Below are 57,671 nucleotides of genomic sequence, written 5' to 3'. Positions count from 1 at the left end.
GTAAAAACGCTTATTTTAAACAGGCTTTGCCAGATACTTAACTGCCGGATTGAAGAGATTATGGAATACGTCCCGGATGATAATTAAAGGTGTTGTTCTGATTGATGAACAATGCCTTTTTCATTTTCGCTTTTCATCTGCACCTTTGGACATCGTGTCCAGAAGTATCACTGATTATCTTTATTATCTCCATCAGCACCATAACCATTCTCAGAATTACAACCACACCGCCAATCAGACCACCTACAATACAGTTCAGTGCCAGTATTCCTATACTTCCTGCAATTCCGAAATTTTTTGGTATGAGAATCATACACATTTTTCTGATCCCATAAGGACAGCCGACCAGTACCCAATACAGGAAAAAATCAAATCCTTCTGCTTTTCTGCAAATCGGATAACAGGTTATCATCCAAACTGCCAGCAACGATACCGGAAGCACAATTTTAACCAATATTCTTTTCATTCCAGCCACCTCCGTACATATCATGCTGTACCTCCTGCTGATAATAATGATTCATCGTTGAGGGTGCATTATAAAGAGCTGTTACCATATATGCCTTGATATTTGCAATTTTCGTAGTTGTTTCCTGCATACATCCTATCACATATTCCAAATGGGAGCTATTCAGTTTGAGGAACTTTGATTTTACAAGCTCATATGGATAATCATTTCCACCGATTTTAACAGTCTTATGCTTCACACATACAATCTCGCAGATTACCTCATACAATTCCTCATACAGCCCTTTGTCCTGCCATCTGCCATATTTCATGTGATGTTCGTACTCAATATTCTCTTTGATGATTTCCATGTAAGCATTGACATCTTCCATCACATCAATCTCCCCTTCCAACTCACTGCCGGATTGATTGATAGGATTGATATAATTCCTATCAATATTACTCTGGTTAGTATGATTATAGTTAGTATAATTAGGGTCTGCTTTTTGAACTTCCGCAAGTTCAGATATTGTACTTCTTGAAGTAAAATTTTTAGACTTCTGGAAGTCTGCTTTTTGAACCTCTTGAAGTTCAGTTTCTGAACTTCTGGAAGTATAACTTTTAGAACTCTTGAGGTTCAAATCCTGAACTTCTGTGGAAACATCAGCATTTGCAGGCGTTTCTTCTTCTGCTTCTCCTATTGTGGCAAAATTCTTTACATAAATAATATCCGGTTTTCCAAGTCCCCTGCGTTTCTTTTCGATCAATCCTATCCCATTATCACTGTCCAACTCTTTCATAATCTTAACACAGGTTGCTTTTGCACATCCCAAATCCTCCATGACATTATCAAGAGTATAAATGATATAGGCTCTGTTTTCTTCATCCAACCAGCCATTTTTCATAGACAGTGACATACGGTCAAGCATCAGACCGTACAGGAGCTTGGCATCGCTGCTAAGCCCCTTGAAACGCTCGTCTTTAATCAGCAACCGAGGAACACGATAAAAGGAAAACTGTTCTGCTTCAATCCCATAGTAATAATCAAACTGTATCTGTTTACCCATTTTACCGCACCCCCTTTACTGTTTCTTCTGCCATTCCTCCAATAATTGCAGGATAATCCCCTCAATCTCTTCGCTGGAGTATTCCTCTGAAAAAAACTGGCTGATTTTTTCAGACTTGATTGTAACTTTCCTCTCTTTCGGCTTTTCCTCGGTCAGTATCAGACGCACCATCGGCAGCGTCAGTTCGCCGCTTTTCCCATATTCCTTCAGCTTGGCAGACTGTACTGTGGAAATATTTGCTCCGCTTTCCTCAAGGATTACCAGCACCCACTGTTGTGCATCTTCCGACAGAAAGGAAATGTCAACACCCTGTACCAGACCGATTTTCTTTCTGTCAACCAACTCTAGCAGCTCATCGGACAGCCTTGCAAGCCAGATATACCGTTGCACCGTCTTTCCGCTTTCTCCGGCAGCTTCTCCTACCTCGTCAAGCGTATTTCCGTTTCCTTTTCTGCCCTGATGCTTCATAGCCTCGTATTTCATGGCATAAGCTTTCGCCTTCTCACTTGGCAGAATGTCCTCACGCTGAATGTTGGAATCCACCATGATAATCGTAGCTTCATCGTCTGTATAATTGCGGACTATCACAGGCATATCCTCTTTTCCTGCCCGTTCTGAACCTCGTTTTCTGCGGTGTCCGGCTATGATTTCATAGCCACCCTCTGCCCTCGGTCTTGCAATTCCCGGTACGAGCACCCCATACTTACTGATGCTTTCCGTTGTTTCTTCCATTTTTTCATCGTCCAGTACACGGAACGGATGATTTCTAAACTCATGCAAATCCGTGAGCTTGGCTCTGATAATCTGCTCTTCGCTCCCTGTCTTTTCTTCTGCATTTCCAAATAAATCATCATAACTGCTTAATTTTACCTTTGCGGCACTTCCTGCTTTACTCATTCCCAAGCACCTCCTCCGTCAAAGACTGATAAGCAGCGGCTACTTTGCCTTTCGGATCATGTTCGTAGATACTGACACCCTCTGCGGAAATCTCTGCCGCACGGACGGAAATGGGAATACTGTTTTCAAATATCCGCACCTTGCTACCGTAATTCTCCACCAGTAATGCAGTAATGTCCTTTGCATAATTGGTTCGAGCATCCACCATTGTCAGCAGAATCCCCTCAATCATCAGCTTCGGGTTAATCTGTCTCCTGACCTTTCCTATGGTCTTAATAAGCTGCTGCAACCCTTTTGCCGGAAGATATGCCGCCTGCACTGGAATCAGAATACTGTCCGCACAGGCAAAAGCGTTTATAGTAATCATGCCGAGAGAGGGCATACAGTCAATCAGAATATAATCATAATTATCCTTTACCAGCTCTATGTAGGAACGCATCACAAGCTCTCTGCTCATCACATTTACAAGTGATACTTCCAGACCGGAAAGCTCAATGTTTCCCGGCATCAGGTCAATTCCCTCTTTGTGTTTCAGGATACCATAATCCGCTTCCATATCTTCATCATTGATGATATTGCCAAGTGCTGTTGCAAGTGTTTCCTCTAGCTTGTCCGGCTCTGTGAAGCCAAGACTGTCTGTCAGACTGCCCTGTGCATCGGCATCAATCAGCAGGACTTTCTTGCCCTGTTTTGCCAATCCTATGCCTAAATTACTGGTTGTGGTGGTCTTGCCCACACCACCTTTTTGGTTTGCGATTGCGATTATTTTACACATGATAGATTCTCCTTTGTTTTCTGCTATTTTTCTGCTACGTTTCTTTTCTTTACTTCTACATACGCCCTGTAAAATTTCTTCGTTCCCTTATTCGGATACATCTCGGAAAACTCCGTTACTTCCACTTTCGGATTCCTCTGCAAAATCTTTCCGAACCACTTAATATCATTCTTTGTTCCCATCAATCTGACTTTTAACATTAGTCTGTTCCTCCCAATAAGGCATACAGCTTATGGTTGTATGTGGCATATTCCGGATACCGAATCTGAATTGCCTGCCAGAAATATGGTGCATAAGCACAGCAGAATATTTCCTCCACCGTGTACTGCCTGCACTCGTCCACCTGTTCTTCTGCATCTTCATAATCGGAAACACTTGGTGTTCCATTGCAATACAGATTGAATGCCATTCTGATCACTCTCACACTTCCACTGGTCTGCCAGCCTTCGTGTAAACACTCTGTTATTACGCATCCTGTTTTGAAATCATAAATTCTGTAAACATTTCTTCTGGTATCATCGCTGATCCCAAGACAATAGCAGAGTGCCTTGTGGTAAACATCCTGATACCGGACTTCCTTTAACTTCTCGTAGTAGAATTTCTCATGTGCATCGCTGATAAAAATAATCTTTTCTTCCTTTTTGGTTTCTGCTCCTAACGCTGTACTTGTCATAATAGAACCCTCCTTGTGTTATTTTGATTTTGTTTTGACCATAACAACAGAAAAAGGACACTCTCCGTTTTATTGGAAAATGTCCTTTTAATAGCATTCAACTATTAAGTTTTGAAAGGTTCTGATTTCTAAAACATCCCTTTTCAGTCCATATTAGTCCACCGAATGACACAAATTTGATGTCAATTTGATGTCAAACACTCGATAAACTCATAAAAGTCTATGGATTTTCTGATTCTTAGTACAACTTCGCACCTGCCGGAATCCAGTCATTCACCATGAGAAGATTTAATCCCTCATGTCCATCTTCCTCGTGTACTGCTGAAATCAGCATACCCTCGGAATCAATGCCCATCATCTTTCTCGGAGGCAAATTTACGATTGCAATCGCTGTCTTGCCAATCAGATCTTCTGGCTCGTAATACTCGTGAATACCGCTTAAAATCGTGCGTTTCCGGTCTGTTCCGTCATCCAGAGTGAACTTTAAAAGCTTCTTTGACTTCGGTACTGCTTCACATTCCAGAATCTTTACTGCACGGAAATCAGCCTTTGCAAAGGTATCGAAATCAATCATTTCTTCAAACAATGGTTCGATTTTTACGTTGGAGAAATCAATCTTTTCTGCAACCTTTTCCTCTGCCACAGCAGCATTTTCTACTGCCTTTTCAGCCTTCCCTTCGCCCTTCTTAGCGTCCAGGGACTTCATTGTCGGGAAGAGCAGTACGTCACGGATCGCCGGGGAGTTTGTAAATAACATAACAAGACGGTCGATACCGTATCCGATACCACCGGTCGGCGGCATACCGATCTCAAGGGCATTTAAGAAGTCCTCATCTGTTGTGTTTGCCTCGTCATCACCGGCAGCAAGAGCAGCCTCCTGTGCTTTGAAACGCTCTCTCTGGTCGATCGGATCGTTTAACTCGGAGTATGCGTTACACATCTCACGGGCATAGATATAGAGCTCGAAACGCTCAACCTGCTCCGGATGACCCGGTTTCTTCTTGGTAAGCGGGGAGATCTCGATCGGATGGTCTGTGATGAAGGTCGGCTGGATCAGGTGCTCCTCAACGAATTCCTCGAAGAAGAGGTTGATGATGTCGCCGCGGACATGACGATCCTCGTAGTGAACGCCCTTCTCATCTGCTAATTTCTTTGCTTCCTCAGTCGTAGTGATCTCGTTGAAATCAATACCGGTATATTTCTTGATCGCATCGATCATGGTAAGGCGCTCGAACGGCTTTCCAAGGTCGATCTCAACATCCGCATACGGGATCGTTGTGGATCCGCAGATCTGCTCTGCGATATGACGGAACATGTTCTCGGTGAGGTCCATCATTCCCTTGTAGTCTGTATATGCCTGGTATAACTCCATCAGAGTGAATTCCGGGTTGTGTCTTGTGTCAAGACCTTCGTTACGGAATACACGGCCGATCTCGTAAACACGCTCCATACCGCCGACGATGAGTCTCTTTAAGTAGAGCTCGAGGGAGATACGAAGTTTAACGTCCTCGTCAAGTGCATTGTAGTGAGTCTCGAACGGTCTTGCGGCAGCACCGCCGGCATTTGCAACGAGCATCGGAGTCTCAACCTCGAGGAATCCGAGGTTATCTAAATATCTGCGGATGCAGCTGATGATCTTGGAACGCATAACGAATGTCTTCTTTACGTCCTCGTTCATGATCAGGTCCACATATCTCTGACGGTAACGGGTATCCGTGTTTGTCAGACCATGGTATTTCTCCGGAAGGATCTGTAAGCTCTTGGAGAGCAGAGTTACGGAATGGGCATGAACAGAGATCTCGCCCATCTTTGTTGTGAATACAAAGCCTTTGATGCCGACGATATCGCCGATATCCATCTTCTTGAAGTCTTTGTAGGAATCGTCACCGAGCTCATCACGGGATACATAGCACTGGATGTTGCCCTTGAGGTCCTGGACGTTGCAGAAGGAAGCTTTACCCATCACACGCTTGGACATGATACGTCCGGCGATGGAAACTTCCTTTCCGTCATATTCTGCGTAATTGTCTTTGATATCTGCGCTGTGAGTATCCTGATCATACTTTGTGATCTGGAACGGGTCTCTGCCCTCTGTCTGTAACTCAGCAAGCTTCTCGCGGCGCACCTTTAGGAGCTGGTGGATATCCTGCTCTTTTGCATTTGCATTCTTGTTCTGATTCTGCTGTTCAGCCACTTTTCTATTTCTCCTTCACTGTAGTCTTTGTGTATGATCGATACGGTCGTGTACAGAATTTTCAGTCCGGAAGATCACTGCCTGTACACGATGACGATCAATCGACTCTTTTAATATCGAGTACCTTATACTGGATAACTCCGGACTGTGTTTCAACGTCAACAACGTCACCAACGCGTTTTCCGATCAGCGCGTGTCCGACCGGAGACTCATTGGAGATCTTATTTTCAAGGCTGTTTGCCTCTGTGGAACCAACGAGCTTGAATTCCATCTCCTCATCGAAATCGACATCGTAAACCTTTACGATACATCCAACATTGATCTTATCAAGGTTTACCTCGTCCTCAACGACAACCTCTGCGTTCTTTAACAGCTTCTCGAGCTCTTCGATTCTTAACTCAATATCTCTCTGCTCATCTTTCGCAGCATCGTACTCGGCATTCTCGGATAAGTCTCCCTGTTCTCTTGCCTCTTTGATCTTCTGGGCAATCTCACGACGGCGGTTTACTTTCAGATCCTGAAGCTCATCCTCGTATTTTTTCAGTCCTGCATAAGTTAAAATATGTTTCTTATCAGCCATGACGTCTTACCTTTCTTATTGTTTCGGGGCAGAATGACCCTTTATAATTTTTAGCTTTACATTCTCTGTATTATAGCGTGTAGAATTGGGATTGTCAAGAAGCCGAAAGCCTTAGTTTTGGTGGATTTTTGCGGAGTTTCGTGGGGATGTGACAGAAAGTGCGGGGGAAGTGTATTTATTATAGAAAGAACACGGAGGGGGAAACACATGAACGGGGTGGTCCGCGGCTGTGAAGATTTCAGAGTGGAAAGAGCATCTCAGCAAAGCCGGATTTGTTGATTTATAACGGCAGATGCTTTATACTAAGGATAATATGAAAAAGAAGAGATCCAGCCGGAAAGAGAGGAAATGCGATGGGAATGTTTTTGAACAGCAGAGTTCCGTATGATGCGTATCAGGTGGCAGCTGCAGGAAAATATTTTATGGATAAGACGGCTTTGCTGCAGGAGCTTTTTCTTTCCATGAACACGACGGAGCGCTTTTTATGCATTACGAGACCGAGAAGATTTGGAAAAAGTGTGATGGCAAATATGGTGGGCGCTTTTTTCGGAAAAGCGGAAGATTCCAGACAGATCTTTTCGCAGCTTGAGATTGCGACGGATCCGTATTTTGAACGTCATCTGAACCGGCATAATATCATTTATATAGATTTTAGTAAAGTACCGGAGAAATGTACCACATACGATGCGTATATCACAAGAATCCTGGATGGCTTGAAGAAAGATCTTTTCCAGGAATACCCGGATCTTCAGATCGATACAGAAAAGGCTGTCTGGGATATTCTGAATATGATCTGCCAGGAGAAAAATGAAAAATACATTTTTGTCATTGATGAGTGGGATGCACCGTTTCACATGGATTTTATTACAGAACAGGATCAGAAGGAGTATCTGCTCTTCCTGAAATCACTCTTAAAAGGTGAGGTCTACGTAGAACTTGCCTATATGACAGGCGTTCTTCCGATCGCAAAGTATTCGAGCGGATCAGAGCTCAACATGTTCCTGGAATATGATATGGCGACTTCTGTACGTTTCAGTGAGTTCTTCGGTTTCCTCGATTCCGAAGTGGATACCCTCTATCAGAGATACCGGACCATAACACGCAATCCGAAAATAGCGAGAGAAGACTTGAAAAACTGGTATGACGGATATCACACAGCAGGCGGAGATCTGATCTACAATCCACGTTCAATCGTATGTGCTCTGACGGACAACCAGGTACGAAACTATTGGACCAGCTCCGGACCGTATGACGAAATCTTCTACTATGTCCGCAATAATGTGGAGGAAGTCCGTGATGATATCGTATTGATGATCGCAGGAGAGGGCATTGATGTTGAGATCCAGAACTACGCTGCGACTGCGATGAAGCTGCATACAAAGGATGAAATTTACTCTGCAATGGTAATCTACGGTCTGCTGACATATGAGGATGGAAAAGTGTTTATTCCGAATCGGGAGATCATGGACCAGTTCAGGCTGCTTCTGATGTCAAAGGAATCATTTGGGTATGTGTATAATCTGGCGCGGGAGTCAGAAAAAATGCTGAAAGCAACGATTGCAGGAGATACAAATACCATGTCGCAGATATTAAAATATGCACATGACTCAGAATCGCCGATCTTTTCATATAATAATGAAATTGAATTATCGGCTGTTGTGAATCTGGTATATCTTGCGGCCAGAGATCGCTATCAGGTGGAACGAGAAGAAAAAGCCGGAGAAGGATATGCAGATTTTATCTTTTATCCGGAGAGAAAAAATGCGGATGCCCTGATCCTGGAATTGAAGGTAGACGCATCACCGGAAGAAGCAATCGCTCAGATTAAAAAGAAGAACTATGCGCTGCGCTTAATGGGAAAACTCGGAGAAAAGCAGAAGTATACAGGAAGAATTCTGGCAGTTGGGATCAGTTATGACAGGAAAACGAAAGAGCATTTTTGTAGGGTGGAAGAACTGAAGAACGGCTAAGATTTGTAGAGAAGAACTGAGGAGGATCAATCAAAATTGCAATATCATCCGCACGCGCACACCTGTCAGCCAAATACTAGGGAACAATTCTGGGTATTGGCGAAGTTTAACAAGAATCTGTCTGTATGGATGGGGATCCGGAAGGTGATCGACCAGGTGAATGCGAATGCGGCGGCATAATGTTATTCCTCATGAAACAGTTTCCGCCGAACGTCCTCTTTTATCTTGACAAGTAACCGTTCGGTTGCTATAATACAAAGTAACCGAACGGTTACAAAAACAAGAAATCAGGTCATGACCGGAAAGACGGAAGAGCCAGACGCTAAGACGCAGTGCTGATTGAAAAATTCAATCTCGCATTGTGTCTTTTGTTTTTCAATGGGTTCACTCGCAAAGATTGCTGCATTCTGCAGATAGGGCGTTTTTGAGATCTATAACAAAAATTTTTGTCGCAGATCAGCTTTTATCCGATCATGCTAACACAGTTCCCTCCGGGAATGCTCCGCGGAATACGCGGCGTACAAGCGGTCCTGCAACGAGGAGCTGGAACGGAAGAGCCATGATAAAGTTCTTCGGGATGTTTGTCAGCCAGATGATCAGGAGCAGATTGAAGTTTCCGCTCTTTACACATCCCTCAAGAGCTCCGTACATGGACATGATGATCACCATCGGAACGACCATGGAGCAGGAAACTGCGATCACTTTGTGTAATACCGGGCTTTCCGGCTTAACGAGAAAACGGAATGCGAATCCCTTTGCCGGGCCTGATACGACGAACCAGTCCATGCACATCGCAAACACGTAGGCGATCGGGAAACCGATCCATGCTTCGCGGATCGTGGTCAGGTTCAGAGCTCCCATGTGAAGGGTTACATTGTAGATGCTCATCCAGAGCACCATAGTAAAGCACATTAATACGGTGTAGATCAGACTTTCTCTTTTATTTCTTGGCATACTTTTTCTCCTTTTTGTGAAATTGTGTTTTTGGTTATTGTACGTGCTAGCGTACATATTCTTTTTCATGATCGGAAAAGCATATGGAATGTCTTTTCTTCCGGATGCGCTTCTCACTGCAAGGGGCAGAAAAAAAGCAGCGAAGTCAACAAAACTCGTTGCGACTCCACTGCTTTTTGTGTGCATCTCACTGCGTTTCCAATCTCTATGTGAACGCAGTATACAATATTTTTCCGGACTTCGTAAGTCTTTTTTTCCAATTTTTACATTTTCGGAAACATGCACAAATTGTATACAATATTCTTATATGCTCTTATTCACCTTCCCATATGGAGTTTCATGTAATGATTTCCTCACAGAATTTTCACATTTTTTTCGTTGACATTAAATGATGGATGTTTTATGATACTTAGCAAGCTAACAAATTAGTTTGCTAAGTATTTGCTAAGAATAAAATCAATGGAATACGGTCGGAGACGACAGGAACTCTGATTTTGGTTTCACATTTTCTTACGGTCAGAGCGGAGAATGGAAAGAAGCGCTGAAATATGATGCAGACAAAGATGATAGCGATCGCGCTCGGTGCGAGAATGAGCTGCGGCACATTCTTTTTTTAAGGGGGATTTTGATTTATGAAAGAAACTGTTGGCAGAAGTATCGGAATGCTGTCCAATTTGATCCGGAGGCATTTCAGTACCTTTTCTTTTCACGACACTCTGAGCCCCGCGCAGGGAAAAACGCTTCATTTTATTCTGGCGAGAAGCATGGACACGGATGTGTTCCAGAAAGATGTCGAGGAAGAATACAGCCTGCGGCCGCCGACGGCCACAAAAATCTTAAAGGATATGGAAAAGAATGGTCTGATCCGCCGGGAAACGGTTCCCTACGATGCGAGATTAAAGCGGATCGTTGTGACGGAAAAGGGACTCCAGTACCAGGGAATGATCCGGGAGAGTCTGGAGGAGACGGAACGAAGGCTGACCGAGGGGATCACGGAGGATGATCTCGCGACATTTTTCCGCGTCATCAGCCGGATGATCCGAAACATGTCCTGATACAGATTAGTCAGATAAGACTCTGTTCTCTTTCCGGCAGCGGGAGACAGAAGACTTATCTGAAAGGAGAAAGTCCGTTATGAGGACAAAAGGGGGAAGATACAGCCGGTTCTGCAAGGATACGGACCTGCTGTACCGAACCTTTTGAACTTTTATCATAACAAATCATAATATGGAAACGAGGTAAGATTCATGGTTAAAACACTTTTAAAAAGCGTGCGCCAATATAAACGGGCATCCATCGAGACGCCCGTGTTCGTTGCCATGGAGGTCGTGCTGGAATGTACGATCCCGCTCATCATGTCAAAGCTCATCGATGACATGACGGGAACTTCCATGACGCCGATCTTAAAGTACGGCGTGCTTCTTCTGGTCCTTGCGACCATGTCCCTGTGTTTTGGAGTCCTCTCCGCAAGATCCGCGGCAACAGCCGGATGCGGACTTGCAAAGAACCTCCGGAGAGATCTCTATTTTAAAACCCAGGATTTCGCGTTTGCGGATATCGACAAGTTTTCATCGTCCTCTCTGGTTACGAGAATGACGACCGACGTCACAAACGTCCAGAATGCGTATCAGATGCTCATCCGGATGGCAGTCCGTGCCCCGCTCATGATGATCTTCTCCGTGATCATGAGCATGAGTATCAATGTCCGGATGTCCTTCATCTTCCTGGCACTGATCCCGGTCCTCGCGATCGCGCTGTTCGGCATCTTTTTCTATGTACATCCGATCTTCAAGCGGATCTTTAAGAAGTATGATGCCTTAAACAATTCCGTCCAGGAAAACGTCGGCGGCATCCGTGTTGTAAAATCCTTCGTCCGTGAAGACTACGAGAAGGAAAAGTTCGGAAAAGCCGCAGAGGAAGTCCGGAAAGACTTCACGATGGCAGAGAAGATCCTCGCATTGAACAACCCGATCATGATGTTCTGCATCTATCTTGCGATGCTTTTAGTAAGCTTCTTTGGAGCGAAGCTCATCATCGGATCCGGTGGAACATCGCTCTCGACCGGTGAACTTTCCTCCCTGATCAGCTATGGCGTCCAGATCCTGTCTTCAATGATGATGCTGTCCATGGTATTTGTTATGTGCAGCATGGCGCAGGAATCCGGCGACCGTATCGCGGAGGTCCTGACACATGAGAGTGTCCTGAGATCTCCGGAAAACGGAGCGAAGGAAGTGAAGGACGGCAGCATCGAGTTTGATCATGTTTCCTTCCGCTATTCCGGAAAGAACAAGAAATATGCACTCACGGACATCGATCTTGAGATCCCGTCCGGCGCTACGATCGGGATCATCGGAGGAACCGGTTCCTCCAAGACTTCCCTGATCCAGCTGATCCCGCGTCTCTATGACGTCTCGGAAGGTTCGGTCAAAGTCGGTGGACGCGATGTGAGAGAATATGACCTCCAGGCGCTCCGTGACGCGGTGGCCGTCGTTCTCCAGAAGAACGTCCTGTTCTCGGGAACGATCAAAGATAACCTCCGCTGGGGCAACAAGAACGCCACAGACGAGGAGCTGATCCATGCATGCAAGCTTGCGCAGGCGGATGAGTTCGTCACCCAGTTCCCGGCCGGCTATGACACTTACATCGAGCAGGGAGGAACGAACGTCTCCGGCGGCCAGAAGCAGCGTCTCTGTATTGCGAGAGCTCTTTTAAAGAAGCCGAAGATCCTGATCCTCGACGATTCCACCTCTGCGGTCGACACAAAGACCGATGCCCTGATCCGTCAGGCATTTAAGAATGAGCTTCCGGATACCACAAAGATCATCATCGCCCAGCGTGTCTCCTCCGTGCAGGATGCGGACCGCATTCTCGTCATGGACGGCGGACGGATCGTGGAGTCCGGTACGCATGAAGAACTTCTCGCTTTAAACGGAATTTACCGGGAAGTCAATGATTCCCAGACAAAGAGCAAGGAGGCAGAGTGATATGGAAAAACAGAACAATAGGAAAAAAGGCACTTTCGGCCGCCTGCTCCGCTATATCTTCCAGAATTACAGGATCCATCTGATCGTGGTCATCTGCTGCATCATCGTCAGCGCGGCGGCTTCCGTTGTCCAGACGGTATTTTTACAGCGGTTGATCGATACCTGTATTCTTCCGGGCCTGAAATCGGGCATGGAAAGTGTGAAACAGCCGTTCATGCAGACGATCCTCTCCATGCTCACGATCTACGCGTTCGGTGTCGCCGCGGCGTTCACCTACACGCACCTCATGGCGATCGTGACACAGGGAACGTTAAAACATCTGCGTGTGGACATGTTCGACAAGATGCAGTCCCTGCCGATCAAATATTTTGATACACATGCACACGGCGATATCATGAGTACCTACACGAACGATACGGACGCGATCCGCCAGATGATCGGTCAGTCGCTTCCGATGGTATTCCAGGCATCTTTGACGATCACAGTCATGTTCCTCATGATGATCTACTACAGCGTGTGGATGACGATCCTGGTCTGCCTGTTCTCGGTGCTCATGCTGACGGTCACGAAGAAATTCGGCGGCGCGAGCTCCCGCTATATGATGGAGCAGCAGAAGTCGCTCGCGAAAGAGGAAGGTTTCATCGAGGAGATGATCCAGGGACAGAAGGTCGTAAAGGTGTTCTGTCATGAAGAAGAGTGCAAGAAGGATTTCGACAAGTTAAATGAGAAACTGTTCTCCGACGGAGAACTTGCAAACCGCTATGGTAACTCCCTGATGCCGATCTTAAACAATGTCGGCAACCTGATGTATGTGGTACTGGCGATCGTTGGCGGACTTCTCGTCTACTGCGGAGCGCCGAACTTAAGCCTCGGCGGAAACGGTGTCCTTACGATCGGTATCATCGTCTCGTTCCTCGGAATGGCAAGACAGCTTTCCCAGACGATCGGGCAGGCATCCATGCAGGTTTCCATGGTCGCAATGGGACTCGCAGGAGCTTCCAGAGTGTTCTCTCTGATCGATGAGGAGCCGGAGAAGGATGAAGGTTATGTAACGCTTGTCCGCGCGGAGTGGACTGCGGACGGAACCTTGAAGGAGACAAACGACAAGAACGGCATCTGGGCATGGAAACATCCGCACAAGGCGGACGGAACCGTCACCTACACCCCGTTAAAGGGCGATATCCGGTTGGAGGATGTTGATTTCGGCTACACACCGGAGAAGCTTGTTCTCCATGATATCACTCTTTATGCGAAACCTGGTCAGAAGATCGCGTTTGTAGGTGCGACCGGCGCCGGAAAGACGACGATCACGAACCTGATCAACCGTTTCTACGACATTCCGGACGGAAAGATCCGTTACGACGGCATCAACATCACGAAGATCAGAAAGCCGGATCTTAGAAGATCTCTCGGCGTCGTTTTACAGGATGTCAACCTGTTTACCGGCACGGTCATGGACAACATCCGCTATGGTCGTCTGGACGCCACGGACGAGGAGTGTATGGCGGCAGCGAGACTGGCGAATGCCGATGACTTTATCCAGAGACTGCCGGAGGGCTACAATACGATGCTCACCGGAAATGGTGCGAGCCTTTCCCAGGGTCAGAGACAGCTCATCTCGATCGCGAGAGCAGCCGTTGCGGATCCGCCGGTCATGATCCTCGATGAGGCGACAAGCTCGATCGATACGAGAACGGAGGCACTCGTCCAGGAAGGTATGGACAACCTGATGATGGGACGTACCGTCTTTGTTATCGCGCACCGTCTTTCCACGGTCCGCAACAGTAAGGCGATCATGGTTCTCGACCACGGTCACATCATCGAGCGCGGCGACCATGAGACGCTGATCGCGCAGAAGGGCGTGTATTATCAGCTTTATACAGGTGCGTTTGAGCTGGAGTAATGGCTGCGGTCTGGTCATACAGTAATTTGTGAATATAACAAGTGAAAACACGCTTCGCGTAAATAATAATCCCCCTCTAACTTCTGCAGTGTGCCCGGAAATCCGGGTGTGCGGGCAGGAGTGGGAGGGGGATTTTTTATGCCGTCTGTTCTTTTTCTGTCAGAAATGATACAAATCGGAAATGACGGTCGAGGACGTTTCCAATCAGACCGATCACTTTTCCCATGGTAAAGGCGGCAAGGATCGTTCCGATCCCGAGGCCTTTGATGTGGCCGAGGAAGAGGAAGGTCAGTCCGGCAGTCACGGCGAGGCAGGGCACGTCGAAGGTGATCTTGACTCTGGAGTAGGGTACTTTGAGGATCTCAGCTGTTTCACGCGGGAACAGGTCGGTCGGGATGATCGGGAGTCCGCAGCGGTTGGAGAGTGCAATTCCGATGCAGAGGACGACATAGCTCACGATAAAGTAACAGATCTGATATCCGAGTCCCATTGGAAGACCGGCAAGGGCAGTTTTGTAGACATCCAGCATCTTGCTGAAGGCAAAGCCGACTACGAAGCTGAAGAGGTAGGTCGGAACGAATTTTTTTCGAAGGATCATCAGGACAGCCACGAGTGTGCCCTGGAAAATGTAGGTCCAGGTGCCGAGTGTCATTCGTGGGAATGATTCTGAGAAGGCGTATGGTACGCTGGAGATTGCCGAGATTCCGGCACCGGAGTCAAGCATCAGGACTACGCCGAAGCTGTTGATGAGGACAACGATCAAGAGGGCAAGTTCACCTCGCCAGATCGGGCGGGTGTCATTTTGGTTTTTGGTGTTCATTTGTGTATGTCTCCCGTTAGTCGATGTTTCTGTGAAGTGCAGAACGGTTATTATTGTAGCGCGGGGGTGGGGAATGTGCAAGAGGGGGTTTTTTGCTGTCCTTTGCCCGAAAAAAGTTGCCGGAGACAGGCTAACATCCGAAAAAATGTAATATAACGCATATTTACATCCGTAAAAGTGTTGATCTCTATGGATTCTTTTTATTCCATGTAGGAGTACGGTTTTACCGGCGGCTGGTCTGCCTTGTGTTCCCCGATAATTTTTTCCATCCAGATCATGTCATACCAGCGGTTGAATTTGTAGCCGCAGTTTTCGAAGGTTCCGCAGAGGTGGAAGCTGAGGTGTTCGTGGAACTGGGCGCTGTTTTTGTTGAGATATTCGTCCTCTACTTTGGGGTAGCCGATGCAGGCATAAAGATTCAGAATACCCATGGTTTTCAGGCGGTCGGCGAGGGCTTCGTAGAGTTTTCGGCCGAGACCACATTTTTTTGCGTTATGGTCCAGGTAGATCGTGAGTTCGCAGGCCCAGTCGTAGGCGGCGCGGCCGACGAAGGGACCTGCATAGGAGTAGCCTTCGATTTTTCCGTTTCGCTCGATCACGAGATATGGATATTTTTTCATGGTGTTGCGCATCCGGTTTTCGAATTCTTCGAGAGAGGGGGCTTCGTATTCGAATGTGATCACGGTGTTTTCTACATAATAGGTATAGATTTCCAGGATGCGCGGGGCATCTTCAAGTTTTGCATTTCGGATATTGATGGAATCCATGGGGGACCTCCTTTTTGAAAAAACTGCTGTAACAGGAGTTATTATAGCACCGGAAAAAGGAGATGAAAACAGGAGTTTTGTCGCGGAACGATATCCTGCAATCATCGTCGGAAAACGTTTTTACCCCGGAAGTCTTGTAAATGACCAACTTCGGCGTCTGGATGATCCGCCTGCCAAATAGAAAGAATTTTAAGCATATTTTGCAGCTGCACCGAACATGCCAATTGACAAATCTCAAATGCGAGAGTTACAATAACTTTAATGCATAAAACCGCGGCTATCTATAACATACAGAGAAGACAGCCGCAGGTAAGGGGAACAAAATGGATTTTACAAGTTTATTTAATATGCAGGGCATGATGTTCTGCGTTCTGGCGCTCGGATGGTATCTGAGGAAAAAAGGGATGATCGATAAGAGTGGAAAGGCGCTTTTGAGCAATCTTGTCATGAACGTGACACTTCCTGCGAGTATCATCAAATCGTTCCAGATGGAATTCAGCATGGACATTTTAAAACTGACCCTGGAAGTGATCGTGATCTCATTTCTGATCCAGATCATCTCGAACGGGCTCAGCCGCGTCCTCTATCCGGGATGGAATGAAGAGAGCCGGAAGGTTCTTCAGTACGCGACGATCGTCTCCAATGCCGGGATCCTCGGAAATGCGATTGCGGAAGGAATTTTCGGAGACCTTGGGATCATGTACGCCGCAGTCTATACGATCCCGACGAGGATCTTCATGTGGTCGGTAGGACTCACTTACTTTACGGAGGCGCCGACGAAAAAAGAACTTGTGAAAAAGGTGCTGACCCATCCGTGCATCATCGCGATCTTTACCGGAATGGTGCTCCTCATCTCGCAGTTTCAGCTTCCGGGATTTGTAAACCAGACAGTTCGGACGATCGCCGGAGCCAATACGTTCTGCGCGATGCTGCTCATCGGATGCACACTGGCGGAGGTGCCGTTTAAAGAGGTGTTCTCAAAAGAAGTTTACTATTATACATTTATCCGCCTGTTCCTGATCCCGGTCATCGTCCTTGCAGGATGCCGGTTGTTCCGGATCGACTCGCTGATCACAGCGGTCTGCGTGATCCTCTCCGCGATGCCGGCGGCGAGCACGAGTGTAGTCCTTGCGGTCAAATATGGAAAAGACGACCGCCTGGCAACGAAGATCGTTGTCTTTTCCACGGTCGTCTCATTGATCACACTTCCGATCTGGTGTTATTTCCTGCAGTAGGAGATCCTGTGGGACTTTCAAGGTAATACCAGAGGTTCATTCGGATAAATTCGTACATACTGAGCCGGAAATCCCGTTCTTTATGCGGGATTCCGGCTATTTTTAATGCTTCCTTCATGACCGGATTCGAGTGAGTGCTCCCACAGAGACCGGACGCATGGTACAGGACGGCGAGAAAAATTTCGCTGGCGTCATGGTCAGAGAGACTGAAGTGGTCTGCCATAAGTCTGACGAAAGCATCTTTGCTGGTAAAATAACTTTTTTTAAAGCAGGCAAGCCGGCAGGCAGAGACATGGACCTCGATGATTGTGCAGAGGATATCGCTGTAGCGGAAATAGTCGCGGTGGTCGTTTAAGACATCGGCCCAGCGGCCAGCCCACTCGTCCGGAGTCCATGTTTTCCCTTCCGGGAAAGCGGCGAAAAGATCATCAAAATAGGAGTGCATCTTATCGGAACAGATTTCCAGATAGATCTCTTCCTTTGTCGTCACATATTTGTAGAGGTTTGCGCGTGTCCATGACAGCTTTCCTGCGATCGTGGACAGGGTGATCTCCTGGTAGGGGACGGAATTAAAAAGAGAGTCGGCAGCAGCCTTGATCTCTGCCATCCGGGCCTGTTTCTGTTCTTCACTTCTTGCGCGCACAAAGTCTGTCATGGGGTTCACCTCCTGTCAATTCCATGCTTTATTCAATAAATACACCATCATTATAATTGATTTCCAGGCACTTGACAAGGCATGTGGGGTATGCTAACATCAAAATTAGTTACAATATGTCACTTACGAAACAGGTGAAAACCGTGAGACTGGGACGCAAAATCCTGTTACAGTGCGCGGGCATGGAGTGCCCGTGTACTGTAACGGAAGATGCTTTCAGATCCCGGCCGGTGAATCGCGTGGGAAAAGGAGAAGCGGATGGATAAGATCAAGAAAAATTTTGGATTTGGCTGTATGCGTTTCCCGATGATCGGGGAAGAGGTGGACGAGAAACAGGTCTGTCAGATGGTCGATTATTTCCTGGAACAGGGATTCAATTACTTTGACACGGCGCGTGGCTATATCGGCGGAAAGAGCGAGCTTGCGATCAAAAACTGCCTGACGAGCCGTCACCCGAGAGAAAGCTATATTCTCACGGATAAGCTGACAGGAAATTTCTTCGAAAAAGAAGAGGATATCCGCCCGCTTTTTGAGTCCCAGCTGGAACGCTGCGGAGTGGAGTATTTTGACTTTTATCTGATGCATGCCCAGAATGTTGAAAAGTTTGAAAAGTTCAAGAAATGTCATGCGTATGAGACGGCACTGAAATTCAAGGAAGAGGGAAAGATCCGCCATTTTGGAATCTCGTTCCATGACTGTGCGGAGGTTCTTGACCAGATCCTCACCGAGTATCCGCAGGTAGAGGTGGTACAGCTCCAGTTCAACTATATCGACTATGATGACCCGGCGGTTCAGTCCGGAAAATGCTATGAAGTCTGCAGAAAGCATGGAAAACCGGTGATCGTCATGGAACCGGTCCGCGGCGGCAGTCTCGCAAATCTTCCGGATAATGCAAAAGCAGTATTTGACGAGCTCCATGGCGGAAGTCCGGCGACATATGCGATCCGCTATGCGGCGGGATTCCCGGGGATTATGATGGTCCTCTCCGGAATGAGCGCGATCGACCAGATGAAGGAAAATCTGGACTTTATGAAAGACTTCAGGCCGCTTGACGAGAAAGAGACACAGGCGGTAGAGAAGGTATGTGAGATCATCCGGGGCAAAAAGCTGAGTTCGTGTACAGGATGCCGCTACTGTGTGGACGGCTGTCCGAAAAAGATCTTGATCCCGGATCTTTTCGCCTGCATGAATGCGAAAAAGATGTATCAGAACTGGAATTCTGACTATTACTATGAAATCCACACGAATGGGCATGGAAAGGCATCCGACTGCATCAAATGTGGAAAATGTGAGCAGATTTGTCCGCAACAGCTGAAGATCCGCGATCTGCTGTGTGATGTTGCGGCGGAATTTGAGAAGAAAGAGGCATAAAGGAGAATAACATGGGATTTCATGAACTGGAAGAAAATCTGATCGATATGGTGAAGGAGCAGCAGGCGAAGCTCGGGTTTCGCCCGGAGGTGATCCGGCTGTACTATCCGGTCTCAACGCTGAATCACTTTTTCGGGACAGATGATACCCCGGAACGGATGGAAGAGCGGCTTCAGGAGCTTGGAGTCCACACGAAGGATACGCTTGGAGCTGTTCAGGTGACCGCAAAAGGGGACCGGTTCTGTATTAAGATCCCGGAAGAGGGCAGTGTGTTCGTCCATGAACAGATGAAAGGACGGGAGTTTATCCAGGACCTTGTAGAACTTGTCGGGAGACATGGATGCAGCCTTGATGAGATCCGGGAGCTTTTCCTCAAATGGTCGGAACATGCCGTGTTTGAAGAAATTGAGGACGGCGATTTCGACTGGGCGTTCCACTTTGCGGATGGCATCCCGGATCGGTATTATTACTGTTTTAAGGATGAGGGATGCCATCTGATCTACCACCGGTTCCTGCCGGAGGATTATGAGGAGCTGCTGTAAATGGAAGACCGGTAATTTCATTGCCGATGGAGTTTACAATTCCAGCGTCGCTGCGATTTTTTTCAATGTCTCCGCAGACGCCCGGAGCTTTTCGGCTTCTTCTGCATTTAACGCGATTGGAACATGCGTCTCGATGCCGGTTAATCCCACGATGGCCGGCATGCTGAGGGAGATGCCGTCGATCCCGTACTCCCCGTGCATCATGGAGGAAACCGGGAGAATGGACCGCTCGTTGCGGATGATGCATTCGCAGATCCGTTTGACGCTCATGGCGATCCCGTAGTAGGTTGCCTGTTTTTTGGAGATGATGTCATAAGCGCTGTTTTTTACGTCCTCCGCGATCCGGTCCATAGCGTGGTCATGGTCGAAATGGCCGCGCATCTCGCAGAAGGTGTTTAACGGGATCCCGGAGACGTTGGTGCTGCTCCATGCGGCGATCTCGCTGTCTCCGTGCTCTCCGATGATGAAGGAATGGACGCTGCGGCTGTCGACACCGAGATGTTCCCCGAGCGCGTATTTTAACCGCGCCGTGTCGAGCACGGTTCCGGAACCGATGACGCGGTTTTCCGGGAAGCCGGAGAGCTTTAACGCCGCGTAGGTCAGGATGTCGACCGGATTGGACACGATGAGGAGGATTCCCTCAAAGCCGCGCTTTGCGATCTCGGGGATGATCGTTTTGTAGATCGCGACATTTTTGTGGACGAGGTCCAGGCGCGTCTCATTCGGTTTCTGGTTCGCTCCGGCGGTGACGATGATGATCGCGGAATCGGCGATGTCATCGTAAGTTCCGGCATAGATCTTCATCTGACCGGCAAACGGGATTCCGTGGGCGATGTCCTTCGCCTCCCCATCGGCTTTGTCGTGGTTGACGTCCAAAAGGACGAGTTCGGAAAAGAGGCGGCTCTGCATCAGGGTGAATGCGGTGGCAGATCCGACGAAGCCGCATCCGATGACGGCTGCTTTTCTTGGGTTGATGGTCTGTTTCATAAAGGATCCCTCCTGTTAGCTCAGAATCGTGCGGAGATGTTCCGCGTGGAAGATGGTTTCAGTTTTTCCTTCCTGCATGTTCAGTATAGTATAACCGGAAATGAAAAACCGTTGTATTTACAACGAAAAAACCAGAAAATTCCAGAAAAACCGGAACTCTTTATGTTGGAGAATGCTGCATTAGAAGATAAGTGGTAAATGTTCAGTAGGTCTGCGCATTTACTGCGCTGACCGTAAGAAAACATAGGCGGGTAGGCAAAAATCCCATTGCCGCAGGCAGTTTTTCATGGATTTTTGCTCGTGACTGTGAAGGTACTGAACAGTTACGATAAGTGTGAAAAAAGTCATGTTCCCCATCCGAAAAATAGGTGGGAACATGACTTTTTATGTAACAGCGACGTTCTGTTCTGATTTTTCTTATTTCTGCTTTTTCTTCGGATTTTCCGGAAACCATCCTTTCTTTACCCGCTCTTCCTGCTCAAATAATTCCTTGATGCTCCAGATGCAGGTGATCCCGAAAACAGCGATCAGCACGCTGATGATCATATTTGAGATCAGGAGAGAGGCGAGCAGGGAAAAAATCCCGATCCCCGCGAACACAGGCCAGACCTGTTTTCCAAAGTAATATTCTGTCTTGATGACGATCACATGAAAACTGCCGATCAGAAGAAACGTTCCGATCGCAGCGATCAGTCCGGTCCAGTTCATAAAAATTCCTTTCTGTGAATCCTTGTTTTATTATGGTCAGCGCAGAACTACTGAACAGTTACTATCTAATGTTCATAGCTTCCCGTTGTGATCGTATACTCGCCTTCGCCCTGGACAAACACGGTGCCGTCGGTTCCGATAATCGAAACGCTCTTTCCGTCAGCACCCGTGATGGAACCTTTGCAGATCAGGGAGGAGACTGTGCTGTTTCCGGTCACGGTCCATGCGGAGAGGGCATCGATCGTTACGTCACAGGTCCCGTTTCCGCCGTTTGTCTCGTCCTGAAGGATCGAGCCGGTCAGGATCGTTCCGTTCGTGAGGTTCAGCTTCAGATTGCTGATGCTGTCCCAGAGGATCGCACCGCTCATTTCCTGCTCATCTGCGGTGAAGGTGCAGTCAGCGCCGTTCTTTCCACTCTCGCCCCAGCCGCGCTTGTTGGCATTGCCGGTACACTTTAAGAAAAAGTCATTGGATGGAGAGTAGGTGATGTCCACATGTTTCAGATAGAAGGAACTCTCAGTGTTTGTCGTGTAGAACAGACCGCCGTTTAAGGAAGTCAGGCTGCCGCCCTCCATCGAAAAGTTACTCTCGCCGACCTCGGAATCGCCGGACATGCTCTGGTAGAGGATCACGGTCCAGTCGCAGTCATTCTGCTCATTTTCCGGGATGTTTCCGGAGAGTGTGCAGTTTTTGAGGGACAGGGAGTTTAAACCTTCGATGCAGACCGCCTCGGAATTTTCCGCGGAGAGCGCTGCATCACTGACGGTAATGTCCGCAGTACAGTAGACAGCCGGGGAACCGGTTCCCTTTGACGTGTAGGTTCCACCGTTTATGGTCATGGTCCCGCCGCCGCGGTCGCTCCGGATCGCTGCGGAAGATTCGCCGTTTGTCTCAACAGTGAGGTTGGAAGCGGTGAGAGTTCCGCCGCCGGCGACGTGGATCCCTCCGGAGGTGTCCTGCTTTGTGGTGATCGTGGTGTCGGATACGGAGACATTGCCGTTGCCGTAGCTGAAGACGCCTGCACCGCCTTTCGCGTCGGTGGTGATCGTGCCGCCGGTGAGTGTCAGGGCTCCGTCTGTGGCAAGGGCAGCGGCGCCGGTGCCGTAGAAGCTGGAGTTGTCGCCGCCGGTGCTGTCGGTGGAGGTGCGGTCGATCGTGAAGTTATTTAAAGTGACAGACGCACCGCTGGTCACAAGAACTGCACTTTCATCCTTTCCGATGGAAGCGTAGGTCTGGTCGCTTTCCTCTTTATCTTCAGAAAAGCTGGAGACAGCATCGTAGGATTCCGGTGCGGAATTCTGTCCGCCCGGACCTCCCGGGCCGCCAGGACCGCCTTCTCCGTCTGGAGGAGCCTGTTTTCCGTCCATATTTCCCGGAGTACCATCCGGCGGATTTCCTGGCCTGTCAGAATTTTCTCCCGGAGCTCCATCCGGTTTATCAGCCGGAGCGGAATCGGAAGCTTCTGTCACCTGTGCGGTAGTATCAGCGGCGGGATCAGCGGCTTTCTGTCCGCATCCGCCGACCATAAGGGTCCCTGCAAGAAGCATGCAGAAGAGTGCCTGTTTTTTCATGAGAATCAGATCCTTTCTGGAATGAAGTATATAAAGAAGTATACGAATTAAGTTTGTTAAAACTGTGAAATACACAGACTTTTCACATGGCGGAATTTGCCGAGTGTTCATGAGGTGGCGATGCGTGCCTGCACGAAGCAATCGGTTGTCAAGGACAAACGCATCCGACGCGAGAAGATGTCAGGGTTCCGGTCTCGTCAATGTCTCGAGAGCTCCCAGAACGCCACCGCACTCGCCGCTGCGACATTTAAGGAGTCAACGCCATGCGCCATCGGGATCATGACCGTGTAGTCACAGCCATCGATCGTGGCGGAGGCGAGACCGTCGCCCTCGGTTCCGAGGATCACTGCGAGCTTTTCTTCTGAGAGAAGTCCGGGATCATCGATAGAGACGGAATCTTCCTTTAATGCCATGGCGGCAGTCTTGTATCCCATGGCTTTGAGGTGTGTAAGTCCGCCTGCGGAGAGATCGGCCTCTTTCGGAAAATAAGTCCACGGGATCTGGAAAACGGTTCCCATGCTGACTCTGGCGGCTCTCCGGTAAAATGGGTCACTGCAGCCGGAGGAGAGCAGGACGGCGTCCATGCCGAGCGCTGCGGCTGAGCGGAAGATGGCGCCGATATTTGTTGGATTTACAACATTTTCGAGCACGGCAATCCGGTGTTTTTCCTTACAGATCTCCTCCACAGAAGGCATCGGCTTCCGTTTCATGGCGCAGAGAAGTCCGCGTGTCAGTGCGAAGCCGGTGAGATTTGTGAGAAGAGAGGCAGCTGCGGTATAAACGGGAAGGTCCGGGTAATCGGAAAAAAGTTCCGGGATCCATGGATCCGTCTGCCGGTCCTCGATCAGGACGGAGACAGGTTCGTATCCGGCATTCAGGGCGCGGCGGATCACATTCGGGCTTTCCGCAATGAAGATCCCGGGGGCCGGTTCGTTGATATGATAAAGCTGGGACTCGGAATAGCGGGAAAAGAGGTCGAGTTCCGGCAGATTAAGGTCGGTGATCGTTATGATTGCTGGCATAAAATCTCCTTTTTGGTTCAGTCTGTTTCTTCTTTTAAGCAGATCAGGTTGCTGACATACGGGCGTTTCCCGGAAAGCACCTCATCGTAAAAATTCTGCTTCCAGTCGATATAGTCGATGCTGTTCTCCAGCTCCCGGATGGATTCGCGCAGCATTTCCTGCTTTCTGGAAAGCATTTCCTTCCGTTTCATGATCGTGCTTTCGCCCTGAAGACAGAGGGCAAGATATTCCTTCATTTCCTGAATGCTCATCCCGCATTTTTTCAGGCAGATCAGGTCTTTGATCCATTTTACATCATGTTCATCGAAAATACGGCGGTTGTTGCTGTCACGTTTTACGTTGGCAGATACCGAAAGCCATTGACCGGTTGTTACAATCGGAATATATAATCGGTAGTATCAACCGGATTATAGCATGAGAGACCCGAAAAGACAAGGACCGGTTCGGCAGGCCGCTGGTTCCTGTCCGCGCATTGCGCAAACATGTGTTATGATATTCGGGCTGAATCTCCTGCTTGCAGGAATCATGAAAGGACGAAAAAGAGCAAAATGAAACTGAACAGAGTGAAACAGATCAGTATAGTCATGGCGGCCGCAGATGTCGTGGATAACGGACTGTCTGTTTCGAGAAACAGCGTTCCGAAGGCGCAGGAAATACCTTCACTTGACAAGCAGGTACCTGCATGATACGATTATATTAGTTACAACGTGTCACTTAAACGACGAATGTCCGTGAATGGCGGATATTCCCTGGTCCTGCGGGGAGGAAAAAGATGGATTTTTTCAGAAAAAGCACGGTAAAGAAAAATGCGGATCAGAAAGGAAATCTGACGGAAGGACCGATCGCGAAGAGGCTTTTTACGTTTATGATCCCGATCTTTCTCGGTCAGCTTCTGCAGCAGCTCTACAACATGGCGGACGCCTGGGTCGTCGGGAACTTTGCGAGCAATGACGCATTCGCGGCGGTCAGCCTGTCCGGAAATGTGACGATGTCGGTGATCACGCTCTTCGGCGGGATCGCGATCGGCGGCGGAGTCGTGATCTCAAAATACTTTGGAGCACAGGACGAGGAGAACCTGCAGCGGGCAGTCCACACGAACTTCCTTCTGGGGATCGTGTTTTCCATTCTCGCGACGATCATCGGTCAGGTGTTTGTCCCGATCCTGCTTGGCTGGCTTCACACGCCGGACAGCGTAATGACGGAGGCGCGACTGTACTTTGGAATCTATTTTGCCGGCGTCTCCACGGTCATCATGTACAACATCTGCATGAACATCATGCGGGCGGTCGGGGACAGCGTACATCCACTCTATTACCTGATCTTTTCCTCCGTGGTGAACATGATCCTGGATCTCATTTTTGTCGCCGGATTCAAATGGAGCGCAGCCGGAGCCGCGGTTGCGACCGTGATCGCGCAGGGACTCAGCGTTCTTTTATGCCTGTCACGTATGGTAAAGGACGGCGGGGCGGCGACGATCCATTGGAAGGAACTGCGCTTCCATAAAGAAATGATCCGCCAGGTCATCGTCCAGGGACTTCCGACGGGGCTCCAGAACTCGGTCATCAGCATCGGAAATCTCGTCGTCCAGTCAAATATCAATACATTCGGCGCATTCGCGATCTCCGGACAGGGTGCCTTTGCGAAGCTTGAGGGGATCGCGTTTCTCCCGATCATGAGCATGTCCATGGCGCTCACGACCTTTGTGAGCCAAAATCTTGGAGCCGGGAGAGCAGACCGGGCAAAAAAAGGCTCCGCCATCGGCCTTGCGTTCGGCATGGTGATGGCAGAGCTTGTGGGAATCTGTCTTTTTATCTGGATCCCGATCCTTCTTAGGATCTTTGTCGATGCACCGGAAGCGATCCGCTTCGGAACGATCCATGGAAGAACGGTTGCACTGTTCTTTTTCCTTCTGGCATTTTCCAACTGCGCGTCCGGCGTCCTCCGCGGAGCCGGAAAATCAGTGGTCCCGATGTTCACGATGCTCATCTGCTGGTGCGGGATCCGCGTTCTCTACGTGACGATCGCACTCCGGATCATTCCGGTATTCCGGACGATCTCATCGGCTTACCCGCTGACATGGAGCTTAAGCTCGATCATTTTTATCGTATTCTTGCTTCGGATGGACTGGGAAAAACAGATTTAAATCTCTTTTCCGCGTTCATTGATCACAAGTGCCATAAATTCTAACGGTTCATCAAACGGATTTTTGATGGCATGGCTCTGACCAACCTCGATCACACAGACATCGCCCGGGTGGATCTCGGTCTCTGTGTGGTCGTTGTCCTCAAAGATCCCCTTTCCTTTGATCACATAGTACGGCTCGGTATTTTCTACATGCTGGTGGAAACCGATGCTGCCGTGCGGCGGGATGATCACGTGTGCGTACATGGATGCATGTCCCATGAGCTCGTCCTTGCTTAAAAGATGACGGATCTCGACGGTGCCTTCACCGCCTCTTAAATTCGGTACAAATGCGACTTCTGTTTTTCTGACCATAGTGGAAACCTCCCTGAAATATTTCAATAAAAATCTGCCGGGCAGCCATCTTTGCGGGATTGGTCTGCCTAAAATATTGACAAATTTATTATACTGCATATTTAGAAAAAGAAAAATCTGATTTTATATTTTTCGCAACCCGGCAATATGTTTATATATGCCTGAATAGTATGGCCGCTGTAGGTGTTCTTGCATTTTCCATTTGGGTTCAAAACATGAGAAAATATATTTTTTACATTTAAGATCAAAATGCTGGGATACAAGAGAAAAATACCAGGAATGCCCCCTGAGTGAACGAGATTCAGAGGGCATTTTGGCGGTGATTTCAGACAGATGATCGGCTTACCCAAGTGTATGGAAGAAATCCACCGTCTTATTCACTTTCTTCATCAGATGATCAAACATCTCCGGTGTCAGGGACTGGGCGCCATCACAGAGGGCTTTTTCAGGATTGTTGTGGACCTCGATCATGAGACCGTCAGCTCCGGCTGCGATCGCTGCCATAGCGAGCGGCTCGACCATGAAACGGATCCCGGCTGCATGGCTCGGGTCGATGATGACCGGAAGGTGAGTTTTCTTCTTTAACATCGGAACGGCGGAGATATCAAGCGTATTTCTGTAGGAAGTCTCGAAAGTACGGATCCCGCGCTCACAGAGGATGACCTTTTCATTTCCACCTGCCATGATGTACTCGGCACTCATCAAGAGCTCGTCCAGAGTGTTGGCAAGTCCGCGCTTTAAGAGAATCGGCTTGTCGATCTTTCCAAGAACCTTTAAGAGCTCGAAGTTCTGCATATTTCTCGCACCGACCTGGATGACATCCACATCATCGAAGAGCGGGAGATGCTCAGCGCTCATGATCTCTGTGACGACCGGGAGACCTGTGGCTTTTTTTGCCTCGAGGAGAAGATCAAGACCGTGCTCATGAAGCCCCTGGAATGCGTACGGGGAAGTTCTCGGCTTGAAAGCACCGCCGCGGAGAAGAGTAGCGCCGGAGCGTTTCACATCCTCAGCGACCTTTGTGATCTGTTCCTTCATCTCGATCGAACACGGTCCGGCGATCACCTGGAAATTGCCGCCGCCGATCTTTCTGCCGCAGATATCGATCACGGTGTCATCCGGGTGCATGGAGCGGTTTGCCTTTTTGTACGGCTCGCGGATCCGGCGGACATCCTCAACGACATCGTTGGCGCGCAGCCAGTCCTCATGGATCATACTCGTATCACCGATCAGTCCGATCAGGGAAGCTTCGGTTCCCTCAGAGAGATGAAGCTTGAAGCCCTGGTTGACAAGTTCGGTCTTTAAAGATTCTACTTTCTGTTTATTGGCGTCTTTCTTTAAGATAATGATCATGATTGTTTTCTCCTTTTTCTGTTAAAATAAAAAATCCGATGTCTGCTGCAATCGCAAACACCGGCTCCACGTTTTCGTTACGTTTCCTCAGGCCCTTTGACCTTCGATCGGAGAGGGTTGTTTTTTGCAGCAGAAACAGTCCGCGCCGTAATAATAGCCCGGAAAATAATAAAAAGAATAGGATGCAAAAAGATTCATCATCTGGTTCTTCATATCTGCTGTTCTCCTCTCTGAAGATTGACCGCCGGATCGATTCTTTCCGGCTGCTGAAGTTATCATAGCGCTGTCAGATGCATTTGTCAATAGAAAAATTCAATAAGTTGAAGTTTTACGCTTTTATGTGATAAAATATACAAAAGAATGAAATAATAAAGGCTAAAAAATAAAGAAGAGCAGAAGAATGATCAGAACAAAAAAGATCCAGACAGCAGTGGGGATAGAAGACTAGTTGTGAATTTGTAAGTACGATACAAGGACGTAAAAGGTCAGGATTACAGAAGACGGGAATATCACGAAAAATCCCCGGCGCAGCCATGTGCTCATGACTATGCGGGGATTTCCAGCCGATCAAAATCTCTATATCCTATTCCAGTGATACCGTAGTCGCAATGATCTCCACGCACCGCTCGATCCCGAGAGTACCGCTGTTTAAGCAGAGATCATAATTCTTCGGCTTGCCCCACTCATTGCCGCTGTAGTACTGATAGTAGTCGCGGCGCTTCGCGTCGATGGCACGGATCCGGCTTTCCAGCTTCTTCACATCCTCATCCGGTTCCTTTTCAAGCGCCAGGATGCGCTCCACACGCTTTTTGAGACCGGAGGAGATAAATACCCGGAAAGCATCCTCAACGATCACGTCAGAACATCTTCCGATGATGACACAAGGTCCCTCGTTCGCAAGCTGGCGGATGATCTTCGACTGGATCACAAAAAGCTGATCGGAAACCGGGATCTCATAGGCAGGAGAGAAAGGATCGACCGTTGCGAGATCATCATAGTTGATCCGCTTCTGTCTGGCGATCACCTCATCGTTTGCGTGAAAAAGATCCTCAGAGATATTGCTGTCCTCGGCCGCCATAGCGATCAGTTCCTTATCGTAAACAGGAATCCCAAATTTCTTTGCGAGGCAGACGCCGATCTCGCGTCCGCCGCTGCCGAATTCACGGCTGATAGTGATGACTTTGCTCATAATATCTTCCTCCCCTGTACAAGTTGCTATTATCCTTAATTCTGCACAGTTTCAGTGCTGTCTGTAAAGAGTATACCATAAAATCGCCAAAAAGTTACACAAAATTTTCCAGTTTATAGAACTGCAAGAAAATATAAAACAGGATCAACGCGTCCCGCTTTCGCCACTATGATTCAACATAAAAAAATTACGGCCCACGCAACGCGCAGACCGTAACAATAGATCCCTTCAATTACTCACTCAGATAAGCTTTCTTCACCTGATCATTATTCATCATATCCTTCGCATCCCCACTCAAAACGATCTTCCCCGTCTCAAGCACATACGCCTTATTCGCGATCGAAAGCGCCTTCTTCGCATTCTGCTCGACCAGGAGAACCGTTACACCGTCGCGGTTGATACTCTGGATAATGTCAAACACCTCATTCACATAGATCGGAGACAGACCCATCGACGGCTCGTCAAGAACGATCAGCTTCGGGTGGCTCATGAGAGCGCGGCCCATGGCGAGCATCTGCTGCTCACCGCCGGAGAGAGTACCGGCTGGCTGGTTCACACGCTCCTTCAGACGCGGGAAACGCTCGTAGATCATGTTCAACGTCGCTTCCATCTCCGCCTTGTCCTTTCTCGTATAAGCGCCCAGCTTTAAATTCTGGAGAACGGAGAGCGTGGAGAACACGCGGCGCCCCTCCGGAACATGGGCGATGCCCATGCTGACAAGCTTGTAGCCCGGGACTCTTGTGATATCGGTTCCCTCATAGATGATATGTCCGGAACGGGCACTTAAAAGTCCTGTTACCGTGTGCAGCGTAGTCGTCTTACCGGCACCGTTGGCACCGATCAGAGCAACGATCTCTCCCTGGTTTACATCGAAGGAGATTCCCTTTAAAGCCTGGATCACGCCATAATAGACTTCCAGATCTCTTACTTCCAGCATTGCCATAATCTGTTTCTCCTCCTATTCATCACCGAGATATGCCTTGATAACATCCGGATTGCTTAAAACTTCCTGCGTAGGACCTGTGCAGAGAACCTGACCGAAGTTTAACACGGTGAGGCGCTCACAGATGCCGCTGACGAGTTTCATATCGTGTTCGATCAGGAGAATGGTCATTCCGAAATGGTCGCGGACGAAGCGGATCGTCTCCATCAGCTCCGCGGTCTCGTTCGGGTTCATGCCGGCCGCCGGCTCATCGAGAAGAAGAAGCTTCGGCTCCGTTGCGAGCGCACGGGCGATCTCAAGCTTTCTCTGTTTACCGTAAGGAAGGTTGGATGCCTTGAAATCACACTCATTGTCGAGCCCGAACACCTTTAAGAGCTCCATGGCTTCCTCATCCATCTCTTTTTCGACCTTATAATAGCGCGGGAGCCGGAGAATTCCCTCGATCGTGGAGTAGGTGTGGTGATTGTGAAGTCCTGCCTTTACATTGTCAAGAACGGAGAGGTCCTTGAAGAGACGGATGTTCTGGAAAGTACGGGCAATTCCGGCCTTGTTGATGTCGGTCGTGGACTTTCCGGTAAGGTTCTGACCGTCTAAGAGGATCGTTCCCGTATCCGGCTTATAAACACCGGTCAGAAGGTTGAAGATCGTGGTCTTGCCGGCACCGTTCGGTCCGATGAGACCGTAGAGCTGGCCCTTTTCGATATTGATCGCAAAATTGTTGACAGCCTTTAAGCCGCCGAAGGAGATGCTCAGTCCCTTTACACTTAACATGTCTGACATTTTAAGCTTCCCCCTTTCCGGAATGTGTGGTATGTGATGCAAATCCGCCGAAAATCCGTTTGCGGAGCGTGATGAACTGCGGAGCAGAGTTGAAGAGCATCGCAAGGATCAGGACGATCGCGTAGATCAGCATACGGTAGTTGTTTAAGCCTCTTAAAAGCTCCGGGAGCAGATAGAGGATGACGGTGGAGATCACCGATCCGCGGATGCTTCCGATTCCGCCGAGAACGACGTATACAAGGATCATGATGGACATGTTGTAGCCGAAGTTCTTCGGGAGAGCAGTCAGTGTGGTCAGGTTGTGGGCGTAGAGAACGCCGGCAACGCCTGCTAAAGCTGCGGAGATGCTGAATGCGAGCAGCTTATATTTCGTGATGTTGATTCCGATGGACTCAGCAGCGATGCGGTTGTCACGGATGGACATGATCGCGCGGCCCGTTCTGGAATTTACAAGGTTCATGACGATCACGAGAGTGATCAGGACCAGGATGATACCGATCGTAAAGGTTGCGGCCTGCGGAGTTCCGGTGATTCCCTGCGGTCCCTTGATGAGGACTTCACCGCCGTCTTTTAAGCCGAGGGACATGGAGTCCTTAAAGGAAATGTGGAAACCATCTGCGTCCCGTCCAAGGAATATGGCGTTGATGAGGTTCTTGATGATCTCACCGAATGCCAGGGTAACGATCGCGAGATAGTCACCGCGCAGACGTAAAACCGGGATACCGATCAGGATACCGCAGACAGCTGCAACGGCAGCGCCGATAAAAATCGCGATCACAAGGCTTACAGTCGGATTTAAGGTTCCCTTCATGCATTTGGAGAAGAGGGCACCGGCGAATGCACCGACGCACATGAATCCCGCATGTCCAAGGCTTAATTCACCGAGGATTCCGACGGTAAGGTTTAAGGATACTGCCATGATCACATAGATACAGAACGGGACGAGAAGTCCCTTTAAAAGGCTGGATACATGTCCGGTGTTCATGAGGATCTCCATGATGAGCCAGGCAGCGGCCACCATTCCGAGGGTGATCATATTGTTGACGAATGTTTTCTTTTTTGCTGTACTTTTCATGTCGATCACCTACACTTTCTCGTTCAGTTTCTTGCCCAGGATACCGGTCGGACGTACTAAAAGGACGATGATCAGTACGGAGAACACGATCGCATCGGAAAGCTGGGAAGAGATATACGCTTTTGACAGGATCTCAATAATTCCGAGCAGGACTCCGCCGATCAGGGCGCCCGGGATGGAACCGATCCCGCCGAAAACTGCGGCTACGAAAGCCTTGATACCAGGCATGGATCCTGTGTACGGGGTCAGGGACGGGTAAGCGGAGCAGAGCAGCACGCCTGCGATCGCAGCGAGAGCAGAACCGATCGCGAATGTTAAGGCGATCGTACCGTTTACGTTTACACCCATTAAGGTTGCAGCGCCGCGGTCCTCAGAGACAGCGAGCATTGCCTGACCTGCTTTTGTCTTGTTGATAAATGCGGTAAGTCCGATCATGATGACGATACAGGAGAGGATCGTAACGGTCGTCTCTCCGGTGATCGTGATGGCTCCGTCTGCGAGCTTGATCGCCGGGAATGTCACAACGGATGTAAAGGACTTTGTGTCGGCTCCGAATAAGAGGAGAGCGACGTTCTGTAATAAGTAGCTGACACCGATCGCCGTGATCAGGACGGACAGCGGGGAGGCGTCACGCAGTGGTTTGTAGGCAACGCGCTCGATGACGATACCGAGGAGCGTGCACACGACAACGGCCAGGAGCACGCTTAAGAAAGTCGGCATTCCCAGGTAGCGCGTTGTGATAAATACGGTATAGCTTCCGACCATGATGATATCTCCATGGGCGAAGTTCAGCATTTTGGCAATTCCGTAGACCATGGTGTATCCGAGTGCGATGATCGCGTAGACACTGCCAAGGCTGATTCCATTGATTAAATAGTTGATAAAACCCATCATAACTTTTACACCTCGGTATCTTTTCCGGCGGGTTTTCGCCGGGTTCTTGCGGTCTATAATAGGAACGTACAGACCGGATGGACAGTTGCGGGCGGGATCCTGCTGACGGATTTTTGCCCCCGACAGCAAATTTTATGTTCATAATACCATAAGCCCCTGAAAGAAACAAGAGGATTGCCGAAGCGACAATCCTCCTAATTCTGTCATTGTTACGGTTCACAAGATGTGTCCGGTAACATCATTCTTTCATGTCTGATTACATCGCCTGGTAAGCGCCGTCTACAACCTTGACAGCCTTCGGTGCCTTGTGCGGCTCGCCGTCTTCTGTCCATGTCATGTTCTCACCTGTAAGACCGTTTACAGTGATCTTTAACATTGCTTCTTTCATCTTGTCGCATGTATCGCTTACAGAAGTCTCCGGTGTGATGCCAGCTTCCTCAGCAGCAGCTTTGATCGCATAGATCGCATCGTATGCATCAGCAGCGAACTGGATCGGTGTCTCGCCGTATTTCTCTTTGTAAGCAGTTACGAACTTCTGTGTGAGCTCGTCGTCAGCATCTGCTGCGAACGGTGTTAAGAGCATTAAGCCCTCAGCAAGCTTTGTATCGAAGTTGTCAACCTGAAGGATACCGTCCATACCGTCACATCCGAAGAATTTCGGAGCGTAACCCATAGTGTTTGCCTGGTTGAGGATCAGGGATGCCTCTGTGTAGTAGATCGGAAGGAATACAAGGTCAGCGCCTGCATCCTTTGCTTTCTGAAGCTGTGTGGAGAAGTCCTTGTTGGAATCAGCTGTGAATGCCTCAGCAGCAACGATATCAAGACCATGGTTTGCAGCCTCGGAAGCGAACTTCTCGTAGATACCGCTGGAATATACATCGGAGCTGTCGTAGATCACTGCGATCTTATCAGCAAGCTTGTTCTCAGCAATGTAGGTTGCGGATGCAGCACCCTGATCCGGGTCAGAGAAGCATACGCGGAATACGTTCGGGTTCTGTGCACACTCAACGGAAGAACCGGACGGTGTGATCTGGAACATATTGTCAGCCATTGTCTTGTCAGCGACTGCTACGCACGGAGCGGATGTTACAGTACCCATGAGGACCTGCATGCCCCAGTCTTTTAATGTATTGTAGGCATTGACGGATTTCTCGGCGTCGTGCTCGTCATCCTGGAAATTAAATTCGATCTGGTATCCGTTGATACCGCCGTCAGCGTTGATCTCGTCGACTGCGATCTGTGCGCCGTTCTTAACTGCGAGACCGTATACGGCAGCTGCACCTGTAACCGGGCCGATACCACCGATCTTGAATACTTCACCGGAAGCTGCTGTGCTCTCTCCGGCAGCGGCTGTTGTCGCGTCAGCTGCTGCAGCTGTTGTTGTTTCTGTTGTGGAAGAAGAGCTTCCACATGCTGTTAAAGATGCTGCCATTGCCATTGCAAGGCCAAGGCTTAAAAATCTTTTTTTCATAATGTTTCCTCCTCTGGAACTTGTTATCATGATAACCATTCACTGCTTTGCCAATTTGAAGTGGAACGGTTAAAGATTATTTTGAATTATAGGGAGTTTACTTCAAAATGTCAAGCTAATTAAAATTTTAACGGGGAAAAACACGTATTTTTTACGGGTTTATAGCATTTTGGGGAGAAAAACGCTGGATTTATTCAGAGTTGCGGAATAAAACAAGGCTTGTTTTACTGGACGGAAAGAAGCCGGTATTCCGCATTTCAAAGCGGCAGAATCCGCAGCTTCCGTTTGGAAATATTCTGTCCGTAAAAAATAGCGGACGTGTCAGACGATGTGTCTCTGTGATTGACAAAATGCGCGGGAATCGGTAAAATCTGAGTAACTGGGCGAACGAAGATCCTGGCCATCCGAACCGGCCGGAAAGGAGAGTATTATGACGCTTACGCAGTTAAAATATGTGATCACGATCGCAGACACCGGTTCCATGAACGAAGCGGCGAAGCTCCTGTTTATTTCCCAGCCGAGTCTCTCGCTGGCGTTAAAGGAGCTGGAACATGAGATCGGAACGGAGCTTTTTAAGAGAAGCAACCGCGGCGTTGTCCTGACCCCGGAAGGACAGGAGTTCCTGGGCTATGCCAGGCAGGTCACGGAACAGTATAAGCTGATGGAGTCCCGCTATATCGAAAAGAAGAACGTGAAGAAAAAATTCGGCGTTTCCATGCAGCATTATACGTTCGCGGTGAATGCGTTCATTGAGATGGTCAAGCAGTTCGGCATGGATGAATACGAATTTGCGGTGCGGGAGGAAAAGACTTACGAGGTCATCGAGGATGTGAAGACATTCCGCAGTGAGATCGGTATTCTTTATTTAAATGACTTTAACCGGAAAGTCCTCACGAAGCTGTTTGATGAGTCAGATCTGGAATTCTGTCCGCTGATGGACTGCGGGATCTATGTCTATCTCTGGAAAGGTCATCCGCTGGCCGGTCAGGACGAGATCACGATCGAGGAACTTCAGGAATATCCGTGTCTCTCCTTTGAACAGGGAAATTATAATTCCTTCTATTTTGCCGAGGAAGTCCTCAGCACCTACAGCTATAAACGGCTGATCCGTGCAAATGACCGTGCGACCCTGTTAAACCTGATGGTGGGCTTAAACGGATATACGCTCTGTTCCGGGATCCTCTGCGACAACCTGAACGGATCGGATTACCTTGCCGTCAAGTTAAAGTCGGATGAGGTCATGACGATCGGATATCTGAAGAGAAAAGGAATCGCGCTAAGCCCGTTGGGACAGAAATATCTGGAGGAGATCCGAAAATTTGAGGGAATGTGACGGATCAAAATAGCAATAGGAAAAACCTATAGCCAGGCACATAGCGAATATATTGGACGAGGGCAGATACCAGGTGGTATGCTGATAAGCATCCGAAAAAGAACGGATAAAAGGCAGATTATAACGGAAGCAATAGATTAACCTGTAGTTATAAGTGACTTAACTGTCGGTTATATGGTCTATTATAATAAGGAAGAAACTCGTTCAAAACCGGAAAAGATCCTCGGAAACAGTGCAGAGAAGATCCAGGAAATATGAAAAAACAGTGAAGGAACCGATCAGAAAATGCAGACAGACAGAAAAGAAGCGCTCCGCTATCTGGGGCTTGGAAAACATGAACCGGATCCGGAGACGGAGCGGCTTTTAGAGGAATGTATCCGGGAAGCAGAGAGTGCGGCAGATTTCAGACATCTGATCCGGGAGTATCCGCTGATCATGGAAGATGATGGGACGATCAATGGCGGATGTTTTCGGGTGAAGAGTGAAAATTTAAGAAAAAACCTGGCTGGCTGTGATTCCGTGCTGGTGATGGCGGTCACTGTCGGCGCACAGGTGGACAGACTTCTGGCCAGGTACGGGAAACTTTCCGTGGCAAAAGCGGTGGTCATGCAGGCTGCCGCCGCTGCGATGGTGGAAGCTTACTGCAATGAGATGAATGCCGGGTGGAAAAAGGAATATCTGGAAAAAGGCCTCTATCTCAGACCGAGATTTTCGCCGGGATACGGAGATTTTCCGCTGTCGGCGCAAAAAGAGATCCTTGACGGCCTGGAGGCGGGAAAAAGGATCGGGATCACTCTGACAGAGGGATATCTTATGATGCCGTCAAAATCGGTGACGGCGGTGATCGGTGTGAGCAGGACACCGGCAGCATGTACGATCGAAGGATGTGAAGGGTGCGGGAAAAAGGACTGCGCGTTCCGGAGATGTCAGGATTGAGATACAGAAAATAAAAAATGATGGAAAATTACGAGCTGATCTGGTCAGGATCCGGATCAGAGACGATAGGAGAGAACCATGAATATTCTGGAACTGATGAAAGAGAGACGAATTTATTTTGACGGAGGAATGGGAAGTCTTCTGCAGGCGAGAGGACTGCAGCCCGGGGAACTTCCGGAGACATGGAATCTTTCCAAACCGGAGATCATCGAGGAGATCCACAGGGAATACCTGGAAGCAGGCTCTGATGTGGTGACGACCAATACCTTCGGTGCGAACCATTTTAAATTCAAGGCCGAGGATGGATATTCGGTGCAGGATATCGTTGCGGCAGCGGTGGGAAATGCGAAGCGCGCGATCAAAGCCTGCGGACACGGATACGCGGCGCTTGACATGGGACCGACCGGAAAGCTCTTAAAGCCGTACGGAGATCTCGAGTTTGAGGATGCCTATGAGGCATATAAAGAGGTGGTCATCGCCGGAAAAGAGGCGGGAGCCGACCTAGTGATCATCGAGACGATGGGAGACGGCTACGAGTTAAAGGCAGCAGTCCTGGCAGCAAAAGAAAACAGCAATCTCCCGGTCTTTGCGACGATCACCCTTGATGAAAAGGGAAAAATGCTGACCGGAGGAAATGTGGAGTCCGTGACGGCGCTTTTGGAAGGTCTCGGCGCCGATGTGATCGGATTAAACTGCGGACTTGGACCGATCCAGCTTCTTCCGTTTTTAAAAGATATGGTACGTGTTTCCTCCACACCGATCCTTGTAAACCCGAACGCGGGACTCCCGAGAAGTGAGGGCGGAAAGACTGTCTACGATATCAATGCGGACGAGTTTGCCGAGGCGATGAAGGAGATGGCACGGAACGGGGCGACGGTCCTCGGAGGCTGCTGCGGAACGACGCCGGAGCACATTCACAAGACAAAACTTGTCTGCGACGCGATCCCGGTCTGTGAGATCACAGATAAAGGACGGACCGTGATCTCCTCCTACTCCCATGCGGTGACGTTCGGCGGCCGCCCGATCCTGATCGGAGAGCGGATCAATCCGACCGGAAAGCCGAAATTCAAGCAGGCATTAAAGGATAAGGACCTGACATACATCCTCTCCATGGGTGTTGCCCAGCAGGAGAGCCGCGCCGATGTTCTCGACGTCAACGTGGGACTTCCGGGGATCGATGAACCGCAGATGATGGTGGATGTCGTGAAGGAGCTTCAGGGCGTTCTGGACCTGCCGCTGCAGATTGATACTTCCGATCCGGTGGCGATGGAGCGGGCGCTCAGGATCTACAACGGAAAACCGCTGATCAACTCGGTAAACGGAAAGAAAGAGGTCATGGAACAGATCTTCCCGCTCGTGAAGCATTACGGCGGTGTTGTCGTTGCCCTGGCACTCGATGAGGACGGGATCCCGGAGACTGCGGACGGACGAATTGCGGTCGCGAAGAAGATCTACGAGACGGCGGCATCCTACGGGATCCCGAAGAAGGACATTCTCGTGGACTGCCTCTGCATGGCGGTTAGCTCCGATAAAAACGGGGCGCTTACAACCCTGGAAACTGTGCGGAGAGTCCGGGACGAGCTGGGCGGAAAGACGGTTCTCGGCGTTTCCAACGTGTCATTCGGACTTCCGATGCGCGAAAATATCAATGCGTCATTTTTCCTTCTCGCAATGCAGAATGGGCTTTCTGCAGGGATCGTGAACCCGAATCTGGAAGCGATGATGCAGGTTTACGACAGTTTCCTGGTGCTGACGGCGCAGGATGAGAACTGTGTGGGATATGTGGGGATCTACGGTCCGAAGGAAGCGGAGAAAAAGAGACAGAAGGAGATCTTGAAGGCAGCGGCTGTGAACCAGGCGGCAGGCGTGAGCGGGACTGCGGGCGCCGGAAGTGCGGCAGGTTCCGGAACTGCATCCGGGGCAGGCGCAGCGGATACGGGCTCTGCGTTAAAGAAGAGTATCATAAAGGGAATGTCCCAGGCGGCGGCTGACGCGGCGAGACTTGCCCTGAAGGATACGGATGCGCTCGAACTCATCAACACGGACATGATCCCGGCTCTCGACGAGGTCGGAAAGGGATTCGAGGCCGGAACGGTGTTCCTTCCGCAGCTTCTGATGAGTGCGGAGGCTGCGAAGGCGGCGTTTGCTGTCGTGAAGGAGTCCATGGAGGCGAGCGGAGAGGTCCAGGAGAAGAAGGGAAAGGTGATCCTGGCGACGGTGAAGGGGGATATCCATGATATTGGGAAGAATATCGTGAAGGTCCTTCTGGAAAATTATAGTTTTGATGTGATCGATCTTGGAAGAGATGTTCCGCCGGAGACGGTCGTGGAAGAGGCGATCAGGGAGCACGTGCCGGTGGTCGGACTCAGTGCTCTTATGACGACAACGGTTCCGTCGATGGAGGAGACGATCAAGGCGCTGAGGAAGGATGCGCCCTGGGTGAAGGTCATGGTCGGAGGTGCGGTTCTGACGCAGGAGTATGCGGATGCGATCGGGGCGGATGCGTATTGCAAGGATGCGATGGCGTCGGTGAATTTTGCGACGAGTGTGATCGGGAAATAAGAGATCAGAGCGTGATATAGTTGTGACTGCCGGGTTCTTTGGAGAGCCTGGCAGTTGTTTTTTCGGGAGAGAGTGTGTTGGCGAGAGTGGGGCGGAGAGCTTCCGGTCAGGAGTGCGGTGGGATCCTTCCCCGTATTCATGCACTCCTGCCCGGCAGCTCTCCGCTGCAGGCGCAAGGAGTGCGCCGTTGCTGCGCTCGGCGCGGATTGTGCAAAAAAGTGTGCAGAAGTATGGATTTTTCTACCGTGATACGGTATAATGATAGTTACTGTATCAGTCTGCGGTATTGTTTGGCTGTTTTGGTGCGGCGAATGGGATGATCGCAGACTCGCACGCTAATAAAGGAGAAGATCAGATGAAAAAGATTCTGGATATCATCACGGAAGAGATGAGAAAAGCTTTTGCGGCGAATGGTTATGACGAGAATTTTGCGAAAGTGACGTTGTCTAACCGCCCGGACCTTTGCGAGTATCAGTGCAATGGTGCGATGGCAGCTGCAAAGACATATAAAAAGAAACCGATCGATATCGCGAACGGTGTTGTGGAGCAGTTAAAGGACAGCAAGGTGTTTGAAGAGGTGAATGCCGTTATGCCGGGATTCATCAATTTAAAGGTAGATGCTTCTTTTCTTTCTGACTATATGAACGGAATGAAGGATGCGAAGAAGCTTGGTATGGATGAGGTCGAGAAGCCGGAGACGATCATTATCGACTATGGCGGAGCGAATGTTGCGAAACCGCTTCATGTCGGTCATCTTCGTTCTGCGGTGATCGGTGAGGCGTTAAAGCGCATGGGACGTTTTGTCGGCCACAAGGTGATCGGTGATGTTCATCTCGGTGACTGGGGGCTTCAGATGGGACTTATCATCGAGGAGTTAAAGGACAGAAAGCCGGAGCTTCCGTATTTTGATCCGAATTTTACAGGGGAGTATCCGGAGGAGGCACCGTTTACGATCTCTGAGCTTGAGGAGATTTACCCGGCGGCGAGCGGAAAGTCCAAGGTGGATGAGGCGTTCAAGGAGCGTGCGCAGGAGGCAACTTTCAAGCTTCAGAGTGGATATGCGCCGTATCGTGCGATCTGGAAGCACATCATGAATGTGTCTTTAAAGGATTTGAAGAGAAACTATGCAAATCTCGATGTTGATTTTGATCTCTGGAAAGGGGAGAGCGACGCGCAGCCGTATATCCCGGGACTGATCAAGGATCTTCAGGATAAGGGACTTGCTTACGAGAGCCAGGGTGCTCTTGTTGTCGATATCGCGGAGCCGACCGATACGAAGGAGCTTCCGCCGTGTATCGTGAGAAAATCCGACGGAGCCGCTCTCTATGCGACTTCTGACCTTGCAACGATCGTTGAGAGAGAGGAAGATTTCAAGCCGGATCACTATATCTATGTTGTGGACAAGCGCCAGGAGCTTCATTTTACCCAGGTGTTCCGTGTTGCGAAGAAGGCGGGGATCGTTCCGGCAGACCGGAAGATGGATTTTGTCGGTTTCGGAACGATGAACGGAAAGGACGGAAAGCCGTTTAAGACGAGAGAGGGCGGCGTTATGCGTCTGGAGAACCTGATCGCGGATATCGATGAGGCTGCTTACAACCGTATTATGGAAAACCGTACCGTCTCCGAGGATGAGGCGAAGAAGACAGCTGAGATCGTTGGTCTTGCCGCTTTAAAATATGGGGATCTCTCCAACCAGGCGACAAAGGATTATGTCTTCGATATCGACCGGTTTACTTCTTTCGAGGGAAATACAGGTCCGTATATCCTGTACACGATCGCGCGAATCAATTCGATCTTAAAGAAATATCAGGATACCTGTGAGAATACAGAGAACGGTGAGATCCTTCCGCCGTCCGCAGAGCCGGAGAAGACCTTAATGCTCGCACTCTCCAGATACAGTGACGTGATGCTCACCTGTTTTGAGGAACTTGCACCGCATAAGATCTGTGCTTACATCTACGAGCTCTCCAACGCATTAAACCACTTCTATCACGAGACAAAGATCATCGCCGAGGAAGATAAGAAGAAACAGGCCGGATATATCAGCCTTGTTACATTAACCCGCAATGTTCTTATGACCTGCATCAACGTCCTGGGATTTGACGCGCCGGAACGGATGTGATGAAATAAGCCCGTCAAGCGGCTGTGCAGACGGGAAAGCTTGCTTGCCCGGATGTGCAGACATTTGACGGGCAAACATACATGAGCAAGTAGGCCGACAGGCCGGATTGCGAATGTATGTTGAGATTGTGGGAGCGCGAAGCGCGGAACAATCTCATTTCATACACTGGTGAGACGCCAAGGGGAAGCTTGCTTCCCAAGATGCACAGACATTTGACAGGTAAAACTTCATGAGCAAGTAGGCCGTGAGGCCGGATTGCGAATGAAGTTTGAGATCGTGGGAGCGCGAAGCGCGGAGCGATCTGGTTTCGTAGGATATTTTATTAAAAAACCTGGGGGACAAATCGATATGGAAGTAACGGAGCTTACCGCCGAAACCTTCTGGAAAGGCGAAACAGAGATCAGAGGAACCGTCATGGACGGGGAAGATGAATACCGTGTCCGTATCCTGCGCAAGGGTAGTCAGAATTTTGACTACTCTTGTTCGCATATCAGTAAAACAGGAAGAAATCTTGGATTTTGCGGAGTCTCCTGCACACAGGGACCGGACGGGATCCCGATGTGCCCGCATGCCCATGCCCTGCTCGCGGAGTGGATCCGCAGGGAGAGCAGAGAGTCAAAACATCCGGTCTCCACTTCACAGAAGGTCCGCTTTATGGTCCGGGAATACACAAACCGTGAGGTGAGCCGGATCATGGGGGCCTCCGAGGAAGGACATTACCGTCTGGTCCCGATCGTCGCGATCTCGCGGGAACAGGTGAAGGTCCGCTTCACGGTGGGACGGGAGAAACAGTACCCGGTGAAGGATCTGACCGCCTTCGCGAAAGCGATGGAAAACATGAGTCTTGTCCAGTACGGAAAAGGACTGGCTTTCCACCACAGTCTCCAGGCTTTTGATGAGGAGAGCCGTGCGCTGGCGCTTCTCATCATGGAGCGTGTCGGATTTTTCCGGGAACAGTACCGCGGAAGCGGAAGATTTTCCATGGAGGCGGAGCCGGCGTTAAAGGAGCTGATCCTCGGAAAAGCCGGGAGAGAGCGCTTCTTTGCGATCATGGAAGGTCAGACCATCGAGTGCGAGGACTACCGGAAGAAAAAACGGATGCTCACAGTAAAAAGGGAAAATCCGGTCTTTACCGCGGTAGTGAAAAAAGAGGGAAGAGACGGCATCAAAGTCACCGTGGACAAGGATATCATGGCCTTTTCCGGTGAAAAATCCCTGTTTATCGCAGATCAGGAGGCAATCTACTGCTGTGATGCGGACTACACGGAGTGCCTGACCGTATTTATGGAATACATGGTCATGGGACTGGACGCGGAGAACGAGGTCTCGGTCAACGACCGGGATATGCCGCTCTTTTACGAGCGTGTTCTGAGAAAACTGGAATCCTTCGGACTGATCCGCTCAGAAGGCGTGGATCTTGAGAGCTACCGCCCGAAAGAGTTGAAAGCCTCGTTCTATTTTGACAGTGACGCTGCCGGGACGGTCAATCTGCGCCCGGAGCTTGCATATGGAGATTTTTCCTTCCAACCGTTGGCAGATGAGAATGTTCCGAAAGAGATCTGCCGGGATGTTCCGGGAGAGTTCAAGGTGAGCCAGCTGATCACTACCTACTTTAAATATACGGAGGACGGTTCCGGAAACCTTGTGATCAAAAATGATGACGAGGCGGTATATCGTCTGATCTCTGAGGGAATGAAGAAGTTCATGGACACGGGTGACGTGTTCGTGTCCGAGTCCTTCAAGAAGATCCGCGTTCTCCCGCCGGTGAGCACATCTGTCCAGGTGAGAACGCTTGGAAGATGGCTGGAGCTTGAGGTGGATACCGGGGCACTTCCGAGGGAAGAGCTGGCGGCGGTCCTTGCGGCTTACGGGAAGAAAAAGAGCTTCTACCGGATGAAGAACGGCGACTTCCTGACACTCGGGGACGGCGGACTTCTCACGGTGGCAAAGATCGCGGAACAGCTGGGTGTCTCGAAAGAGCTGGTTGGTTCCGAGACGATCAAACTTCCGGCGTACCGCGCCATGTTCCTGGATGCGGCGTTAAAAGAGGATAAGAGTGTCAGTGTCTACCGGGACCAGCTGTTCAAGGCGGTGGTCCGCGGCATGAAAGACGTGGAAGACAGCGATTATGAGATCCCGGAGCGCCTCGCTTCAACGCTCCGCAGTTACCAGAAAGTCGGATACCGGTGGTTAAAGAGCCTGGATGCATATGGTTTCGGTGGAATTCTCGCAGATGAGATGGGTCTTGGAAAGACGATCCAGGTCATCGCCCTCCTGCTCGATGAGAAGGCGAAAAACGGCGGAGTTTCTCTTGTCGTGTGCCCGGCGTCCCTTGTATACAACTGGGAAAATGAGTTTGCCCAGTTTGCACCGGAACTTAAGATCATGACGGCGGCGGGAAACCAGGCCGAGCGCGAGGAGATGTTCGCAGCTTACGAGACAGAAAAGCCGGATGTGATCATCACCTCCTACGATCTTTTAAAGAGAGACATTCTCTGGTATCATGAAAAGGAGTTCCGCTTTGAGATCATCGATGAGGCGCAGTATATCAAGAATTCCTCCACACAGGCGGCGAAGTCTGTAAAGGCTGTTCCGGCAAGAACACGCTTTGCCCTGACGGGAACGCCGATCGAGAACCATCTCGGAGAGCTGTGGAGTATCTTTGATTTCCTGATGCCGGGATTTTTATTCACCTCGCAGAAATTTAAGCGGGCGTTTGAGATGCCGATCGTGAGAGACCAGGATCCGAATGCCCTGGCCCAGTTAAAGAAGCTCACAGGTCCGTTTATCCTGAGAAGATTAAAGAAAGACGTCTTAAAGGAACTTCCGGATAAGCTTGAGACGGTCCTGTATTCCAACATGGAAGGCGAGCAGAAGGATCTCTACACGGCGGCAGCCGCATCCTTAAAGGAACAGCTGATGGAGGGAACCGACGGGGACTACGGAAAAGAGAGGATGCAGATCCTCGCGGAACTCATGCGTCTGCGCCAGATCTGCTGTGAGCCGTCCCTGTGTTTTGAGGGATATAAAGGCGGCTCTGCGAAGCTTGACACCTGCATGGAACTGCTCTTGAACGGGACATCGGCGGGTCATAAGATCCTCTTATTCTCACAGTTCACGTCGATGCTCGAGATCATCGCAAAGCGTCTGAAAAAGGAGAAGATCCCGTTCTACCTGCTCACCGGTTCGACACCGAAGCGGGACCGCATGCAGATGGCATCTTCTTTCCAGAAGGACGATGTGATGGTGTTCCTGATCTCCCTGAAGGCAGGCGGAACAGGATTAAACCTGACAGCTGCGGATGTGGTGATCCATTACGATCCGTGGTGGAATGTGGCGGCGCAGAACCAGGCGACAGACCGTGCCCACAGGATCGGTCAGGAAAATCAGGTCTCCGTATTCAAACTCATCACAAAACATACGATCGAGGAGAACATCCTGAAGCTTCAGGAGATGAAGCGGGATCTCGCGGACACTGTGGTGACGGAGGGAACCGGAGCACTCAGCAGCATCACAAGGGAAGACCTGATCCGGATGCTGGACGAGGATGTATAGCTGCTTTCCGGCAGCAGGATCCTGCTGCAGTGTGCGGACAGGCATCTGTAACGAAATGCCAATGACATAAGAAAATCGACAGAAAAATTCAAAGTTTTTTCGGTGGATCTATGTTAGCATAGAGAGAGGAAAGGTGACTTTTCAGCAGGTCTGCGCATGGTAAAATGCGTGAACAGCGGCATCTTTGCGAAAATATACCGGAAAAAGAGGAAAAAGACATGAGAAAAATGAACAGAATTATCCCGTTTGCACTTGCGTGCGCGATCTTCGCGGCGCAGCCGGTGCAGGCGGCTACGATCATCCGTGACAGCGATAAACAGACGACCAGCCAGAATACTCAGACGACAACAGCGGGGACACAGGCTGGAAACGAGGGCGGTCCGGGATATGAGAACAGTACATCAAACAATACAAACAGTGGAAACACCCAGAGCCAGGTGAGCGCAGCGGCAAAAGCGGCTGCAGATGCCATCACAAAGCCGGAGATCACATCGGAGGCAGGAATCCTCTATGATGTGACGAACGGAAGAGTTCTCTTCGAGAAGAATGCCGATGAGAAACTCGCCCCGGCCAGCACCACAAAGCTCATGACAGCGCTCCTTGTGCTGGAGAAATCGAAACTGGACGACAAGGTGACATTTTCAAAGACGGCTGTCACAAATCTGGAGTCCGGTGCGGTGAAGATCGGACTTGTGGAAGGAGACCAGGTATCTGTAAAAGACTGCCTCTACGGACTTCTCTTAAAATCCGCCAATGAGGTTGCAAACGGACTTGCCGAGCATGTCTCCGGCAGCATTTCCGCATTCGCAGATCTGATGAACGCGAGAGCAAAGGAGCTTGGCTGCACGAACACTCATTTTGTGAACCCGAACGGTTTAAACTCTGACCAGCAGTACACGACATGCCGTGATATGGCAAAGATCGCAGCTGCCGCATTTGCGAATCAGACGCTCTGCCAGATCGATTCCACATTGAGCTACAAGTTCCCGGCAACAAAGGCTGCTGCCGCGAGAACGATCACTCCGGGCCACAAGATGCTCTATCCGAATGATTCCAGATACTATGCAGGAATCGTCGGCGGAAAGACGGGATATACTTCCAAGGCAGGAAACACTCTTGTGACCTGTGTTGAGAAGGACGGTGTCCGCATGGTCGCAGTGATCTTAAAATCCAAGAGCACCCACTATGCAGATACAAAGAAAATGCTGGACTACGGATATCAGTATGTCAATACAGAGAAAGGCAATACGACCGGAAACAGCACGACAACGACCACTACTGCGAAGCAGGAGACTGCGGGAAAGTGGGTTCAGGACAACGGAAGCTGGAGATATGAATTCGCTGATGGAACAAAGGCTGTCGGAACGATCTATACGATCGATGCCGCTGATTTCGGCTTCGACCCGGATGGAAAGATGGTGACCGGATGGAAGATGTTCGGAACTGACTGGTACTATTTTGAGTCCAACGGGACGATGGCGAAGAATGCCTGGAGACAGGATTCCGGCAAGTGGTTCTATCTTGGTGCAGACGGCAAGATCGTAAGAAATACGACGATCGACAACAAGTATAAAGTCGGCGCGGATGGTGCCTGGGTACAGTAAAAAATATGCGCTGCCGTGTGCAGCGGCGAATATCACGCATAAGAGAAAACGGCAGTGATTTCTGAAAATAATAAAGAATAAGAGGAGTGCTTTATCATGAAAGAAAGAGTAAAAGTAATGCAGGATATGTACGAGAATCGTTCCACCAACAAGAAGGCAGCAGGATGCACCGTTATCATCAGCGGCGAGATGAAAGACGTGATGGACAAGATCATTGCGAAACATCCGGAGTACAAGAGCTATGCGCAGGCATTTGCAGGCGTTGTTGAGCGCGGGATCCGCGTATTTGAGGAGGAATAATCTGATTTGGGGACAGCAGTGTTTCTGGCTGCCGGCGCCATCGCATTTGGGGGCGGCTGCCTGGCGCGTTCCCGGTATGAGCGGGACTGCCTTGTTACGGAAGAATACCGGATCGTCTCGGAAAAGATCCACGGTCCGGGAAAGACGATCGTCTTTCTGACAGACCTCCACAATAAGGAGTTCGGAGATCAGAACTGCCGGCTGCTGGATGCGGTCCGGAAGGTGAAGCCGGATGCCGTTTTATCCGGCGGGGACGGGATGGTTGCAAAAAAAGGAAATTCTGATGTGGAGATTCCGAGAAAGCTTCTGACGGAGCTCGCAAAAGAATTTCCGGTATACTGCGGAAATGGAAACCATGAGTGCCGGATGGTCTGGAAGTCTGACATTTACGGTGCAGCCTATGAAAATTACCGGGCTGCCCTGGAAAATGCCGGGATCCGTTATCTCGCGAACGGCTCTGCGGATCTCGACGGAGAGATCAGGATCTATGGTCTCGACCTCCCGAAGAGCGCTTACCTGCCAAGGTCGGGAGAGATCCCGGAAAACCTCTTGAAGGATGCCCTGGGAGAGCCGGATCCGGGAAGATTTAATCTTCTTCTCGCACATTCTCCGCTGTTTTTTGAGGAGTATGCGGCCTGGGGAGCGGATCTTACGCTCTCCGGACATTTTCACGGCGGCACGATCCGGCTTCCGGTCCTCGGCGGAGTCATGACCCCACAGTACCAGTTTTTTTATCCGCGCTGTGCGGGTGAGTTTGAACTTCCCGGAAGATGGGGAGAGAGGAGCCGGATGATCGTCGGACGGGGACTTGGAACCCATTCGATCAATATCCGGTTAAATGATAAACCGCAGGTGGTTGTGATACGGCTCTGCGGTTTGGAGGATGGAAAGAGCGAAAAAAGCTGATTTCCATGTACCGTAAGGAAAGAGTGTGCCATGGCACATTCTTTTTTGCGGTTCAAAGCAACACAAAGGCATCTGATATCTGAAAACATGAGGTGTATATGGAATTATCGTACAAACTGGAAAAGTTTGAAGGTCCGCTGGATCTTCTTCTTCATCTGATCGAAAAAAACAAAGTGAATATCTATGATATCCCGATCACCGAGATCACGGACCAGTACATGGAGTACGTTCGGAAGATGGATGAGGAAGACCTGGATGTGGTCAGCGAGTTCCTGGTGATGGCGGCGACACTTCTCGATATCAAGGCGCGGATGCTGCTGCCGAAAGAAGTAAATGAGGAAGGCGAGGAGGAAGATCCGAGAGCGGAACTTGTGATGCGCCTCCTGGAATATAAGAAATTCCGGCTGATGTCGGAGGAGCTGAAGGATCTGGAGACCGGGGCGGACCGTGTGTTCTACAAAGATCCGACGATCCCGCCGGAGGTGAAGGAATACGAGGAGCCGGTGGATCTCGATAAACTCCTGGATGGTGTGACGCTCACAAAGCTTCAGAAGATCTTTGAGGCGGTCATGAAGCGGCAGCAGGACAAGATCGATCCGGTCCGCAGCACGTTCGGAACGATCAAAAAGGAGCCGGTGAGCCTGGAGGAGAAGATCACTTCGGTTCTCGGCTATGCGAGAAAACACCGGAAGTTCAGTTTCCGCCAGATGCTGGAAAAACAGAGAGATAAGACGGAGGTCGTCGTGACGTTCCTTGCACTGTTGGAGCTCATGAAGGTGGGAAAGATCCATCTGACACAGGAACATCTGTTTGATGACATGTACATAGAATCTCTGGAGCCGGAAGGCGGGGAACAAGATGACAATGAAATCGTCGTCACGACTGTTCAGTAGGACTGCGGAAAAGTCTGCTGCCGGGATATACGAGTGTAAACGGTGACAGGCGGGCGAATGTGCTGAGCGCAGGAAAACATGGGATGATACGATCGTGGAGGAATTTGAATGAGAGTGGAAAACCTGAAAACACAGGAGTCCGTTGTGGAGTCCGTGCTGTTTACCATGGGGCAGTCTGTGGAGATCCGCCAGCTTGCGGCGGCATTGGAATCGGATGAGGAGACGGCCATCCAGGCCGTGGAGCGCCTGAAGGAAAAATATGACAAGAGAAAAGCTGGCATGCAGATCGTCCGGCTGGATGACAGCTACCAGATGTGCAGCCGTGTGGATTATTATGAAAATCTGATCCGTGTCGCGGCAACGCCGAAAAAGCAGATCCTGTCGGATGTGGTGATGGAGACGTTGGCGATCATCGCCTACAAGCAACCGGTCACAAAGGCCGATATCGAGAAGATCCGTGGGGTAAAATCGGATCATGCAGTCAACCGGCTTGTGGAATACGATCTCGTCTATGAGGCGGGTCGCCTAGATGCGCCGGGCCGCCCGGCACTTTTTGCGACGACCGAGGAATTCCTGCGCCGTTTCGGCGTCGGATCCACGGAACAGCTCCCGGAAATGAATGTGGAGCAAAGAGAAGAGATCCGGAGCGAGGTTGAGGAAGAGCTGAACCTGAGGATCGATGAGGAAGGTCATCTGCTGGATGATGACGAAGATCCGGAAGAAGATACAGATGAGAATGAGAACGAGAATGAGAACGAGAAAGAGATAGAAAACAACGAGGCTTACGGGGAGGATTCCATATCATGAAATGCAGTGAGATCAAAGTAGTCAAAAAAGACGGGACGAAAGAGGAGTTTAATGTCCAGAAAGTCCTGGCGGCGGTAAATAAGTCTGCAAACCGTGCGATGATCAACTTCTCGAAGGCCGAGAGTAAGTTTATCTGTGAATTTGTGGAAGAAAAAGCGGAGGACCTGGATGAGGCGGAAGTCCCGATTGCCCAGATGCACAACATCGTCGAGGGCGCTTTGGAGCGCGTCAACCCGGTGGTCGCGAAGAGCTACCGCGATTACCGCAACTATAAGCAGGATTTCGTCCAGATGCTCGATGAAGTCTACAAAAAGAGCCAGTCCATCATGTACATCGGCGACAAGGAGAACAGCAATACGGACAGTGCTCTTGTCTCCACGAAGCGCAGCCTGATCTTCAATGAGTTGAATAAATCTTTATATCAGAAGTTTTTTATGACCGTCGAGGAGCTTCAGGCATGCAGGGATGGATATATCTATATCCACGATATGTCCGCGCGACGCGATACGATGAACTGCTGCCTGTTTGACGTCAATGAGGTCTTGAGCGGCGGTTTTGAGATGGGAAATATCTGGTACAATGAGCCGAAGACCCTGGATGTCGCATTTGACGTCATCGGCGATATCGTTTTAAGCGCGGCAAGCCAGCAGTACGGCGGTTTTACGGTTCCGAGCGTGGAGAACATCCTGGCGCCGTATGCCGAGAAATCCTACGGAAAGTACATCGAAAAATATATCGATCTCGGTCTCGACGAGGAGAAAGCGAAGGAGATAGCCTGGAATGACGTTCAGAGAGAGATGGAACAGGGCTTCCAGGGCTGGGAGTACAAGTTCAACTCCGTTTCCTCCAGCCGCGGTGACTATCCGTTTATCACGATGACGGCAGGAACCGGAACAAGCCGGTTCGCAAAGATGGCGACGATCACGATGCTCAATGTGAGAAAGAAAGGGCAGGGAAAAGAAGGCCACAAGAAGCCGGTCCTGTTCCCGAAGCTTGTGTTCTTATATGATGAGAACCTTCACGGACCGGGAAAAGAGCTTGAGGACGTTTTTGAGGCCGGGATCGAGTGCTCTTCAAGGACGATGTATCCGGACTGGCTCTCCCTGACCGGTGAAGGTTATATCGCAAGCATGTACAAGAAATACGGGAAGATCATCAGCCCGATGGGCTGCCGGGCGTTTCTCTCTCCGTGGTATGAGCGGGGCGGCATGGAACCGGCTGATGAGAATGATGTTCCGGTGTTTGTCGGCCGCTTCAACATCGGCGTTGTGAGCCTGCATCTTCCGATGATCCTTGCAAAGGCACGACAGGAGAGCAAGGATTTCTACGAGGTCCTGGATTATTATCTGGAGCTGATCCGGAAGATCCATATCCGGACTTACGCGTACCTTGGAGAGATGCGCGCGTCCACAAACCCGTTAGCGTACTGTGAGGGCGGATTCTACGGAGGTCATTTAGGACTTCACGATAAGATCAAACCGCTCCTTAAGACGGCGACGGCATCCTTCGGGATCACAGCGTTCAATGAGCTGCAGAGACTGTACAACGGAAAATCCCTGGTGGAAGACGGGGCGTTTGCGATCGAGGTCTTAAAGCACATCAATGAGAAGGTGGAGCAGTTTAAACATGAGGACGGAAATCTCTATGCGATCTACGCGACACCGGCGGAAAACCTCTGTGGGCTTCAGGTCAAGCAGTTCCGGAAAAAGTACGGGATCGTGGAGAATGTCTCCGACCGTGAGTATGTCAGCAATGGCTTCCACTGCCATGTGACGGAAGATATCACGCCGATCCAGAAGCAGAACCTCGAATACCGGTTCTGGGAACTCTCCAACGGCGGAAAGATCCAGTACGTGAAATATCCGATCGACTACAATAAAGAGGCGATCCGCTCCCTCGTGCGCCGCGCGATGAAGATGGGATTCTATGAGGGCGTAAATCTGTCGCTGTCCTACTGCGATGACTGCGGACACGAGGAGTTAAATATGGATGTGTGTCCGGTCTGCGGCAGCAAAAACCTGACAAAGATCGACCGTATGAACGGATATCTGAGCTATTCCCGCGTCAAGGGCGATACGAGGCTGAATGATGCGAAGATGGCCGAGATCGCGGAGCGGAAATCGATGTGATGGAAACAGTTAGCAGTGCGTAAATTTTGTCAAACAAACGCGTTGCAAGCTTGCTTGCATAAGGGTTTGTTTGGCAAAATTTACATAGGGCGAACGCCCGAGAGATTCTTGTTTTTATGAAATAAAAACAAGAATATGTGCACTGCGTGAAAATATAAAATAAAAAAGAGGTGATCTCATGCGCTACCACAACATTACAAAAGAGGACATGTTAAACGGCGACGGCCTGCGCACCGTCTTATGGCTTGCTGGCTGCAGCCATGCCTGTCCGGGCTGCCAGAACCCGGTGACATGGGATGTGAAAGGCGGACTCCCGTTTGACGAGGAGGCAAAGCAGGAACTTTTCGAGGCGCTGGCGCCATCCTGGATCTCCGGCGTGACATTCTCCGGCGGTGATCCGCTTCACTGGCAGAACCGGAAAGAAGTGGGAAATCTGATCGAAGAAATCCACGAAAAGTTCCCGGAAAAGACGATCTGGCTGTATACAGGATTTCTGTGGGAAGACATCCTGGATCTTCCGTTTCTGAAAAACGTGGATGTCCTGGTGGACGGACCGTTCGTGGAAGCAGAAAAAGATGTGACCCTGCACTGGAAAGGCAGCGCGAACCAGAGAGTCATCGATGTGAACCAGACGTTAAAAAATAAAAATGTAGTGCTCTATCAATCGAAATAGGACAAACGATCAGGGACAACTCCTGATTTTGCCGATTCTTCGCATTCCGAATCGGCAAAATCTGCTGCCACAACTGTACACGGCAGGAGAGAGGCAGAAGGAGACAGTGACAGCTGCGTTGGCATGTGATACAATAAGACCATAGAAAACATGAAGACTCATGGGACGGATAGAAGAGAAAATTACAGAGAACTTTCATGGAAAGGAAGAATGTCTATGCTGGCGAAATATGTATTCTGTATTTTAACGATCGAATGGGCGGTACTCGGAATGCGCCTTTTAAAAGGAAAAGGACGTTCTTATGAGCGGATCCGGAATGATGACAGGATCCGGGAAAAAGAACAGTTTGTCCGTTTTCAAGGAATGAATCTCCTGTATCTTGCACTGGTCGCATTCCTGACTCTGCTCACGACATTTGCAGGTTCCGACCGCCTGACGATCCGCTTTTTTGAGCTCACAGCATTGGCTCTGTTTGGGCGGCTGCTGTATGGAAACTGGAAATACAGTGGGAAGATCTGGATCCGGTGGTGACAATATAACAGAAACTATGCATCCGAAGGAAAGCTCAGTGGGGAGATTCCTGTAGGTGTGAGAAGGTGCTGAATAGTTACAAATAAAGGAAAAAGGGATTTGGCATATCAGATGATGGCCAGGTCCCTTTTTGTATTTCAATGAATTTCGAAAGAAGCTGCCAGCGGCAGAACTGTAAGTGGTACTGCGACATTTACCGGATCTGGATCCGGATCGTCCGCTCAAACGGATGTTCCGGCGTTGTGATGGAAAAATGTTCCGGCAGAACATGCGGAGAATCCGGAACATCCTGGGCTTCGAGCGCGATGGCGCATGACGGGCAGGAGTGCGTGCCGTCCGGGAATCCGATGGAATCATCGAGAAATCCGCCGGAATAGACGACGAGTGCCGGGGCATCCGTGTAAAGCGTGATGGAGTGTCCGGAAACAGGATCGCTCAGGATACATGCTTTTTTTACAGGCTGTGGAAGCGACCGGAAACTGCGGGAGGTCTGGTCACGGCTCAGGATAAATGCATGGTTGTAACCGCGTGCGATGGAAATCTGCCTGCGGCAGCGGGAGCGGAGTTTTTCTTCGCGCGGCAGAAAATCCAGCCGGCTTTTAAGAGAAGCCGGGCTGGAAAAATCGAATATCGTCCTTGCAATAGGGATGATTTCGACGGGAATATGTTCCTCGTTATTCAGGCAGACATTGTTTGCGAAAACGGTGAGTGTCTCATCAAGCGCGGAAGATGAGAAATCACCGGAAAGATTCCAGTAGGTATGATTCGACATATTGATATAAGTCGGCCGGTCCGTCGATGCCCGGTACCGGATGGTCAGCCAGTTGCTGTCATCGAGCGTATATTCCGCATGAAACGTGCGATTTCCCGGATATCCGTCGACGCCGTCGGCGAGAAATGCTGAAAATCCGATCGAGACAGAATCATAATCCTGGCGGACGAATTCTGTGTTCCAGTTCTGAGCGGAGAGATTATGCGGACCGCCATGCAGCTGGTTCGCACCTTCGTTTGGGGTCAGAGGGATCGTTTCTCCTCCGAGAAGGATGGAGGAGCCGGAGATCCTTCCGGCATTCGGGGCAAGCGTTGCTCCTGCATAACACGGACAGATGCGGTAAAAATCAGGATTGCCGGAACTCAATGTGATCGGAAGTTCATTCCCGTCTGTTTCCGGATGGTCGGACCATTTCTTGCCTTTAAAAGCAATTTTTTGAATGGACGCTCCAATCGAAAACAGGGAGAGCGAGAGTCCTGAACTGGTTATTATGTCGAAAAAATGCGATTTTTCTCCGGTATCAAATGTGAAAAATTTATCACTTAACTGCATGATACGCCATCTCCTTTCTGATTCCAGTTTAAAATATTTGTACAAAAAAGAGAACATAAAAAAACGACGAGAGCAAGATTTAAAAACAATACAGCAAGCGATGATAATGATGATTATTGGAAAAAAGGTATAATATAAAGTAAATAAAGCGAAAGGCACAATAGAAATTATCTTCTGAAGTGACTGCCAATACAGTACGAAAAAAGAAAAGACTCAAAATGACAGTGAAAAAGGGAGGAACGCAATATGAGCAGTATGTTGGAATTTCAGAACATCTGTAAATATTTCCCTGGTGTAAAAGCACTGGATAATATTTCGTTTAAGGCATATGCAGGCGAGGTTCTGGCATTCCTTGGAGAGAACGGAGCGGGGAAATCCACACTTCTGAAAGTGCTGAATGGAGATTATCAGCCGACAAGCGGAAAATATCTGCTGGACGGTGTGGAAAAACATTTCCAGTCCCCGCATCAGGCGATCGAAGAAGGAATCTCCGTTATCTATCAGGAACGTCAGATTCTTCTGGAGCTTTCGGTCGCAGAGAATATTTATCTCGGAAGAATGCCGGTCAACCGTTTTGGATTCATCGATACCCAGAAAGCAAACCAGATGGCATCAAAGATCATTGAAGATTTTGGTCTTCCGATCCACCCGTCGACAAAAGTCAAAGATCTGAGTATCGCTTACCAGCAGATGGTCGAGATCATGAAGGCATATTCGAGAGAGAATCTGAAGGTAATCTGCTTTGATGAGCCGACAGCATCCCTTTCCGATTCAGAGATCGATGCTCTGTTTAAGATCATCGAAAAGCTGAAAGCGGAAGGCAAGATCATCATCTATGTATCTCACCGAATGGATGAGATCCAGAGGATCACCGACAAAGTGGCGATCTTCAAGGATGGTCATTATGTGACGACAGTAAAGACCGGTGAGGTCCCGGAATCGGAGATGATCCGGATGATGGTCGGACGTGATCTCGGAGATATCTACAAAAATCTCGACAGGAACAAAGAGATCGGAGAGGTTCTCCTGGAAGTAAAAAATGTTTCTTCCGACTATGTGAAAGAGAATTCCTTCGTCCTCAGAAAAGGTGAAGTGCTTGGATTTTCCGGACTTGTCGGTGCAGGACGGACAGAACTCATGAGAGCGATCATCGGCGCGGATCCGATCCGCAGCGGAGAGATCATTCTCGAGGGAAAGATGATCCAGAACCGATCTCCGCATGAAGCAATGGAACACGGGATCGTTCTCGTACCGGAGGACAGAAAACTTCAGGGAATTCTTTCAAACCTTGATATCAGTGATAACATCAATATTTCCATGCTGGACAAAAACTCCAACAGTCTCGGCTTTGTAGATGCAAAGAAGGAAGAAAAGATCGCAGAAGACGGCATTAAAAATTTCAAGATCAAGACGCCTTCCGCAAAGAAAAAGATCGTGGAGCTGTCAGGAGGAAACCAGCAGAAATGCATCGTTGCACGCTGGATCAGCACGAATCCGAAGGTCCTGATCCTGGATGAACCGACAAAAGGAATCGATGTCGGTGCAAAGTCCGAGTTTTACCAGATGATCTGCCAGTTCGCAAAACAGGGACTCGGCGTGATCCTGATCTCTTCCGAACTGCCGGAAGTCATGGGATTATCCGACCGGATCATTGTCATGCGTGCAAGACGGATCGTTGGTGAGGTTTCAGCAGAAGATGCAACTGAGAGTACACTTCTCAGCATGGGAATGATCGGGGAGGTAAAAGAAGCATGAGTACAAAGAAAAAAAGTAGGATCCATATTGACGGCGACAAGCTTGTTCTGATCGCAGCGATCATTGTAGTATTTGCATTGTTTACCTGCCTGAATAAAAACTTCCTGTCCGTCACAAACATGATCAACATCCTGATCGCGGCATCCCTCGTCGGAATGGTCGCAGTCGGACATACATATCTGATCATTGCCGGTCAGAACGACCTGTCTCCTGGTTCACTTGCAGCGTTTTCGGGAGTTGTAGCAGCACTTCTCGTATCAAAGGGAATGCCGTTCGCGGCAGCTGTGATCGTTACGATCGTCTGCGGAGCAGCCGTAGGCTTCTTCAATGCATTCATGGTCAACAAGATCCATCTGGAGGCATTCATCGCAACACTCGTAACACAGTCCATCATCCGTGGATTTGCCTACATCATCTGCGGAGGAAAACCGGTATCCATCAGCAATAAGACATTCCTTCTTCTCGGAAAAGCAAGGATCTTAAACATTCCGGTATCTGTATGGATCATGATCATCTGCATCGTCGTATTCGGTATCATCCTTGCAAAGACGAAATTCGGACGCAGCGTATATGCGATCGGCGGCAGCATGGATGCAGCAAGACTTGCAGGCTTAAATCCGAAAAAGATCATCACAACCTGTTATGTGATGATGGGTATCCTCTGCTCGATCGGCGGCATCATCTTCGCGGCACGTATGAACTCCGGACAGCCGGCCGCAAACGTCAACCTCGAGTTTGATGCGATCACAGCCGTTATCCTCGGCGGTGTATCCTTCGTCGGCGGTGTCGGCAACATGGGCGGCACGATCCTCGGTATCATCCTGATCCAGTCCTTCAACACAGGACTTACGATGGTAAATGTTCCAAGCTTCTGGCAGTATGTCGCAAAAGGCGGACTTCTTCTTTTCGCTCTGACAACTGACTACATCAGAAAACAGAAGCGAGAGAAAGACCTGCTTGCAGCTTCCATGAAGAACCTGTAGATACCAGGGACCAAAGGCCGGAAATCCGGTGCAAGCGGATTTTTGATCCCAACATCATTGTATCAATGATGTAAACAAAATAAATTTTATAAATGGAGGGTTTTATTATGAAAAAGATGAAAAGAACAGCAGCGTTTGCAGCAGCCGCATTATTGACAGCAACGGCACTTGCCGGATGCAGCAGCTCCGACACATCCGCAACAACAGCAGCGGCAGCAGCTGATACCACCGCAGCAGCAGCTGACACGGCGGCAGCAGATGCAGGATCATCAGAAAAAGGTGTTGTTTACGGTATTTACAAAGCCGGCGACCAGACCTGGTTCATTGATGAGGGCGCAGCAGCACAGAAGAAAGTAGAGGAAAATGGAGATGAATTCATTTTCGTAGATGCAAAGATGAGCCCGGAAGAATACCTGAAAGCAATCGATAACGCGATCGCAAACCAGGCAAAGGGAATCGTAACCTGTATCCCGGACCAGACAATGTCCCAGGCTGCCGTTGACAAGTGTAAAGAAGCAGGCATCCCGATCGTTGCAGCCGATGATGCACTTCAGAACGACGCCGGTGAAAAGATCGCTCCGTGGGTAGGAATCAATGCTTACGTCATCGGACAGGCAAACGGCGACTGGCTTGCAGCATATGCAAAAGACAACGGTCTTGTAGAAGATGAGACAAGCGGTCTTCTGATCCTGACAATGGATACCGTTTCTTCCTGCGTACCGCGTGCAGAAGGTGAGTATGATAACTTCACAGCAGGCTGCCCGGACTTCCCGACAGAAAGAATCTTTAAAGCAGACTATGACGGAACGACCGATAAAGGAAACACAGCGGCGACATCCGTTATCACAGCACATCCGGAGATCAAGAAATGGATGGTAACAGGTGCAAACGAGGAAGGTACGATCGGTGCTGTCCGCGCACTTGAGAGTGCAGGTCTT

At 49.5% G+C, this 57,671-nt stretch carries 52 protein-coding genes (2 of these 52 running past the window's edge); 26 read left to right on the top strand and 26 right to left on the bottom strand.

Features of this window, described 5'->3' with window-relative positions:
• Positions 1 to 87, top strand: partial view of a helix-turn-helix domain-containing protein gene (locus FN001_RS01045; RefSeq protein WP_002596305.1) — the end only. Its footprint begins 120 nt before the window's first position; only the last 87 of its 207 coding nucleotides appear in the window; its start codon lies beyond the left edge, outside the window; it ends in the stop codon at positions 85 to 87.
• A 46-nt stretch (positions 88 to 133) separates the two neighbouring features.
• On the opposite strand, the gene FN001_RS01040 is transcribed toward FN001_RS01045, so the two are convergent.
• The 8 genes from FN001_RS01040 to greA form a co-directional block, all read right to left on the bottom strand.
• Entirely contained in the window at positions 134 to 466 is a 333-nt protein-coding gene (locus tag FN001_RS01040) for a DUF6050 family protein (protein ID WP_038259775.1), read from the bottom strand.
• On the bottom strand, positions 447 to 1,511 hold the full coding sequence (locus tag FN001_RS01035; protein WP_014081158.1) for a DUF6017 domain-containing protein: 1,065 nt from the start codon (positions 1,509 to 1,511) through the stop codon (positions 447 to 449). Before FN001_RS01035 ends, FN001_RS01040 begins: the two co-directional genes overlap by 20 nt.
• A gap of 15 nt (positions 1,512 to 1,526) precedes the next feature.
• Complete coding sequence (locus tag FN001_RS01030; RefSeq protein WP_002596302.1) at positions 1,527 to 2,408, bottom strand: ParB/RepB/Spo0J family partition protein; 882 nt, start codon at positions 2,406 to 2,408, stop codon at positions 1,527 to 1,529.
• Positions 2,401 to 3,183, bottom strand: a complete 783-nt coding sequence (locus FN001_RS01025) for a ParA family protein (RefSeq protein ID WP_002596301.1) — start codon at positions 3,181 to 3,183, stop codon at positions 2,401 to 2,403. Before FN001_RS01025 ends, FN001_RS01030 begins: the two co-directional genes overlap by 8 nt.
• 23 nt (positions 3,184 to 3,206) lie before the next feature.
• Positions 3,207 to 3,383 (bottom strand): hypothetical protein, encoded by a 177-nt coding sequence (locus FN001_RS17915; protein ID WP_002596300.1) that lies wholly within the window; start codon positions 3,381 to 3,383, stop codon positions 3,207 to 3,209.
• Positions 3,383 to 3,856, bottom strand: coding sequence for a DUF6075 family protein (locus FN001_RS01020; RefSeq protein ID WP_002596299.1), 474 nt, complete (start codon positions 3,854 to 3,856; stop codon positions 3,383 to 3,385). Before FN001_RS01020 ends, FN001_RS17915 begins: the two co-directional genes overlap by 1 nt.
• Before the next feature lie 238 nt (positions 3,857 to 4,094).
• A complete protein-coding gene (gene lysS, locus FN001_RS01015; protein ID WP_142410537.1) occupies positions 4,095 to 6,050 on the bottom strand; it encodes a lysine--tRNA ligase in 1,956 nt (651 codons plus the stop codon).
• 97 nt (positions 6,051 to 6,147) lie between these two features.
• Positions 6,148 to 6,630, bottom strand: a complete 483-nt coding sequence (greA, locus tag FN001_RS01010; RefSeq protein WP_015554956.1) for a transcription elongation factor GreA — start codon at positions 6,628 to 6,630, stop codon at positions 6,148 to 6,150.
• A gap of 359 nt (positions 6,631 to 6,989) precedes the next feature.
• On the opposite strand from greA, the gene FN001_RS01005 reads away from it, so the two are divergent.
• Positions 6,990 to 8,600: an AAA family ATPase gene (locus FN001_RS01005; RefSeq protein ID WP_486463463.1), complete on the top strand. Its 1,611-nt coding sequence runs from the start codon at positions 6,990 to 6,992 to the stop codon at positions 8,598 to 8,600.
• Between the two features lie 471 nt (positions 8,601 to 9,071).
• Here FN001_RS01005 and FN001_RS01000 read toward each other — a convergent pair whose 3' ends face one another.
• Positions 9,072 to 9,554 carry a DUF2798 domain-containing protein gene (locus FN001_RS01000; protein WP_118533233.1) on the bottom strand — a complete coding sequence of 161 codons (483 nt, stop codon included), beginning with the start codon at positions 9,552 to 9,554 and terminating at the stop codon, positions 9,072 to 9,074.
• Between the two features lie 632 nt (positions 9,555 to 10,186).
• On the opposite strand from FN001_RS01000, the gene FN001_RS00995 reads away from it, so the two are divergent.
• From FN001_RS00995 to FN001_RS00985, 3 genes are all read left to right on the top strand, one after another.
• Entirely contained in the window at positions 10,187 to 10,609 is a 423-nt protein-coding gene (locus FN001_RS00995; protein WP_118297043.1) for a MarR family winged helix-turn-helix transcriptional regulator, read from the top strand.
• Between the two features lie 192 nt (positions 10,610 to 10,801).
• Positions 10,802 to 12,538 carry an ABC transporter ATP-binding protein gene (locus FN001_RS00990; protein WP_142410535.1) on the top strand — a complete coding sequence of 579 codons (1,737 nt, stop codon included), beginning with the start codon at positions 10,802 to 10,804 and terminating at the stop codon, positions 12,536 to 12,538.
• Between the two features lies 1 nt (position 12,539).
• Positions 12,540 to 14,441 (top strand): ABC transporter ATP-binding protein, encoded by a 1,902-nt coding sequence (locus FN001_RS00985; protein ID WP_118533219.1) that lies wholly within the window; start codon positions 12,540 to 12,542, stop codon positions 14,439 to 14,441.
• A 136-nt stretch (positions 14,442 to 14,577) separates the two neighbouring features.
• Here FN001_RS00985 and FN001_RS00980 read toward each other — a convergent pair whose 3' ends face one another.
• Together FN001_RS00980 and FN001_RS00975 are read right to left on the bottom strand one after the other, a co-directional pair.
• On the bottom strand, positions 14,578 to 15,261 hold the full coding sequence (locus FN001_RS00980; RefSeq protein ID WP_142410534.1) for a DUF6198 family protein: 684 nt from the start codon (positions 15,259 to 15,261) through the stop codon (positions 14,578 to 14,580).
• A gap of 200 nt (positions 15,262 to 15,461) precedes the next feature.
• The gene (locus FN001_RS00975) at positions 15,462 to 16,028 is read right to left on the bottom strand and encodes a GNAT family N-acetyltransferase (protein ID WP_142410533.1); all 567 of its coding nucleotides are present in this window, start codon (positions 16,026 to 16,028) and stop codon (positions 15,462 to 15,464) included.
• A gap of 323 nt (positions 16,029 to 16,351) precedes the next feature.
• On the opposite strand from FN001_RS00975, the gene FN001_RS00970 reads away from it, so the two are divergent.
• Complete coding sequence (locus FN001_RS00970) at positions 16,352 to 17,263, top strand: AEC family transporter (RefSeq protein WP_118297038.1); 912 nt, start codon at positions 16,352 to 16,354, stop codon at positions 17,261 to 17,263.
• Here FN001_RS00970 and FN001_RS00965 read toward each other — a convergent pair.
• Positions 17,229 to 17,918, bottom strand: coding sequence for a TetR/AcrR family transcriptional regulator (locus FN001_RS00965; RefSeq protein WP_142410532.1), 690 nt, complete (start codon positions 17,916 to 17,918; stop codon positions 17,229 to 17,231). The genes FN001_RS00970 and FN001_RS00965 overlap by 35 nt on opposite strands.
• 258 nt (positions 17,919 to 18,176) lie before the next feature.
• Between FN001_RS00965 and FN001_RS00960 the strand changes: the two genes are divergently transcribed.
• Positions 18,177 to 19,289 (top strand): aldo/keto reductase, encoded by a 1,113-nt coding sequence (locus FN001_RS00960; protein ID WP_142410531.1) that lies wholly within the window; start codon positions 18,177 to 18,179, stop codon positions 19,287 to 19,289.
• A gap of 11 nt (positions 19,290 to 19,300) precedes the next feature.
• Positions 19,301 to 19,831, top strand: a complete 531-nt coding sequence (locus tag FN001_RS00955) for a DUF3877 family protein (RefSeq protein ID WP_118297035.1) — start codon at positions 19,301 to 19,303, stop codon at positions 19,829 to 19,831.
• 33 nt (positions 19,832 to 19,864) lie between these two features.
• Here the strand turns inward: FN001_RS00955 and FN001_RS00950 are convergent, their stop codons facing one another.
• The 5 genes from FN001_RS00950 to FN001_RS00930 all read right to left on the bottom strand — a co-directional run bounded on the left by FN001_RS00950 (position 19,865) and on the right by FN001_RS00930 (position 24,496).
• Positions 19,865 to 20,818 carry an L-lactate dehydrogenase gene (locus tag FN001_RS00950; RefSeq protein WP_118297034.1) on the bottom strand — a complete coding sequence of 318 codons (954 nt, stop codon included), beginning with the start codon at positions 20,816 to 20,818 and terminating at the stop codon, positions 19,865 to 19,867.
• Between the two features lie 417 nt (positions 20,819 to 21,235).
• Entirely contained in the window at positions 21,236 to 21,526 is a 291-nt protein-coding gene (locus FN001_RS00945; RefSeq protein WP_118297033.1) for a DUF4491 family protein, read from the bottom strand.
• Between the two features lie 65 nt (positions 21,527 to 21,591).
• Positions 21,592 to 23,097 carry a hypothetical protein gene (locus tag FN001_RS00940; protein WP_142410530.1) on the bottom strand — a complete coding sequence of 502 codons (1,506 nt, stop codon included), beginning with the start codon at positions 23,095 to 23,097 and terminating at the stop codon, positions 21,592 to 21,594.
• Between the two features lie 197 nt (positions 23,098 to 23,294).
• Positions 23,295 to 24,119 (bottom strand): TrmH family RNA methyltransferase, encoded by an 825-nt coding sequence (locus tag FN001_RS00935; protein ID WP_142410529.1) that lies wholly within the window; start codon positions 24,117 to 24,119, stop codon positions 23,295 to 23,297.
• Positions 24,120 to 24,136: 17 nt separating this feature from the next.
• On the bottom strand, positions 24,137 to 24,496 hold the full coding sequence (locus tag FN001_RS00930) for a MerR family transcriptional regulator (RefSeq protein ID WP_486463473.1): 360 nt from the start codon (positions 24,494 to 24,496) through the stop codon (positions 24,137 to 24,139).
• A gap of 171 nt (positions 24,497 to 24,667) precedes the next feature.
• Here FN001_RS00930 and FN001_RS17910 point away from each other — a divergent pair, with 171 nt between their 5' ends.
• Together FN001_RS17910 and FN001_RS00925 are read left to right on the top strand one after the other, a co-directional pair.
• On the top strand, positions 24,668 to 24,805 hold the full coding sequence (locus tag FN001_RS17910) for a hypothetical protein (RefSeq protein ID WP_185911800.1): 138 nt from the start codon (positions 24,668 to 24,670) through the stop codon (positions 24,803 to 24,805).
• Positions 24,806 to 24,891: 86 nt separating this feature from the next.
• On the top strand, positions 24,892 to 26,262 hold the full coding sequence (locus FN001_RS00925) for an MATE family efflux transporter (RefSeq protein WP_142410527.1): 1,371 nt from the start codon (positions 24,892 to 24,894) through the stop codon (positions 26,260 to 26,262).
• On the opposite strand, the gene FN001_RS00920 is transcribed toward FN001_RS00925, so the two are convergent.
• The 8 genes from FN001_RS00920 to FN001_RS00885 form a co-directional block, all read right to left on the bottom strand.
• Positions 26,259 to 26,615 (bottom strand): cupin domain-containing protein, encoded by a 357-nt coding sequence (locus FN001_RS00920; protein ID WP_118297029.1) that lies wholly within the window; start codon positions 26,613 to 26,615, stop codon positions 26,259 to 26,261. The two genes, FN001_RS00925 and FN001_RS00920, sit on opposite strands and share 4 nt — an antisense overlap.
• 342 nt (positions 26,616 to 26,957) lie before the next feature.
• On the bottom strand, positions 26,958 to 27,968 hold the full coding sequence (aroF, locus tag FN001_RS00915) for a 3-deoxy-7-phosphoheptulonate synthase (RefSeq protein ID WP_142410526.1): 1,011 nt from the start codon (positions 27,966 to 27,968) through the stop codon (positions 26,958 to 26,960).
• Positions 27,969 to 28,551: 583 nt separating this feature from the next.
• Complete coding sequence (locus tag FN001_RS00910; RefSeq protein WP_142410525.1) at positions 28,552 to 29,157, bottom strand: cytidylate kinase-like family protein; 606 nt, start codon at positions 29,155 to 29,157, stop codon at positions 28,552 to 28,554.
• Between the two features lie 232 nt (positions 29,158 to 29,389).
• On the bottom strand, positions 29,390 to 30,100 hold the full coding sequence (locus tag FN001_RS00905) for an ABC transporter ATP-binding protein (protein WP_118514659.1): 711 nt from the start codon (positions 30,098 to 30,100) through the stop codon (positions 29,390 to 29,392).
• A gap of 15 nt (positions 30,101 to 30,115) precedes the next feature.
• Positions 30,116 to 30,880 (bottom strand): ABC transporter ATP-binding protein, encoded by a 765-nt coding sequence (locus tag FN001_RS00900; RefSeq protein WP_185911799.1) that lies wholly within the window; start codon positions 30,878 to 30,880, stop codon positions 30,116 to 30,118.
• Position 30,881: 1 nt separating this feature from the next.
• Positions 30,882 to 31,955 (bottom strand): branched-chain amino acid ABC transporter permease, encoded by a 1,074-nt coding sequence (locus FN001_RS00895; protein ID WP_118297138.1) that lies wholly within the window; start codon positions 31,953 to 31,955, stop codon positions 30,882 to 30,884.
• A 9-nt stretch (positions 31,956 to 31,964) separates the two neighbouring features.
• Positions 31,965 to 32,846, bottom strand: a complete 882-nt coding sequence (locus FN001_RS00890) for a branched-chain amino acid ABC transporter permease (protein ID WP_118533227.1) — start codon at positions 32,844 to 32,846, stop codon at positions 31,965 to 31,967.
• Positions 32,847 to 33,105: 259 nt separating this feature from the next.
• Complete coding sequence (locus tag FN001_RS00885) at positions 33,106 to 34,320, bottom strand: ABC transporter substrate-binding protein (RefSeq protein ID WP_142410524.1); 1,215 nt, start codon at positions 34,318 to 34,320, stop codon at positions 33,106 to 33,108.
• A gap of 430 nt (positions 34,321 to 34,750) precedes the next feature.
• On the opposite strand from FN001_RS00885, the gene FN001_RS00880 reads away from it, so the two are divergent.
• From FN001_RS00880 to FN001_RS00820, 13 genes are all read left to right on the top strand, one after another.
• Complete coding sequence (locus tag FN001_RS00880) at positions 34,751 to 35,653, top strand: LysR family transcriptional regulator (RefSeq protein ID WP_118297024.1); 903 nt, start codon at positions 34,751 to 34,753, stop codon at positions 35,651 to 35,653.
• Positions 35,654 to 35,938: 285 nt separating this feature from the next.
• A complete protein-coding gene (locus FN001_RS00875; protein ID WP_142410523.1) occupies positions 35,939 to 36,589 on the top strand; it encodes a vitamin B12 dependent-methionine synthase activation domain-containing protein in 651 nt (216 codons plus the stop codon).
• A gap of 78 nt (positions 36,590 to 36,667) precedes the next feature.
• Positions 36,668 to 39,151, top strand: a complete 2,484-nt coding sequence (locus tag FN001_RS00870; RefSeq protein WP_142410522.1) for a homocysteine S-methyltransferase family protein — start codon at positions 36,668 to 36,670, stop codon at positions 39,149 to 39,151.
• A 355-nt stretch (positions 39,152 to 39,506) separates the two neighbouring features.
• A complete protein-coding gene (gene argS / locus FN001_RS00865; protein WP_142410521.1) occupies positions 39,507 to 41,273 on the top strand; it encodes an arginine--tRNA ligase in 1,767 nt (588 codons plus the stop codon).
• 261 nt (positions 41,274 to 41,534) lie between these two features.
• Entirely contained in the window at positions 41,535 to 44,828 is a 3,294-nt protein-coding gene (locus tag FN001_RS00860) for a DEAD/DEAH box helicase (RefSeq protein WP_486463462.1), read from the top strand.
• A gap of 218 nt (positions 44,829 to 45,046) precedes the next feature.
• Positions 45,047 to 46,432 carry a D-alanyl-D-alanine carboxypeptidase family protein gene (locus FN001_RS00855; RefSeq protein ID WP_142410520.1) on the top strand — a complete coding sequence of 462 codons (1,386 nt, stop codon included), beginning with the start codon at positions 45,047 to 45,049 and terminating at the stop codon, positions 46,430 to 46,432.
• A 96-nt stretch (positions 46,433 to 46,528) separates the two neighbouring features.
• Positions 46,529 to 46,732: a hypothetical protein gene (locus FN001_RS00850; protein ID WP_142410519.1), complete on the top strand. Its 204-nt coding sequence runs from the start codon at positions 46,529 to 46,531 to the stop codon at positions 46,730 to 46,732.
• 6 nt (positions 46,733 to 46,738) lie between these two features.
• Positions 46,739 to 47,638 (top strand): metallophosphoesterase, encoded by a 900-nt coding sequence (locus tag FN001_RS00845; protein WP_142410518.1) that lies wholly within the window; start codon positions 46,739 to 46,741, stop codon positions 47,636 to 47,638.
• Between the two features lie 98 nt (positions 47,639 to 47,736).
• Complete coding sequence (locus tag FN001_RS00840) at positions 47,737 to 48,531, top strand: segregation and condensation protein A (protein WP_142410517.1); 795 nt, start codon at positions 47,737 to 47,739, stop codon at positions 48,529 to 48,531.
• Positions 48,532 to 48,639: 108 nt separating this feature from the next.
• A complete protein-coding gene (scpB, locus tag FN001_RS00835) occupies positions 48,640 to 49,338 on the top strand; it encodes an SMC-Scp complex subunit ScpB (protein ID WP_142410516.1) in 699 nt (232 codons plus the stop codon).
• Positions 49,335 to 51,467, top strand: coding sequence for an anaerobic ribonucleoside-triphosphate reductase (gene nrdD, locus FN001_RS00830; RefSeq protein ID WP_142410515.1), 2,133 nt, complete (start codon positions 49,335 to 49,337; stop codon positions 51,465 to 51,467). The genes scpB and nrdD overlap by 4 nt, the downstream gene beginning before the upstream one ends.
• 178 nt (positions 51,468 to 51,645) lie before the next feature.
• On the top strand, positions 51,646 to 52,140 hold the full coding sequence (gene nrdG, locus FN001_RS00825) for an anaerobic ribonucleoside-triphosphate reductase activating protein (RefSeq protein ID WP_142410514.1): 495 nt from the start codon (positions 51,646 to 51,648) through the stop codon (positions 52,138 to 52,140).
• Between the two features lie 216 nt (positions 52,141 to 52,356).
• On the top strand, positions 52,357 to 52,671 hold the full coding sequence (locus tag FN001_RS00820; RefSeq protein WP_142410513.1) for a hypothetical protein: 315 nt from the start codon (positions 52,357 to 52,359) through the stop codon (positions 52,669 to 52,671).
• Between the two features lie 193 nt (positions 52,672 to 52,864).
• Here FN001_RS00820 and FN001_RS00815 read toward each other — a convergent pair whose 3' ends face one another.
• Positions 52,865 to 53,995: an aldose epimerase family protein gene (locus tag FN001_RS00815; RefSeq protein ID WP_117484689.1), complete on the bottom strand. Its 1,131-nt coding sequence runs from the start codon at positions 53,993 to 53,995 to the stop codon at positions 52,865 to 52,867.
• A gap of 246 nt (positions 53,996 to 54,241) precedes the next feature.
• On the opposite strand from FN001_RS00815, the gene FN001_RS00810 reads away from it, so the two are divergent.
• From FN001_RS00810 to FN001_RS00800, 3 genes are all read left to right on the top strand, one after another.
• Positions 54,242 to 55,750 carry a sugar ABC transporter ATP-binding protein gene (locus FN001_RS00810; RefSeq protein WP_142410512.1) on the top strand — a complete coding sequence of 503 codons (1,509 nt, stop codon included), beginning with the start codon at positions 54,242 to 54,244 and terminating at the stop codon, positions 55,748 to 55,750.
• Positions 55,747 to 56,733, top strand: a complete 987-nt coding sequence (locus tag FN001_RS00805; RefSeq protein ID WP_117484691.1) for an ABC transporter permease — start codon at positions 55,747 to 55,749, stop codon at positions 56,731 to 56,733. The genes FN001_RS00810 and FN001_RS00805 overlap by 4 nt, the downstream gene beginning before the upstream one ends.
• 107 nt (positions 56,734 to 56,840) lie before the next feature.
• Positions 56,841 to 57,671, top strand: the 5' portion of a protein-coding gene (locus tag FN001_RS00800) for an arabinose ABC transporter substrate-binding protein (protein ID WP_242994067.1). It continues 246 nt past the right edge of the window; 831 of the gene's 1,077 nt are visible here — the first part of the coding sequence; its start codon is at positions 56,841 to 56,843; the stop codon falls past the right edge of the window.

The sequence above is a fragment of the Clostridium sp. Marseille-P7770 genome, from assembly GCF_902143525.1.
Taxonomy (GTDB): Bacteria; Bacillota; Clostridia; order Lachnospirales; family Lachnospiraceae; genus Pilosibacter.
The sequence above is the reverse complement of the archived record's forward strand: the minus strand, read 5'-3'. Positions and strand labels throughout refer to the sequence as shown.

What these genes read in the sequence shown, in the direction of transcription:
- FN001_RS01040 (WP_038259775.1), bottom strand. Translation starts at nt 466, where the DNA reads ATGAAAAGAATATTGGTTAAAATTGTGCTTCCGGTATCGTTGCTGGCA.
- FN001_RS01035 (WP_014081158.1), bottom strand. Translation starts at nt 1,511, where the DNA reads ATGGGTAAACAGATACAGTTTGATTATTACTATGGGATTGAAGCAGAA.
- FN001_RS01030 (WP_002596302.1), bottom strand. Translation starts at nt 2,408, where the DNA reads ATGAGTAAAGCAGGAAGTGCCGCAAAGGTAAAATTAAGCAGTTATGAT.
- FN001_RS01025 (WP_002596301.1), bottom strand. Translation starts at nt 3,183, where the DNA reads ATGTGTAAAATAATCGCAATCGCAAACCAAAAAGGTGGTGTGGGCAAG.
- FN001_RS17915 (WP_002596300.1), bottom strand. Translation starts at nt 3,383, where the DNA reads ATGTTAAAAGTCAGATTGATGGGAACAAAGAATGATATTAAGTGGTTC.
- FN001_RS01020 (WP_002596299.1), bottom strand. Translation starts at nt 3,856, where the DNA reads ATGACAAGTACAGCGTTAGGAGCAGAAACCAAAAAGGAAGAAAAGATT.
- greA (WP_015554956.1), bottom strand. Translation starts at nt 6,630, where the DNA reads ATGGCTGATAAGAAACATATTTTAACTTATGCAGGACTGAAAAAATAC.
- FN001_RS01005 (WP_486463463.1), top strand. Translation starts at nt 6,990, where the DNA reads ATGTTTTTGAACAGCAGAGTTCCGTATGATGCGTATCAGGTGGCAGCT.
- FN001_RS01000 (WP_118533233.1), bottom strand. Translation starts at nt 9,554, where the DNA reads ATGCCAAGAAATAAAAGAGAAAGTCTGATCTACACCGTATTAATGTGC.
- FN001_RS00995 (WP_118297043.1), top strand. Translation starts at nt 10,187, where the DNA reads ATGAAAGAAACTGTTGGCAGAAGTATCGGAATGCTGTCCAATTTGATC.
- FN001_RS00990 (WP_142410535.1), top strand. Translation starts at nt 10,802, where the DNA reads ATGGTTAAAACACTTTTAAAAAGCGTGCGCCAATATAAACGGGCATCC.
- FN001_RS00985 (WP_118533219.1), top strand. Translation starts at nt 12,540, where the DNA reads ATGGAAAAACAGAACAATAGGAAAAAAGGCACTTTCGGCCGCCTGCTC.
- FN001_RS00980 (WP_142410534.1), bottom strand. Translation starts at nt 15,261, where the DNA reads ATGAACACCAAAAACCAAAATGACACCCGCCCGATCTGGCGAGGTGAA.
- FN001_RS00975 (WP_142410533.1), bottom strand. Translation starts at nt 16,028, where the DNA reads ATGGATTCCATCAATATCCGAAATGCAAAACTTGAAGATGCCCCGCGC.
- FN001_RS00970 (WP_118297038.1), top strand. Translation starts at nt 16,352, where the DNA reads ATGGATTTTACAAGTTTATTTAATATGCAGGGCATGATGTTCTGCGTT.
- FN001_RS00965 (WP_142410532.1), bottom strand. Translation starts at nt 17,918, where the DNA reads ATGACAGACTTTGTGCGCGCAAGAAGTGAAGAACAGAAACAGGCCCGG.
- FN001_RS00960 (WP_142410531.1), top strand. Translation starts at nt 18,177, where the DNA reads ATGGATAAGATCAAGAAAAATTTTGGATTTGGCTGTATGCGTTTCCCG.
- FN001_RS00955 (WP_118297035.1), top strand. Translation starts at nt 19,301, where the DNA reads ATGGGATTTCATGAACTGGAAGAAAATCTGATCGATATGGTGAAGGAG.
- FN001_RS00950 (WP_118297034.1), bottom strand. Translation starts at nt 20,818, where the DNA reads ATGAAACAGACCATCAACCCAAGAAAAGCAGCCGTCATCGGATGCGGC.
- FN001_RS00945 (WP_118297033.1), bottom strand. Translation starts at nt 21,526, where the DNA reads ATGAACTGGACCGGACTGATCGCTGCGATCGGAACGTTTCTTCTGATC.
- FN001_RS00940 (WP_142410530.1), bottom strand. Translation starts at nt 23,097, where the DNA reads ATGAAAAAACAGGCACTCTTCTGCATGCTTCTTGCAGGGACCCTTATG.
- FN001_RS00935 (WP_142410529.1), bottom strand. Translation starts at nt 24,119, where the DNA reads ATGCCAGCAATCATAACGATCACCGACCTTAATCTGCCGGAACTCGAC.
- FN001_RS17910 (WP_185911800.1), top strand. Translation starts at nt 24,668, where the DNA reads ATGAAACTGAACAGAGTGAAACAGATCAGTATAGTCATGGCGGCCGCA.
- FN001_RS00925 (WP_142410527.1), top strand. Translation starts at nt 24,892, where the DNA reads ATGGATTTTTTCAGAAAAAGCACGGTAAAGAAAAATGCGGATCAGAAA.
- FN001_RS00920 (WP_118297029.1), bottom strand. Translation starts at nt 26,615, where the DNA reads ATGGTCAGAAAAACAGAAGTCGCATTTGTACCGAATTTAAGAGGCGGT.
- aroF (WP_142410526.1), bottom strand. Translation starts at nt 27,968, where the DNA reads ATGATCATTATCTTAAAGAAAGACGCCAATAAACAGAAAGTAGAATCT.
- FN001_RS00910 (WP_142410525.1), bottom strand. Translation starts at nt 29,157, where the DNA reads ATGAGCAAAGTCATCACTATCAGCCGTGAATTCGGCAGCGGCGGACGC.
- FN001_RS00905 (WP_118514659.1), bottom strand. Translation starts at nt 30,100, where the DNA reads ATGGCAATGCTGGAAGTAAGAGATCTGGAAGTCTATTATGGCGTGATC.
- FN001_RS00900 (WP_185911799.1), bottom strand. Translation starts at nt 30,880, where the DNA reads ATGTCAGACATGTTAAGTGTAAAGGGACTGAGCATCTCCTTCGGCGGC.
- FN001_RS00895 (WP_118297138.1), bottom strand. Translation starts at nt 31,955, where the DNA reads ATGAAAAGTACAGCAAAAAAGAAAACATTCGTCAACAATATGATCACC.
- FN001_RS00890 (WP_118533227.1), bottom strand. Translation starts at nt 32,846, where the DNA reads ATGGGTTTTATCAACTATTTAATCAATGGAATCAGCCTTGGCAGTGTC.
- FN001_RS00885 (WP_142410524.1), bottom strand. Translation starts at nt 34,320, where the DNA reads ATGAAAAAAAGATTTTTAAGCCTTGGCCTTGCAATGGCAATGGCAGCA.
- FN001_RS00880 (WP_118297024.1), top strand. Translation starts at nt 34,751, where the DNA reads ATGACGCTTACGCAGTTAAAATATGTGATCACGATCGCAGACACCGGT.
- FN001_RS00875 (WP_142410523.1), top strand. Translation starts at nt 35,939, where the DNA reads ATGCAGACAGACAGAAAAGAAGCGCTCCGCTATCTGGGGCTTGGAAAA.
- FN001_RS00870 (WP_142410522.1), top strand. Translation starts at nt 36,668, where the DNA reads ATGAATATTCTGGAACTGATGAAAGAGAGACGAATTTATTTTGACGGA.
- argS (WP_142410521.1), top strand. Translation starts at nt 39,507, where the DNA reads ATGAAAAAGATTCTGGATATCATCACGGAAGAGATGAGAAAAGCTTTT.
- FN001_RS00860 (WP_486463462.1), top strand. Translation starts at nt 41,535, where the DNA reads ATGAAGTTTGAGATCGTGGGAGCGCGAAGCGCGGAGCGATCTGGTTTC.
- FN001_RS00855 (WP_142410520.1), top strand. Translation starts at nt 45,047, where the DNA reads ATGAGAAAAATGAACAGAATTATCCCGTTTGCACTTGCGTGCGCGATC.
- FN001_RS00850 (WP_142410519.1), top strand. Translation starts at nt 46,529, where the DNA reads ATGAAAGAAAGAGTAAAAGTAATGCAGGATATGTACGAGAATCGTTCC.
- FN001_RS00840 (WP_142410517.1), top strand. Translation starts at nt 47,737, where the DNA reads ATGGAATTATCGTACAAACTGGAAAAGTTTGAAGGTCCGCTGGATCTT.
- scpB (WP_142410516.1), top strand. Translation starts at nt 48,640, where the DNA reads ATGAGAGTGGAAAACCTGAAAACACAGGAGTCCGTTGTGGAGTCCGTG.
- nrdD (WP_142410515.1), top strand. Translation starts at nt 49,335, where the DNA reads ATGAAATGCAGTGAGATCAAAGTAGTCAAAAAAGACGGGACGAAAGAG.
- nrdG (WP_142410514.1), top strand. Translation starts at nt 51,646, where the DNA reads ATGCGCTACCACAACATTACAAAAGAGGACATGTTAAACGGCGACGGC.
- FN001_RS00820 (WP_142410513.1), top strand. Translation starts at nt 52,357, where the DNA reads ATGCTGGCGAAATATGTATTCTGTATTTTAACGATCGAATGGGCGGTA.
- FN001_RS00815 (WP_117484689.1), bottom strand. Translation starts at nt 53,995, where the DNA reads ATGCAGTTAAGTGATAAATTTTTCACATTTGATACCGGAGAAAAATCG.
- FN001_RS00810 (WP_142410512.1), top strand. Translation starts at nt 54,242, where the DNA reads ATGAGCAGTATGTTGGAATTTCAGAACATCTGTAAATATTTCCCTGGT.
- FN001_RS00805 (WP_117484691.1), top strand. Translation starts at nt 55,747, where the DNA reads ATGAGTACAAAGAAAAAAAGTAGGATCCATATTGACGGCGACAAGCTT.